The 57440-nt window shown below is 69.5% G+C and carries 50 protein-coding genes (2 of these 50 only partly in view); 10 read left to right on the top strand and 40 right to left on the bottom strand.

From position 1 onward, the window contains the following. From FB381_RS03505 to FB381_RS03495, 3 genes are all read right to left on the bottom strand, one after another. Positions 1-879, bottom strand: partial view of a helix-turn-helix transcriptional regulator gene (locus FB381_RS03505; RefSeq protein WP_141779001.1) — the 5' portion only. The gene continues 102 nt to the left of window position 1, outside the view; only the first 879 of its 981 coding nucleotides appear in the window; it begins with the start codon at positions 877-879; the stop codon falls past the left edge of the window. A gap of 23 nt (positions 880-902) precedes the next feature. After that, complete coding sequence (lysS, locus tag FB381_RS03500) at positions 903-2399, bottom strand: lysine--tRNA ligase (protein WP_246088297.1); 1497 nt, start codon at positions 2397-2399, stop codon at positions 903-905. Positions 2400-2491: 92 nt separating this feature from the next. After that, positions 2492-2905 (bottom strand): DUF3151 domain-containing protein, encoded by a 414-nt coding sequence (locus FB381_RS03495; RefSeq protein ID WP_141778999.1) that lies wholly within the window; start codon positions 2903-2905, stop codon positions 2492-2494. Positions 2906-2951: 46 nt separating this feature from the next. Here FB381_RS03495 and FB381_RS03490 point away from each other — a divergent pair, with 46 nt between their 5' ends. Then, a complete protein-coding gene (locus FB381_RS03490; RefSeq protein WP_141778998.1) occupies positions 2952-4430 on the top strand; it encodes a DHA2 family efflux MFS transporter permease subunit in 1479 nt (492 codons plus the stop codon). A gap of 3 nt (positions 4431-4433) precedes the next feature. Here FB381_RS03490 and FB381_RS03485 read toward each other — a convergent pair whose 3' ends face one another. The 4 genes from FB381_RS03485 to fbaA form a co-directional block, all read right to left on the bottom strand. Then, positions 4434-5093 carry a cache domain-containing protein gene (locus FB381_RS03485; RefSeq protein WP_141778997.1) on the bottom strand — a complete coding sequence of 220 codons (660 nt, stop codon included), beginning with the start codon at positions 5091-5093 and terminating at the stop codon, positions 4434-4436. Positions 5094-5136: 43 nt separating this feature from the next. Continuing rightward, entirely contained in the window at positions 5137-5859 is a 723-nt protein-coding gene (locus FB381_RS03480; protein WP_246088296.1) for a FadR/GntR family transcriptional regulator, read from the bottom strand. A gap of 397 nt (positions 5860-6256) precedes the next feature. Beyond that, a complete protein-coding gene (locus FB381_RS03475; protein ID WP_141778996.1) occupies positions 6257-7957 on the bottom strand; it encodes a fibronectin type III domain-containing protein in 1701 nt (566 codons plus the stop codon). A gap of 263 nt (positions 7958-8220) precedes the next feature. Further along, positions 8221-9243 (bottom strand): class II fructose-bisphosphate aldolase, encoded by a 1023-nt coding sequence (gene fbaA / locus FB381_RS03470; RefSeq protein WP_141778995.1) that lies wholly within the window; start codon positions 9241-9243, stop codon positions 8221-8223. Between the two features lie 228 nt (positions 9244-9471). Between fbaA and FB381_RS03465 the strand changes: the two genes are divergently transcribed. Further along, positions 9472-10035, top strand: a complete 564-nt coding sequence (locus FB381_RS03465; RefSeq protein ID WP_141778994.1) for a dihydrofolate reductase family protein — start codon at positions 9472-9474, stop codon at positions 10033-10035. 126 nt (positions 10036-10161) lie between these two features. Here the strand turns inward: FB381_RS03465 and FB381_RS03460 are convergent, their stop codons facing one another. Then, a complete protein-coding gene (locus FB381_RS03460; protein ID WP_211352315.1) occupies positions 10162-10851 on the bottom strand; it encodes a TrmH family RNA methyltransferase in 690 nt (229 codons plus the stop codon). Between the two features lie 104 nt (positions 10852-10955). Between FB381_RS03460 and FB381_RS03455 the strand changes: the two genes are divergently transcribed. Continuing rightward, on the top strand, positions 10956-11639 hold the full coding sequence (locus FB381_RS03455) for a DedA family protein (RefSeq protein WP_246087942.1): 684 nt from the start codon (positions 10956-10958) through the stop codon (positions 11637-11639). An 18-nt stretch (positions 11640-11657) separates the two neighbouring features. Here the strand turns inward: FB381_RS03455 and FB381_RS03450 are convergent, their stop codons facing one another. Then, complete coding sequence (locus FB381_RS03450) at positions 11658-12857, bottom strand: aminotransferase class I/II-fold pyridoxal phosphate-dependent enzyme (RefSeq protein WP_141778993.1); 1200 nt, start codon at positions 12855-12857, stop codon at positions 11658-11660. 19 nt (positions 12858-12876) lie between these two features. On the opposite strand from FB381_RS03450, the gene pyrE reads away from it, so the two are divergent. Both pyrE and FB381_RS03440 read left to right on the top strand, forming a co-directional pair. Next, positions 12877-13413: an orotate phosphoribosyltransferase gene (gene pyrE, locus FB381_RS03445; RefSeq protein WP_141778992.1), complete on the top strand. Its 537-nt coding sequence runs from the start codon at positions 12877-12879 to the stop codon at positions 13411-13413. Between the two features lie 71 nt (positions 13414-13484). Next, positions 13485-14162 (top strand): DedA family protein, encoded by a 678-nt coding sequence (locus FB381_RS03440; RefSeq protein ID WP_141778991.1) that lies wholly within the window; start codon positions 13485-13487, stop codon positions 14160-14162. Here FB381_RS03440 and FB381_RS03435 read toward each other — a convergent pair. From FB381_RS03435 to FB381_RS24555, 14 genes are all read right to left on the bottom strand, one after another. Beyond that, positions 14159-14869, bottom strand: a complete 711-nt coding sequence (locus FB381_RS03435; RefSeq protein ID WP_141778990.1) for a DUF4064 domain-containing protein — start codon at positions 14867-14869, stop codon at positions 14159-14161. The two genes, FB381_RS03440 and FB381_RS03435, sit on opposite strands and share 4 nt — an antisense overlap. A 100-nt stretch (positions 14870-14969) precedes the next feature. Beyond that, positions 14970-16076, bottom strand: coding sequence for a hypothetical protein (locus tag FB381_RS03430; RefSeq protein WP_141778989.1), 1107 nt, complete (start codon positions 16074-16076; stop codon positions 14970-14972). Positions 16077-16313: 237 nt separating this feature from the next. Beyond that, on the bottom strand, positions 16314-16895 hold the full coding sequence (locus tag FB381_RS03425) for a chloramphenicol phosphotransferase CPT family protein (protein WP_141778988.1): 582 nt from the start codon (positions 16893-16895) through the stop codon (positions 16314-16316). Positions 16896-17023: 128 nt separating this feature from the next. Beyond that, entirely contained in the window at positions 17024-19615 is a 2592-nt protein-coding gene (gene clpB / locus FB381_RS03420) for an ATP-dependent chaperone ClpB (protein ID WP_141778987.1), read from the bottom strand. Positions 19616-19744: 129 nt separating this feature from the next. Continuing rightward, positions 19745-20248, bottom strand: coding sequence for a hypothetical protein (locus FB381_RS03415; RefSeq protein WP_141778986.1), 504 nt, complete (start codon positions 20246-20248; stop codon positions 19745-19747). Next, a complete protein-coding gene (locus FB381_RS03410) occupies positions 20245-20889 on the bottom strand; it encodes a hypothetical protein (RefSeq protein WP_141778985.1) in 645 nt (214 codons plus the stop codon). The genes FB381_RS03415 and FB381_RS03410 overlap by 4 nt, the downstream gene beginning before the upstream one ends. Further along, positions 20889-22031 (bottom strand): MlaD family protein, encoded by a 1143-nt coding sequence (locus FB381_RS03405; protein ID WP_141778984.1) that lies wholly within the window; start codon positions 22029-22031, stop codon positions 20889-20891. Before FB381_RS03405 ends, FB381_RS03410 begins: the two co-directional genes overlap by 1 nt. Next, complete coding sequence (locus FB381_RS03400; RefSeq protein ID WP_141778983.1) at positions 22031-23404, bottom strand: MCE family protein; 1374 nt, start codon at positions 23402-23404, stop codon at positions 22031-22033. Before FB381_RS03400 ends, FB381_RS03405 begins: the two co-directional genes overlap by 1 nt. Next, complete coding sequence (locus FB381_RS03395; protein ID WP_141778982.1) at positions 23404-24441, bottom strand: MCE family protein; 1038 nt, start codon at positions 24439-24441, stop codon at positions 23404-23406. The genes FB381_RS03400 and FB381_RS03395 overlap by 1 nt, the downstream gene beginning before the upstream one ends. Next, positions 24438-25451, bottom strand: coding sequence for an MCE family protein (locus FB381_RS03390; RefSeq protein ID WP_141778981.1), 1014 nt, complete (start codon positions 25449-25451; stop codon positions 24438-24440). The genes FB381_RS03395 and FB381_RS03390 overlap by 4 nt, the downstream gene beginning before the upstream one ends. Next, the gene (locus tag FB381_RS03385; RefSeq protein ID WP_141778980.1) at positions 25451-26482 is read right to left on the bottom strand and encodes an MCE family protein; all 1032 of its coding nucleotides are present in this window, start codon (positions 26480-26482) and stop codon (positions 25451-25453) included. The genes FB381_RS03390 and FB381_RS03385 overlap by 1 nt, the downstream gene beginning before the upstream one ends. Beyond that, a complete protein-coding gene (locus FB381_RS03380) occupies positions 26479-27747 on the bottom strand; it encodes an MCE family protein (RefSeq protein WP_141778979.1) in 1269 nt (422 codons plus the stop codon). Before FB381_RS03380 ends, FB381_RS03385 begins: the two co-directional genes overlap by 4 nt. Beyond that, entirely contained in the window at positions 27744-28613 is an 870-nt protein-coding gene (locus FB381_RS03375) for an MlaE family ABC transporter permease (RefSeq protein ID WP_141778978.1), read from the bottom strand. The genes FB381_RS03380 and FB381_RS03375 overlap by 4 nt, the downstream gene beginning before the upstream one ends. Position 28614: 1 nt before the next feature. Further along, positions 28615-30381: an ABC transporter permease gene (locus tag FB381_RS24555; protein ID WP_141778977.1), complete on the bottom strand. Its 1767-nt coding sequence runs from the start codon at positions 30379-30381 to the stop codon at positions 28615-28617. 289 nt (positions 30382-30670) lie between these two features. Here FB381_RS24555 and FB381_RS03365 point away from each other — a divergent pair, with 289 nt between their 5' ends. From FB381_RS03365 to FB381_RS03350, 4 genes are all read left to right on the top strand, one after another. Then, positions 30671-31900: a PucR family transcriptional regulator gene (locus FB381_RS03365; RefSeq protein WP_141778976.1), complete on the top strand. Its 1230-nt coding sequence runs from the start codon at positions 30671-30673 to the stop codon at positions 31898-31900. Next, the gene (locus FB381_RS03360; RefSeq protein WP_141778975.1) at positions 31897-32913 is read left to right on the top strand and encodes an HAD family hydrolase; all 1017 of its coding nucleotides are present in this window, start codon (positions 31897-31899) and stop codon (positions 32911-32913) included. The genes FB381_RS03365 and FB381_RS03360 overlap by 4 nt, the downstream gene beginning before the upstream one ends. 112 nt (positions 32914-33025) lie before the next feature. Further along, positions 33026-34258, top strand: coding sequence for a lytic transglycosylase domain-containing protein (locus FB381_RS24415; protein ID WP_211352314.1), 1233 nt, complete (start codon positions 33026-33028; stop codon positions 34256-34258). Positions 34259-34433: 175 nt separating this feature from the next. Continuing rightward, positions 34434-35285 carry a GTP-binding protein LepA gene (locus FB381_RS03350; protein ID WP_141778974.1) on the top strand — a complete coding sequence of 284 codons (852 nt, stop codon included), beginning with the start codon at positions 34434-34436 and terminating at the stop codon, positions 35283-35285. A 35-nt stretch (positions 35286-35320) separates the two neighbouring features. Here FB381_RS03350 and FB381_RS03345 read toward each other — a convergent pair whose 3' ends face one another. The 15 genes from FB381_RS03345 to FB381_RS24405 form a co-directional block, all read right to left on the bottom strand. Then, positions 35321-37567 (bottom strand): transglycosylase domain-containing protein, encoded by a 2247-nt coding sequence (locus tag FB381_RS03345; protein WP_246087941.1) that lies wholly within the window; start codon positions 37565-37567, stop codon positions 35321-35323. Between the two features lie 47 nt (positions 37568-37614). After that, positions 37615-38511: an Abi-alpha family protein gene (locus tag FB381_RS03340; protein WP_211352313.1), complete on the bottom strand. Its 897-nt coding sequence runs from the start codon at positions 38509-38511 to the stop codon at positions 37615-37617. Further along, complete coding sequence (locus FB381_RS03335; protein WP_141778972.1) at positions 38508-39830, bottom strand: DUF445 domain-containing protein; 1323 nt, start codon at positions 39828-39830, stop codon at positions 38508-38510. Before FB381_RS03335 ends, FB381_RS03340 begins: the two co-directional genes overlap by 4 nt. 70 nt (positions 39831-39900) lie before the next feature. Continuing rightward, positions 39901-40932, bottom strand: coding sequence for an Abi-alpha family protein (locus FB381_RS03330; RefSeq protein ID WP_141778971.1), 1032 nt, complete (start codon positions 40930-40932; stop codon positions 39901-39903). Continuing rightward, positions 40929-42257, bottom strand: coding sequence for a DUF445 domain-containing protein (locus FB381_RS03325; protein ID WP_211352312.1), 1329 nt, complete (start codon positions 42255-42257; stop codon positions 40929-40931). Before FB381_RS03325 ends, FB381_RS03330 begins: the two co-directional genes overlap by 4 nt. 227 nt (positions 42258-42484) lie before the next feature. Then, on the bottom strand, positions 42485-42958 hold the full coding sequence (locus FB381_RS03320) for a heat shock protein transcriptional repressor HspR (RefSeq protein WP_141778970.1): 474 nt from the start codon (positions 42956-42958) through the stop codon (positions 42485-42487). 6 nt (positions 42959-42964) lie between these two features. Next, positions 42965-44155 (bottom strand): DnaJ C-terminal domain-containing protein, encoded by a 1191-nt coding sequence (locus FB381_RS03315; protein WP_141778969.1) that lies wholly within the window; start codon positions 44153-44155, stop codon positions 42965-42967. A gap of 77 nt (positions 44156-44232) precedes the next feature. Then, positions 44233-45000: a nucleotide exchange factor GrpE gene (gene grpE, locus FB381_RS03310; protein WP_141778968.1), complete on the bottom strand. Its 768-nt coding sequence runs from the start codon at positions 44998-45000 to the stop codon at positions 44233-44235. Next, on the bottom strand, positions 44997-46877 hold the full coding sequence (gene dnaK / locus FB381_RS03305) for a molecular chaperone DnaK (RefSeq protein ID WP_141778967.1): 1881 nt from the start codon (positions 46875-46877) through the stop codon (positions 44997-44999). Before dnaK ends, grpE begins: the two co-directional genes overlap by 4 nt. 228 nt (positions 46878-47105) lie before the next feature. Next, entirely contained in the window at positions 47106-47957 is an 852-nt protein-coding gene (locus FB381_RS03300; protein WP_141778966.1) for an aldo/keto reductase, read from the bottom strand. Between the two features lie 48 nt (positions 47958-48005). Continuing rightward, the gene (locus tag FB381_RS03295) at positions 48006-48611 is read right to left on the bottom strand and encodes a hypothetical protein (protein WP_141778965.1); all 606 of its coding nucleotides are present in this window, start codon (positions 48609-48611) and stop codon (positions 48006-48008) included. A 97-nt stretch (positions 48612-48708) separates the two neighbouring features. After that, positions 48709-51669, bottom strand: a complete 2961-nt coding sequence (locus FB381_RS03290; RefSeq protein ID WP_170225038.1) for a helix-turn-helix transcriptional regulator — start codon at positions 51667-51669, stop codon at positions 48709-48711. A gap of 59 nt (positions 51670-51728) precedes the next feature. Then, positions 51729-51869, bottom strand: coding sequence for a hypothetical protein (locus tag FB381_RS23800; protein ID WP_170225037.1), 141 nt, complete (start codon positions 51867-51869; stop codon positions 51729-51731). Between the two features lie 144 nt (positions 51870-52013). Further along, positions 52014-54914, bottom strand: coding sequence for a helix-turn-helix transcriptional regulator (locus tag FB381_RS24410; protein ID WP_170225036.1), 2901 nt, complete (start codon positions 54912-54914; stop codon positions 52014-52016). A gap of 115 nt (positions 54915-55029) precedes the next feature. Then, entirely contained in the window at positions 55030-55152 is a 123-nt protein-coding gene (locus tag FB381_RS24405) for a hypothetical protein (protein ID WP_281285026.1), read from the bottom strand. A gap of 143 nt (positions 55153-55295) precedes the next feature. Between FB381_RS24405 and FB381_RS03280 the strand changes: the two genes are divergently transcribed. Next, positions 55296-55892, top strand: a complete 597-nt coding sequence (locus tag FB381_RS03280) for a nitroreductase family protein (RefSeq protein ID WP_141778962.1) — start codon at positions 55296-55298, stop codon at positions 55890-55892. A gap of 22 nt (positions 55893-55914) precedes the next feature. On the opposite strand, the gene FB381_RS03275 is transcribed toward FB381_RS03280, so the two are convergent. Further along, positions 55915-56808 (bottom strand): SDR family NAD(P)-dependent oxidoreductase, encoded by an 894-nt coding sequence (locus FB381_RS03275; RefSeq protein WP_141778961.1) that lies wholly within the window; start codon positions 56806-56808, stop codon positions 55915-55917. A gap of 16 nt (positions 56809-56824) precedes the next feature. Then, on the bottom strand, positions 56825-57440 hold the 3' portion of the coding sequence (locus tag FB381_RS03270) for a dihydrofolate reductase family protein (RefSeq protein ID WP_141778960.1). 41 nt of this gene lie beyond the right edge of the window; 616 of the gene's 657 nt are visible here — the last part of the coding sequence; its start codon lies off the right edge, out of view — the gene reads right to left on this strand; its stop codon occupies positions 56825-56827.

Below are 57440 nucleotides of genomic sequence, written 5' to 3'. Positions count from 1 at the left end.
CGACACCCCGAGCCGCCGGGCGATCTGCTCGTCCTGGGCACCGCTGGCGAGCTCGGCGAGCAGCAGCCGGCGCTCGGCGCCAGGCAGGTCGTCGAGCTCTGCCGCCGGGAGCGCCCGCCGCCACAGCTCCTCGAAGTAGCTGGTGACCAGCTCGATCACTGCCCGCTGGCGTACGTTGACGACCGGCTGCTCGACCGGGCCGAGCGGATCCGGGAAGACCGCGTGGGTGCTGCCGACCACCATCAGGTGCGTGGAGACGCGCGGCAGGATCCGGATCTCCTCGCCGACCTCCACCCGCATCCGCAGCACGTCGGGCGACTGTTTCAGCGCCGCCAGCGGGTAGATGCCGCGGCATCGGCGGCCGGTGGCGATCGTGGACTCTATCGCCGAGATGAACCGCATCTCCGAGGGATGCACGGTCACCGTCGGGCGTAGCCACAGCAGGTCGCCCGAGGTCGCCGCGACCATCCGCTCGAAGATCTCCGGGGAGAACTCGGTGGCGATCACCTCGCCGTCGATCGGGTGCTCCTCACCGATCGTCGTCTGCAGGCGGGCCGCGGTGCCGGCGACGTAGGGCACCGAGTGCGAGATCTTGAGCAGGTGGTCGTGGGCGTCCTGCGCCCTGATCGCGGCGCGCTCCAGCATGTGGGCGACGACCGCGGTCGGCCCGAGCACGGTCAGGGTCTCGCCGACGGAGATCACGCCGTTGTCGCTCAGCGGCGCGGCCGCCTGCGTCAGCTCCTCCTCCGAGGTCGAGAGCGTCGCCGCCACGACCACCAACGGCCAGCCGTTGAGCGGGAGGAGACGACTGTAGAGCTGTGCCGCGTCGGGGGTGAACCCCAGCGCGGTCATCAGCGTCTGCGACTGGCCGATCTCCATGCCTGGCACCTTAATGCCAGGGATCAGGCCTCGGGCTTCAACAGCGGGAAGAGGATGGTCTCGCGGATGCCGGCACCGGTGAAGAGCATGATCATCCGGTCGAGACCGAAGCCCATGCCGCCCATCGGCGGGGCGCCGTACTCCAGCGCGCGCAGGAAGTCCTCGTCGAACTGCATCGCCTCGGGGTCGCCGCCGGCTGCCATCAGCGACTGGGCAGTGAGGATCTCGCGCTGCACGACCGGGTCGATCAGCTCGGTGAACCCGGTGCCGCGCTCGACACCGCCGATGATCAGGTCCCAGGCGAGCACCTGGCGCGGCTCGTCGTCGTTGAGGCGGGCCAGCGGCTGGGCGATCGCCGGGAAGTCGCACAGGAAGGTCGGCTGGAGCAGGTGGGGCTCGACGAGCTCGCCGCACAGTTCCATGACGACCTTGCCGGCATCCCAGGCGGGGTCGAGCTCGACGTCGTGCTTCTCGGCGAGCGCCCGCAGCGTGTCGAGGTCGGTGTCGGGCGTGACCTCGACCCCGACGGCCTCGGAGACACCCTGGTAGACCGGCAGCCACGTCCATTCGCCGTCGAGGTCGATGACACCTGCGGGTGTCTCGACCTGGCGGGTGCCGATCGCGTCGGCGGCGGCCAGGAAGAGCCCCTTGAGCATCTCCGCGATGGTGAACTGGTCGCCGTAGGCCTGGTAGGCCTCGACCATCGTGAACTCCGGCGAGTGGGTCGAGTCGACGCCCTCGTTGCGGAAGATCCGGCCGATCTCGTAGACCTTGTCGACACCGCCGACGACGGCCTTCTTCAGGTTGAGCTCGAGCGCGATCCGCAGCGACATCTGCTGGTCGAAGGCGTTCATGTGGGTGTTGAACGGGCGCGCGTGGGCGCCGCCGTGGATGAGCTGGAGCACGGGCGTCTCGACCTCGAGGTAGCCGTCGTCCTCGAGGCGGCGGCGCACCGCCTGGGTGATCGAGGCACGGGTGCGCACCATGTCGCGCGCCTCCTGGCGCACGATCAGGTCGGCGTAACGCTGCCGGACCCGCGCCTCCTCGGAGAGGTCCTTGTGGAGCACCGGCAGCGGGCGCAGCGCCTTGCCGGCCATCTCCCAGCTCGAGGCCATCACCGAGAGCTCGCCGCGACGCGAGGAGATCACCCGGCCGGTGACGGCGACGTGGTCACCGAGGTCGACCAGGCTCTTCCACTCCGCGAGCGACTCCTCCCCCACCTCGGCGAGGGAGAGCATCACCTGGAGGCGGGTGCCGACACCCTCCTGCAGGGTGGCGAAGGCCAGCTTGCCGGTGTTGCGCACGAACATGACCCGGCCGGCGACGGTGACGACGTCCTGCGTCTCCTCGCCCGACTCGAGCTTGTCCTCGTAGGCCTCGCGCACCTCGGCCAGCGTGTGCGTGCGACCGACCGAGATGGCGTACGCCGCCTTCCCCTCGGTCAGCAGCCGCTCCCGCTTCTCGCGCCGCACCAGGCTCTGCTCGTCGAAGCTGGGCTCGTCGAGCTCCGGTGCGGTCACGTTGGCGTTGGGCTGCTCAGTCACAGCCCAAGGCTAGGCGAGATCGCTGGTGCGACGCGATTCGGTATCGATGCTGTGCCGGGCTCGCCGGATCAGCCGAGAAGGGCGTCGTACGCCGCCGGGCTGCTGTCACGCAGGAACTCGCTGCAGCGCTCCCACTCCTCGGTCTCACCGATCGCCTTGGCCTGCGCGGCGAGCAGGGCCAGGCTGGTGAGGAACCCGCGGTTGGGCTCGTGCTCCCACGGCACCGGGCCGTGGCCCTTCCAGCCGTTGCGGCGCAGCATGTCGAGCGAGCGGTGGTAGCCGACGCGGGCGAAGGCGTAGATGGTGACGTCCTCGGCGCCGGACTCCTTGGCGGCCGTGGCCAGCGCGGCCCAGGCCGCGGGCGAGGCGGGGTGGCGGCGTACGACCTCGGCGGGCTCGATGCCGGCGGCCAGGTCGTCGGTGGCCGGGTCGGCCGGAAGGTGGGTGGGAGGCGGTCCGGCGAGCAGGTCCTGATGCGTCATGAGAGCCATTGTGCCTGCCCTCCCCAGCGAGGTGTTGACTGTGTGCATGACCCAGACCACCGCGACGACGTCGGCGCCCGCGACCGAGCATCCGTGGAGGGCGCTCTTCGCGCTGTGCATCGGCTTCTTCATGCTGCTGGTCGACATGACGATCGTGACCGTCGCGACCCCCGACATCATGTCGGAGCTCGGCGCCAGCGCCAACGCCGTGCTGTGGGTGACAAGCGCCTACATGCTGACCTACGCCATCCCGGTGCTGATCATGGGACGCCTCGGTGACCGCATCGGACCCAAGTGGGTCTACCTGGCCGGCCTCGCCGTCTTCACCGCCTCCTCGCTGTGGTGCGGGCTGGCCCACAACATCGAGTCGCTGGTCGCCGCGCGGGCCGTGCAGGGCCTCGGGGCGGCGATGATGACGCCACAGACGATGGCGACCATCACCCGGATCTTCCCGGCCGATCGACGCGGCTCGGCGATGGCGCTGTGGGGCGCGACCGCCGGGATGGCCACCCTGGTCGGTCCGCTCGCCGGTGGGCTGCTGGTCGCGGCCGGCGGCTGGGAGTGGATCTTCTTCGTCAACGTGCCGATCGGCATCATCGCGATCGTGCTCAACTGGTGGCTCGTGCCGGTGCTGGAGACCCATCAGCACACCTTCGACTGGCTCGGCGTCGCGCTCAGCGGGCTCGGGATGTTCTGCGTCGTCTTCGGCCTGCAGAACGGGGAGAAGCGCGGGTGGGACACGCTCACCTGGCTGCTCGTCGCCGGCGGCATCGCGATCATGGCGCTCTTCGTCTGGTGGCAGTCGCGCAACCGCAACGAGCCGCTCGTGCCGCTGCAGATCTTCGCCGACCGCAACTTCTCCGTCTCCAGCCTGGCGATCTCCTGCATGGGCTTCGCCGCGGTCGCGATGGGCTTCCCGCTCATGCTCTACGCACAGCTCGTGCGTGGCTACACCGCGCTCGAGGCCTCGATGCTGATGGTGCCGATGGCGCTGGTCTCGTTCGTCGCCGCACCGTTCGTCGGCAGGCTGACCGACCGGATGCACCCGCGGCTGCTGGCCGGCATGGGCTTCTTCCTCTGCTCCGTCTCCCTCTTCTGGCTCACCCGTCCGATGACCGTCGACTCCGCGATCTGGACCCTGATCGCGCCGGTGGCCGTCTTCGGCCTCGGCTCGGCCGCCGTGTGGTCTCCGCTGGCCGCGACCGCGACCCGCAACCTGCCGATGCGGCAGGCCGGCGCCGGGGCGGGCGTCTACAACGCCACCCGCCTCGTCGGTTCGGTGATCGGCTCGGCTGCCGTCGCGGTGCTCATCGACCTCCACCTCAACGCCCACGGCCTCGGCGGCGCGCTCGCCGGAGGCCACGAGACCGCTGCCGGCTCGGCGATCCCCGCTGCGGTGGCGTCGAAGTTCGCCGGTGCGATGTCCGACGTGATGCTGCTGCCCGCCGCCGCGCTGGCGGTCGGGTTCGTCGCGGCGCTCTTCTTCACCACGCCCCGGCACCTAGCCAAGCGCTCGGACGGCTGACCGCTAGGACAGGGCGACCGAGAGCGCCAGGTCGCGGCACGGGATCAGGTCGCGCGCGCTGTTGAGCGGATCGCCGGTGGCGAGCTGCGGGTCGGCGGAGACGACGGCCTTGCCGAGTCCGTTGACCAGCGTCGCCCCGGCCTCGCGCAGACCCGGCAGCAGCATCGTCTCGAGCGTCTCGACGAGCGTGTCCGCGCCGGCGACACCGACCATGCGGCCGTCGACGTAGACCGGCACGGTCGCGGTCATGACGTATTCGTCGGTGCAGACGAAGTCGACGTACGGCCCGACGAGCGTCAGCTCGCCCGTGCGCTCCGGGGTCCGATACCAGGGCTGACGGGTGTAGTCGATCGCCTCCCCGGTCGCCGGCGCATCGGCCTCGCCGAGGAAGGCGCGCTCCGCCCCCTGCCACCAGGCGAGGTAGAGGCGACGGTCGCTGAGCGCACCCGGCGAGACGACGAACCCGCCGCCGACGAGGTCGGGGTTGCGCAGGAACTCCAGCGTGCCCGGCTCGAGCCGGGTCCGCAGCGACGTGCTGGTGACCGGGCCCTGCTCGAAGAGGGCACCGACCTCGCGGCGTACGCGCTCGAGCTCGGTCACGATCGGCCCGAAGTGGTTCTCGACCTGTGCCACGCAGTCCAGGGCCGTCATCGTCTCGGTCACGCGACCACCTCCGTATCGCCCGCTCTCTCTCGTCGTCGCTCGTTCATCGTCGCACCGCGTCATGGATCTCGGCCAAGCGCTCGAGGGCGTGGGCGACATGCTCTCGTACGCTCTCCCGAGCCCGCACCGCATCCCCGGCCGCCAGGGCCTCGACAAGCTCTTGATGCCTCACCGCGGTCGCCTCCCGGAAGACCGGCTCGTTGAGCGGGATCCTGAGCAACGCGCCGAAGTCGGCCTCCTGACGCACCACCTCGCGCGTCATCCTGGCCGACTGCGTCAGCGCGGCCACCGACAGGTAGAGCTCGCTGTCGGCATTGCGCCAGCGGGCCACGCTGGCGACGTTGAGCGGGATCAGCAGGTCACGCAGGTCCTCCACCTCGTCAGGGTCCGTACGCTCCGCCGCGATCTCCGCACATCCGGTGAGCACCACCAGGTAGAACATCGCCCGGTCGCGCAGCTCGATGCGCGACATCGAGGCGAGCCGGTGTTCGACGAGATCCTCGCTCTCCGGGGCTCGCACGAACGAGCCGCCGCCACGCCCCCTCGTCGTCACCACGAGCCCCTTGGCCCGCAGCGCGACCAACGCCTCCCGCGCGGTGACCGTCGCGACCCCGAGCATCTGCGCCAGCTCGGGCTCGCTCGGGAGCCGCTCGCCATGAGCGAGCACGCCCGAACGGATCGCCTCGGCCAGGCGGCTCTCCACCCGCGCAGCCCTGCCCTCGTCGCCGATCGGGGCGAAGATGGCCGCACGGGCTCGGGACGTCATCACACGCACGCCCGAAATCCTAATGTATGGCTCCATATGATTTGACTGAGAACGGTCGCCGCAGCCGGCTCCTGAGCGTAAAGCGGCAGATCAGATCAGGAAGTTGATGAATTGAGTCTTAACTATCTGGATCGAAGGGCGTTTCTGTGCCTACTCTGAACGCACGGCTGACGCATGCTTGTGTCGTTCGCCCAAGATCGTCGGGTGTCCAGGGCTTGTGGGGGGCGCTGGGCATCCGACTCTTTGGTTTGCGGGTGTTTGTTTCTTTTTGGTGGTCGGGCTGGCGTGGATGCTCACCGAGGTAACTCGGTGAACGTCACCCTGCCGTCGCCCACCAGCACACGCGACAGGGCGGGGAGAGCCTTTCGGCTCTCCCCGCCCTGTTTGGCGTGATCGACTAGAAGACTGCGGCCACTGCGGCGGTCAGACCGCCGACGATGCCGTCGAGCAGACCGTCCTCGTCCTCAGCAGGAGCGTCCTTGTCGCTCTTCTCCTCGGCCGGCTCCTCCGTCGTCGGACGCTCGGCCGGGCTCTCGGACTCGCTCGGCTCCGGGTTCACCTGCTCCTCGGAGTCCTTGTCGCCACCGAGCACGTCACCCAACGGCGGGAGCAGCGGCGACTTCTCGTCGGTCGGCTCGTCCGAGGGCACCTCGGTCGGGACCTCGGGCAGCTTCGGGTCCTCGGCCGGAGCCTCGGACTTGTCCTTGCCCGGCGTGTTCGAGCGCAAGGCCGGGTTATCGGCCTGAGCCTTCTGCTTGCCGGTGACCGGGGCCGAGTCACTGGGCGCCGACTCGTTGCCGTCGCCGTCCCGAGCCGTCACCGTGACCGTTGCGTCTTCGCTCAGCAGGCAGTTGACGTACGTGGACGTCTCTCCGGTAACGGTCTTGGTGCAGAGAATTCCCCCAAGGAGACCGCCGTGAACCTCGACGATGTAGTCGATCTCGTTGACCGGCGTCACGCCGTCCTCGTCCGTCGAACCCTTCCAGGCCACATCGAATCCCCCGAGAGAGGGGTTGGTGACCTTGACGTTCTGCGGAACGGTCGGAGCGACCTTGGTGGTCGTCCCCGGAGCCTCGGCAGAAGGCTCGGACTCGTTGCCAGCACTGTCCTCGGCGGTGACGGTGTACGTGTACTCCGTGCCAGCCTTCAGACCGGTGTCCTCATACGAAGTGCCGTTGACCGGCCCGACGCGTGTGCCGTCGCGGTAGAGGTTGTAGGTGACGTTATCGACGCCGTCCTCGTTGTCCTCGGCGTCATCCCAGCTGACGTCTAGCGTGCTGTCGCTCGGGTCACCGTTTTCGACCGTCACGTTCTGGGGCACCTCAGGCGCAGTGACGTCCATGACGCAGTCGATCTCGTTGCTGTCCTCGGACTCGTTGCCCGCGTTGTCGGTCGCCGTGACCGTGAAGGTGTAGGTCTGACCCGCGTCGAGGTGCCCGTAGGTCGCCGAGGTCTCCTCGGTGTCGCCCGGGTCGTCAGCGTTCGGGGACGAGGTCACCGTGTAGTGCGAGATCCCGCTCTTGTCCTTCGCCTTGGACCAGTCGATCTTCGCGGCGGTGTTGGTCAGCACGTCGCACTCGTCGAGGACAACCGCCTCGGGAGCAGTCTCGTCATCCTCGCCGGGGTCGCCGGGGCCCGGGTCGTCGCCGTCGTCGTCACAGAGCGGCAGATCCGGAAGGATGTCGCAGACCGGCAGGTCGTTGTCGTCGTCGCCATCACCCGGAGGCGTCGTGGGCTCACCGTCGCCCGGAGGAGGCGTGGTGGGCGGCGGCTGGCACTGGTCGAGATCGGGGCGGATCTCGCAGATGTCGACACCGGCACCCGGGGGGCGGGTGTCTTCGCAGGCGCTCTTGTCGAGCTCACAGGTCGGGGTGCTCCCGGACGGGACGTTGCCCGCCGGGATGAACGAGACACCGGTGTTGGCGGCCGGGACGATGTCGTCCTCGTCGGCCTCGCCCTCGGCGTCGTCGGATTCCGACTCGGACGGCTTGTCCTCGGGTTCGATCGTGTCCTGATCGCCGGGGAGCGAGGACTCCCCGGTCGTCGGGTCCTTCTTCGGCGAGCTCTCCGGGTCGCTGTTGACGGTACAAGAGAACAAGACGAGCAGCAGGATCAAGATGATCGCGCCTATGACGATCCCGCCGATTGTGCGGTTTCGTGCAGTGGTTTCCATACCGAGGATGTCCCTCCCAAGATCAATGCTTAAGGGGCGGACCGACGGTCAAGAACCACGTCGACGTCTACCCGAGGGGCATTGAATCGCTTTACCTATGACCCGCACAACGACATAACGGCGTGTTTGCTACGCCGTTTTCACAACGTTTTCCCAAACGGGACCATTGGCCCCTCCACGGCGTGTCGTCAGTGGATGGTGTTGCCCGCCGAACCGAGGTGCTGTGCGCCCTCGACGACCCGCGTGGCCATGCCGGCTTCGGCCAGCTTGCCCCAGGCGCGCGGGTCGTACGCCTTCTTGTTACCGACCTCGCCGTCGACCTTCAGGACGCCCTCGTAGTTGGCGAGCATGTGGCCGGCGACGGGGCGGGTGAAGGAGTACTGGGTGTCGGTGTCGATGTTCATCTTCACCACGCCGTAGGAGACCGCCTCGGCGATCTCCTCGGCGCTCGAGCCGGAGCCGCCGTGGAAGACGAGGTCGAACGGGCGCGAGCCGTCGGCCAGGCCGAGCTTGGAGACGACCGCGTCCTGCGCGTCCTTGAGGATGGAGGGGCGGAGCTTGACGTTGCCCGGCTTGTAGACGCCGTGCACGTTGCCGAAGGTGAGCGCGGTCAGGTAGCCCTCGGTGCCGAGCGCCTCGGCGGTGGCGATGGCATCGCCGGGGGTGGAGTAGAGCTTGTCGTCGATCGCCCCGACGATGCCGTCCTCCTCGCCGCCGACCACGCCGACCTCGATCTCGAGCACGATGTGGGCGGCCTTGGCGGTCGCGAGCAGTTCCTGGGCGATCTCCAGGTTCTCCTCCAGCGGCACCGCCGACCCGTCCCACATGTGGCTCTGGAACAGCGGCGCCTCGCCGCGCTGGACGCGCTCGGAGGAGAGCTCGAGGAGGGGACGTACGAAGCCGTCGAGCTTGTCCTTGGGGCAGTGGTCGGTGTGCAGCGCGATGTTGACGTCGTAGGACTTGGCGACCTCGGTCGCGTACGCCGCGAAGGCCACCGAGCCGGTCACCATGTTCTTGACCGTGGGGCCGGAGAGGTATTCGGCGCCGCCCGTGGAGATCTGGATGATGCCGTCCGAGCCGGCCTCCGCGAAGCCGGCCAGCGCCGCGTTGAGCGTCTGCGACGAGGAGACGTTGATCGCCGGGAAGGCGAACCCCTTCTCCTTCGCTGTCGCGAGCATCTCGGCGTACTTCTCGGGGGTGGCGATGGGCATCTGGGGGTCTCCTTGAGATCCGTTTATCGACCGGGGCGCTGGTGGCCAGCGTAATGCGACCCCCGGCCACCCCACCCAACGACCGCGGTTGGATCGATCAACCAGGACAACCGATCTGTCACCGGCGCCGGCGCAGCTCTCGTGGCGGCCGCGGCGGTCGTCGGGGCCGCGGCGGACAGAGCAAGAACGGTCAGGCGTACGCCGCACGGCAGGTCTAGCGTCGACGTCATGCCCAAGGTCACCTACTTCACCGCGACATCGCTGGACGGCTACATCGCCGACGAGAACAGCTCCCTCGACTGGCTCTTCGAGACGCCGCACGGCGACGACGAGACGTCGTGGGAGCGGCTGATGGCGGAGTCGGCGGCGCTGGTGATGGGCGGCACGACGTACCGCTGGATGATCGACCGCCACCCGGAGATGCTGACCGGACCGGAGCAGTGGCGGGAGTTCTACGACGAGCGGCCGGTGTGGGTGTTCACGCACGCGACCGACCTGCCGGAGGTCCAGGGCACGCAGGTGCACTTCGTGCAGGGCGAGGTGAAGCCCGTCTACGACGAGATCGCGGCGGCCGTCGACGGCGGGATCTGGCTGGTGGGCGGCGGCGACCTGGTCGGTCAGTTCGACGACGCCGGGCTGCTCGACGAGGTGGTGGCGGGGATCTGCCCGGTCACTCTCGGAGCGGGCGCGCCGCTTCTCCCCCGGCGCATCACCAGCGAGCGGATGCAGGTCATCGACGTCTCGCAGAGCGGCGAGCAGGTGAAGATCCGCTATCGGATCCAGAGGCGCTGACCGCCCCCGCTGCCGCCCGGCCCCGAGGCCACACGCTCGAGAAGAGCGCGACGTCCGGGCGACCCGCGGTTAACTTTAGCGGATCAGCCTGACGGGCGTAACACCTGTACCGAACCGGCTCGCTCGTCAGCCGCGCCATGCCTCCTCGGCGGAGAGATCGGCATGCTGGACGATCCAGGAGTGCATCGCGATCGCGGCCGCGGCGGAGGCGTTGATCGAGCGCGTCGAGCCGAACTGGGCGATCGAGAAGGTGCCGTCGACGCTGTCGCGGGCCTGCTCGGAGAGCCCCGGGCCCTCCTGGCCGAAGAGGAAGCAGACCTTCTCCGGCAGCGCCATCGTCTCCAGGTGGAGCGATCCCGGCAGGTTGTCGATGCCGAGGAGGCGTACGTCTCGTTCGTGCAGGTAGGCGGCGAGCGCGGGCACGTCGGGGTGGTGGTGCACGTGCTGGTAACGGTCGGTGACCATCGCGCCGCGACGGTTCCAGCGACGGTTGCCGACGATGTGCACCTCGGCGGCGAGGAAGGCGTTGGCGGTGCGGACGATGGTGCCGATGTTGAAGTCGTGCTGCCAGTTCTCGATCGCGACGTGGAAGGTGTGGCGGCGCTGGTCGAGGTCGGCGACGATCGCCTCGAGCCTCCAGTAACGGTAACGATCGACCACGTTGCGGCGGTCACCGGCGGCCAGCAGCTCCGGGTCCCACTGCTCGCCGTCGGGCCACTCCCCCTCCCACGGGCCGAGCCCGACCTCGGGCTGCCCGTGGGGCATCGGGTCGTACGGAGCTCTGGGATCGCCCTCGGGCGGCGGTGTCTGGTTCATCGACTGGACAGGTTATTCGACAACAAGAGTTGTTACCTATGGGTACCGTGGGCGGTGTGATGGGTGCGGGCGTTTCGGCGCCGATGCTGGCCGGCCTCGAATGGATGAGCCCAGACTTTCTGCTGGCCACTTTCGGCGAGCCGCTCTTCTGGATCAGCCTGTTCATCATCTTCATCGAGTGCGGTCTCTTCTTCCCGTTCCTGCCCGGTGACAGCCTGCTGGTCGCGCTCGGTGTCTTCATCGCGACCGACAAGATCGACATCTTCCCTGGCCCGCCCGGCGTCGAGATCGTGATCGCGATGCTCTTCTTCCTGGCGGCCGCCTTCGCCGGCAACGTCACCGGCTACGAGATCGGCCGCAGGATCGGGCCGGGGCTCTATCGGAGCGACAACCGCTTCATCAAGCGACGACACATCGACCAGACCCGCACGTTCTTCGACAAGCACGGCAACAAGGCGCTGGTCATCGGCAGGTTCGTCGCGTTCGTACGCACCTATGTCACCGTGGTCGCCGGGGTCACCCGGATGGACCGGCGGCGGTTCTACTTCTGGAGCCTCGTCGGTGGCGTGATGTGGGTGCTCAGCGTGACCCTGTTCGGCTTCTTCGTGGGATCACGCTGGCCATGGTTGGCCGACAACATCGACTATCTGGTGCTGCTGCTCTTCGCGCTCGCTTTCGTGCCGGCGATGGTGGAGTGGTGGCGTCGGCGGCACGGCTCGGCCGCGGCCACCGCCGACCGCGGCGAGACCGCTTCGGCTCCCGTGGACCGCGACCCTGCTGATCACTAGCTGATCACTAGCTGATCACTAGCGGGCGAGCCGCCCGTTCGAGAGTCGCTCCAACGCCTCCTCGATCACGTCGCGCTGCTTGGTGAAGGTCCACCTGACCAGGTGTTTCCCGGCATCCGTGTCATAGAAGCCCTGGAGCGGCACGGCCACGACCCCGGCCCGCTCGGGCAGCGCCCGGCAGAACTCCAGCGAGTCGGCCCAGCCCAGCTCCTCGACGTCGGAGACGGCGAAGTAGGTGCCCTCCGGGATCGTCACGTCGAGGCCGATCTCACGCAGCCCGGCGCAGAGCAGGTCGCGGCGCCCCTGCAGATCGTGGGCGAGCTCCTTCGGCCAGCCGTCGAGATGATCGAGGGCGTACGCAGCCGCAGGCTGCAGCGGCGCACCGGAGGTGAACGTCATCCACTGCTTGGCCGCCAGCAGCGCCTGCACGAGACGCTCGGGGCCGGTGGCCCAGCCGACCTTCCAACCGGTGAAGGAGAACGACTTGCCGATGCTCGACAGGGTCAGGGTGCGCTCGCGCATCCCGTCGAGGGTCGCGATCGGGATGTGCGCCATGGCGTCGAAGGTGAGGTGCTCGTAGACCTCGTCGGAGACCACCGTCAGGTCGTGGTCGCGCGCGAAGGCGGCGACGGTCTCCAGCTCGTCGCGGGTGAGCACGGTGCCGGTCGGGTTGTGCGGGGTGTTGAGCATGAGGAGCTTGGTCTTCGCCGAGACGGCCGCCTCGAGCGCCTCGCGCGGCAGCCTCCCGCCCGGCGCGGAGGCGTCGAGACTGAGGGTCACCGGGCGACGTACGCCGCCGGCGAACTGCACCATCGCCGGGTAGCTGTCGTAGTAGGGCTCGACGAGGATCACCTCGTCGCCCGGGTCGACCAGGGCGAGGATGGCGGCGGCGATGCCCTCGGTGGCGCCGGTGGTGACAGCGACCTCACGGGCGGGGTCGAAGGCGAGGCCGTAGTGGCGTCGCTGGTGGGCCGCGACGGCCTCGCGCAGCGCCGGGACGCCCGGGCCGGGCGCGTACTGGTTGCGCCCGCTCTCCAACGCGGCGACGGCCTCCTTGATGATCTCGGCCGGGCCGTCCACGTCGGGGAAGCCCTGGCCGAGGTTGACCGCGCCCGTGGCCACGGCCAGGGCCGACATCTCGGCGAAGATCGTCGGCGGGATGCCCTGGAGTCGTCGCGCGGTCGTACTGCCGATGGTCGGTACCTCGCCCTCGCTCATGGGACTTAGGCTATGGCCCGTGACAACCGACGCCGCCCTCGCCGCCGACATCGACGCCACCTGCCGCCTCCACGGGGAGTTCACGCTCCGCTCGGGGCAGGTCAGCGACACCTACTTCGACAAATACCTCTTCGAGGCCTCCCCCGAGCTCCTCGAGCGGGTCGCTGCTCGCATCGTCGAGCTGCTGCCCGAAGGCACCGAACTCCTCGGCGGCCTCGAGCTCGGCGGCATCCCGATCGTGACGATGGTGTCGGCCAAGACCGGTATCCCGGCGATCTTCATCCGCAAGAAGGCCAAGGAGTACGGCACCGCCAAGCTCGCCGAGGGCCCTTCCTTCTCCGGGAAGAAGGTGACGCTGATCGAGGACGTGATCACCTCCGGCGGTGCGGTGCGCGACGCCGTCAACGCGTTGCGTCCGCTCGGTGCGATCGTCGACACCGTCGTGTGTGCGATCGACCGGTCGCCGGAGCCCGGGGAGTCGCTGCGTGACGTCTCGCTGGAGGTCCGGTCGGTGCTGACCCGGGCGGACCTGGACGCGGTCAACACCGCTTCATAGATCCTTCATGTTGGGTCGCTAGGCTTCGGCCGCCCGGCCACCGACACCCCTGATCCCGAGAAGCGAGCATCATGATCCTCACCGCCGCCACCCAGACCGAGGAGCTCACCGGCGTCGCCGGCTGGGCCGTCGACCTGATGGACAAGCTCGGCCCGGTCGGCGCCGGCCTCGGCATCGCGCTGGAGAACCTCTTCCCGCCGCTGCCCTCCGAGATCATCCTGCCGCTGGCCGGATTCACCGCCGCCCAGGGCCGTTTCACGATCGCCGAAGCGCTGATCTGGACCACGCTCGGCTCCGTCGTCGGTGCGCTCGCGCTCTACCTCGTCGGCGCGCTCATCGGGCGCGACCGCGTCTACTGGGTGGGCGAGAAACTGCCGCTGGTCAAGACCTCCGACCTGGAGAAGACCGAGGCGTTCTTCGAGAAGTACGGCGCCTGGACGGTCTTCTTCGGCCGCTTCATCCCGATCTTCCGCTCCCTGATCTCCGTGCCCGCCGGCGTCACCCGGATGCCGATCTGGAAGTTCCTCGTCCTCACCACCATCGGCTCCGCGATCTGGAACACCATCTTCGTCGTCGCCGGCTACCAGCTCGGCGACAACTGGGAGAAGGTCGAGCCCATCGTCGGCCGCTTCCAGAACATCGTCATCGTCGTCGTCGCGGTCGCCGTCGTCGCCTGGATCGCCGTGCGGGTCTACAAGATGGTGCGGGGCCGCAAGAACGGCGCCAAGGACGACTCGCTCGTCGGCTAGTAACGCTGGTGGGTCGGCGGCGTCGTGCCCGGCGGCGCCACGACCGGTTGCTGCCAGGGGTCGCCCGGCGCACGCCGGGCGAACCAGGCGCCTGCTCTGCCGGCGTACAACATCACCAGCGCGGTGATGATCAGCGCCGGGTAGAGCACCACGAAGATCGAGAGCAGCGCGGCGATCGAGCCGATGACGGTGAGCAGGATCCGAGCGACCTTCGAGCGGAACAGCACGATGATCCCGAGCGGGATCGCGGCCAGGCTCAGCACGCCGCACACGACGAACCAGATCACCATCGTCAGGGTGACGCCCTTGTCGGAGGACGACGGGTCGTTGTAGTCGGCGATGCCTGCCGGGACCATGAACAGCGAGATCAACAACGAGATCACGGCGCCCACGATCGTCATCACCGCGGCCGCGGTCACCGTGCCCGGACGGGCGTCGGGATCGACCTGCTTCGGCGGGTAATAGGGAAGGTACGCCGGGGGCTGGCCGTATCCCGGTTGGGGCTGGGCGTAGCCCGGAGGCACCTGGCCGTACCCCGGGGGCGCCTGACCGTAGCCCGGCGGGACCTGACCCCACCCCTGCGGCTGGTTCGGGGCGTACGGCGTCGGGGGCGGAGGCGGGACGGGCTGTTGCACAGGCGGCTCCTGACCCTCGAACGGCGGCTTTCCGCCGTAGGGGTTGTCGAAGGAGCCGTACTGATCTGACATGCCGCGGAGCCTATCCGGCCGGTGGTCTCACCGGCTGCTGTATATCGGGTCGGGTCTTTGTCCGGTCGGGGCTTATCGGTCGGGGCTTACCGGTCGGGACTTACCGGGTGGCGTCGTCGCCGCGGCTGCGGAACCAGGCAGCCGTCTCCGGACGCAGCAGGAACGAGAAGGTCGCGACCGCGGCGAGGGAGATGGCGACGGCGGGCGGGAAGGCCAGCGCGAAGAGGAGCAGCGCGAGTGCCGCGAGCCCGGCGGTGATCATCAGCGCGATCCGCGCCCACGCGTAGCGGCGGAGCGCAAGGACGGCGAAGACTGCCGCCGCGACGCACACCAGCGTCACCAGGATCGCCATCGACCAGGCCGAGGCGATGATGATGTCGGTCGTGTAGAGCTTGGCCATCTCGCGCGTGGCCGCGTCGCTCTCCGCCTGCTTGCGCACCTGCTCGAGGATCAGATCGGGGTTGGCGGTCGCGGTGACCGCCGAGGCGATCATCATCAGCGCGGTGACCCCGGACCCGATCCAGGTCAGCGCCGCCGCGGCCATCACCGCGCCCGGTCGGCGCGTGCTGCTCGTGGTCTTCGCGTGAACCATCGGGCCGGCCCACGGCGGCGGCTGCCGCTCCGAGAGGCGAACCGTGCCAGGAGTCGAGTCGGAAGTCGAGTCAGTGGTCGAGTCGGGGGCCGACCCGGTGCTCGGGTCGGTGGCCTGCGGCGGAGCCGGCGGGACGTACGTCTTCTGGTCCGGGTCTCCCCCGCCCTCGGCCTCACGCTTGGTCGGTGAGACTCCGTCGAACCAGTCGCGGGTGGGCGACATCCACAGCAGGATGACGGCGACCGCTGCCAACGTCGACCAGAAGCCGCCGCCGAACATGCCGCCGAAGAAGAGCGGCGCCGCGATGATGGTGAGCGCGAGCCGTGCCTGCTTGCTGCGCTGCAGCACGTGCCACCCGAGGATCACCGCCGCCGCCGCGAACGCCCCGGTGACCAGCGCCGCCACGTGCATGAAGTCGAGGATGCTGTCGAGACCGATCCCCGAGCCTGCCAGCGGGGGCTCGGAGAGCACCTTCTCCACCCGCTCCCGGGTGTCGAGGCTGCGCAGCCCCGAGATCTGGTCCCAGGCCGCCACCACCGTAAGCAGCGAACCGAGCACGATGAGCCACCCGGCGAGGGTGGCCTGACCTGGGCGGGGAACCTTTGTTTCAGACATGTCGGGAACCATTTTCTCATCCGCCCCAACTCCCCTCACCCCCACCCGTCGACAACCCCCACCCCGCCCGTCGAGAAGTCACTCCTGCAGGCCGAAGAGTCACGTCTGCAGGCCGAGACGTCACCGCCGTACGTCGAGGAGTCGCTTCTGCAGGTCGAGTAGTCACGCGGGTGACTCCTCGACCTGCAGAAGTGACCTCTCGGCCTGCAGACGTGACCTCTCGACCGTCGCCCGTCACTACTCGGCCTGCAGGAGTGACTTCTCGGCGTGGGATCGGAGGCGGTCGAAGGCCTTCGGAGTCCTGGGGATCGTGGGGGTCTGCAGGGCTTCGGCGATCGTGTGTGCGCAGGCGGCGGGAGGGGTGGCGGTGGTGTCGACGCGGAGGTCGTACGCATGGGTGTAGACGAGGTTCTGCGAGCGGGCCAGGCCGGAGGGGCGGTCTCCGCGTGCCGTCTCGCGCCGCTCGAGCTCCTCGGGTGAGCACCAGACCTCGACGAGAGTGACGTCGAACCCCTCGAGCACCTCGACGAGGTCGTCGATACGCCAGGACTCGCTGAGCGGATAGTCCATGATCACGTCGTTGCCGACCGAGGCCATGGCCGCGACCGCTCGGTGATAGCCGAGCCGGGTGCGCCGCAGCATCTGCGCGATCTGGGCATCGTCGAGATCACGCGCGTGCACGGTCGATCGCATGCCGCTGATCTCGTCGACCGGCATCAGGAACCACGGGTCGTCGAGAAGTGGCAGCAGCTCGCGTCCGATGCTGCTCTTGCCCGAGCTCGATGCCCCGTTGAGCAGGATGATCCGTCCTCGCCGCATATGAGGAGATTATCGACCGCCGAGAAGTCACGTTCGCAGGTCGAGTGGGCACCTGGATGCCCACTCGACCTGCAGGAGTGACTTCTCGGCCTGCGGGGGTGACTCCTCGGCAGGGGATGGGTGGTGGGTCAGACCTCGAGGGTGAGGCCGTCGCCGGAGGGGTCGCGGTCGACGTGGACCTCGCCGCCGTCGGTGACCTCGCCGCCGATGAGCATCCGGGCGAGCGGGTCGCCGATGGCGGACTGGATGAGGCGGCGCAGCGGCCGGGCACCGTACGCCGGGTCGTAGCCTGCCTCGGCCAGCCACTCCCGCGCGGCGGGCGTGACGGAGATCGAGATGCGGCGTACGGCCAGACGCTTCTCCAGGAGGCCGAGCTGGATGTCGACGATCCTGGTGAGGTCGGTCAACGACAGCGCGTCGAACATGACCACCTCGTCGAGACGGTTGAGGAACTCGGGCTTGAACGAGGCCCGCACCACCGCCATCACCGACTCGTGCTTCTCGTGCTCCTCCATCACCGGGTCGACCAGGAAGTTGGAACCGAGGTTGGAGGTGAGGATGAGGAGCGTGTTGCGGAAGTCGACGGTGCGACCCTGGCCGTCGGTCAGGCGACCGTCGTCGAGCACCTGGAGCAGGATGTCGAAGACCTCGGGGTGTGCCTTCTCGACCTCGTCGAGCAGCACCACCGAGTAGGGGCGACGTCGCACGGCCTCGGTCAGCTGACCGCCCTCGTCGTAGCCGACGTAGCCCGGAGGCGCTCCGACCAGACGAGCGACCGAGTGCTTCTCGGCGTACTCCGACATGTCGATACGCACGATCGCGCGCTCGTCGTCGAAGAGGAAGTCGGCCAGCGACTTGGCCAGCTCGGTCTTGCCCGTGCCCGTCGGTCCCAGGAACAGGAACGAACCGGTGGGCCGGTTGGGGTCGGCGATGCCCGCACGCGAGCGGCGTACGGCGTCAGCGACCGCGGTCACCGCGGAGCGCTGGCCGATCAGCCGCTGCCCGATCTCGGCCTCCATCTCGAGCAGCTTGGCCTGCTCGCCCTGGAGCATCTTGCCGGTCGGGATGCCGGTCCACGCCTCGACCACCTCGGCGATCTGCTGGGCCGCGACCTCCTCACCGACCAGCCGGTCGGTGACCTCGTCCTCGGCAGCAGCCGCCGCGGCGATCTGCTCCTCGAGCACCGGGATCTTGCCGTAGAGGATCTCGGACGCCTCGCCCAACGACCCCTCACGCTGCAGCCTCTCGGCCTCGCTGCGCAGCGCGTCGAGCTGCTTGCGCAAAGCACCTTCGCCCTCGAGCGAGGCCTTCTCCCGCTCCCAGCGAGCCTCGAGCCCGCGCAACGACTCCTCCTTGTCGGCGAGCTCCTTGCGCAGCGCGGCGTGGCGCTCCAGCGAGGCGTCGTCGGACTCCTTGGAGAGCGCGAACTCCTCCATCTTCAACCGGTCGACGGCGCGCCGGAGCTGGTCGATCTCCTCCGGAGACGACTCGATCTCCATCCGCAGCCGCGACGCGGCCTCGTCGATGAGGTCGATCGCCTTGTCGGGAAGCTGCCGCCCGGTGATGTAGCGGTCGGAGAGCGAGGCGGCAGCCACCAGCGCGGCGTCGGTGATACGCACGCCGTGGTGGGCCTCGTACTTCTCCTGGATCCCGCGCAGGATCTGCACGGTGTCCTCCACCGACGGCTCGCCCACGAAGACCTGCTGGAAGCGACGCTCCAGGGCCGGATCCTTCTCGATCCGCTCGCGGTATTCGTCGAGCGTGGTCGCGCCGATCATATGCAGCTCACCGCGCGCGAGCATCGGCTTGAGCATGTTGCCGGCGTCCATCGCGGAGTCGCCACCGGCGCCCGCGCCGACGACGGTGTGCAGCTCGTCGATGAAGGTGATGACCTGCCCCTCGGCGGCCTTGATCTCCTCCAGCACGGCCTTGAGCCGCTCCTCGAACTGCCCGCGATACTGCGCCCCGGCGACCATCGCCGCCAGGTCGAGCGAGAGCACACGACGGCCCTTCAGCGAGTCGGGTACGTCGCCCGCGATGATCCGCTGCGCGAGCCCTTCGACGACCGCCGTCTTGCCGACACCGGGCTCACCGATGAGCACCGGGTTGTTCTTCGTACGCCGCGACAGCACCTGGACGACCCGGCGGATCTCGGAGTCGCGCCCGATCACCGGGTCGAGCTTGCCGCGCTCGGCGGCATCGGTGAGGTCCTGGGAGTACTTCTCGAGCGCCTCGTAGGAGTCCTCGGCATCCTGCGACGTCACCCGGCGGTTGCCGCGCACGGCCTTCAGCGACTCACGCATGCCCTTCTCGGTGAGCCCGACGTCCTTGAGCACCTTCTGCGCCGACGACTCGACGGTCGCGAGCGAGATGAGCAGGTGCTCGGTGGCGGCGTAGTCGTCCTTCAACGACGTGGCCAGCGTGATCGCGCCGGCCAGCACCCGGGTCAGCCCACCGGAGGCGGCGGGCTGCTGCACCGTGGACCCGCTGGCCCGCGGGAGACCGTCGAGCTCGGCGGTCGCGAGCCGGAGCACCTCGTCGGCGTCGACGCCCGACTTGTTGACCATCGACCTCGCGGTGCCCTCGTCCTGCTGCAGCAGCGCGACGAGCAGATGGATCGGCTCCGTGGTGGTGTTGCCCGCCGTGGTGGCGGACAGCTGGGCGGCCTCGATCGCCTCACGGGCCTTGGTGGTGAACTTGTCGGCCGAAAACTGGCTCATCTGTGTCTGCACTCCTCCTGGGACGCCTGGGTATGCCGCGAGTGCGTGTCACCCGCACTTATCTCAACACATCCAAAGTTGAGTGTGTTCCACTCAAGTTTGCCAAATTGCCCCAAGGCCGGAGAAAGCTCAGAGAGGGTCGAGCCCGGTCACCTTCCACGTGCCGTCGACCTTCGCGGCCTCCACGGTGAGCTGCGCCGCCGAGATGGACGACTCCTTGTCCGTGGAGCGCTGGGTGGCCTGGTCGAGGAAGACGAGCAGCTCGGCGGAGTCGGCGTCGAGCGTCTTGACCGCGGCGACCTGCACCTGGGCGCTGAGGGTCAGCTTCTGACCGGGCGCCTTCTTCTCGAGCTGCTTGAACAGCAGGTCGTAGTCCTTGCGCGCGTCGCCGGCCAGGAACTCGTCGGCGGCGGCCGCGGTCGGCTTCGGGTCGGAGAAGTTGTAGGAGAAGACCTGCGCCAGGCCGGTCGAGACCGCCGACTGCACCTCGGAGGTGGCTTTGGTGTCGACGACCGCCCGGTTGCCGACGTGGTCGGTGTTGCGCGCCCGGTGGGCCTGCCAGAAGGCCCCGAGGCCCAGGACCAGGACGAACGCGAGAATGTAGGGCGCCCAGCGGCGAAGAGACCCGGTCATGACATGTTCACCGCTACCTGCTCGAGGCTCTCGAGGAGCCACTGATCGCCCACCTTGACCAGGTCGGCGGAGAATCTGTTGCGCTTGACGGTCGGCTCGGCGTCGGCGTCGGCGCCGTCCTTCACGGTGATCTCGACGGCCGCGATCACGGTCGCGCTGTTGTCGTCGAAGTCGGTCATTGCCGCGTCCATCACCGACCCGGAGGAGATCTTCTGCTGGTCGGCGAGCAGCTTGCGCTCGTCGTCGGAGACCTCGGCGAGCTGGTCGTGGAGGGTGCCGGTGGTGACCTCCGCCCAGCTCTTCAGGCCCTCGTCGACCTTGCGGTAGTCGAGCGAGTTGAGCGTCTCGATGTTACTGGTCGCCACGATCAGCACCCGGTCGCGGCGGGCGGCGTCGTCGACCATCTCCTGGTCGTGACCGGTCGCGCGCCACCAGCTCACGAGCCCGGCGACCAGCACGCACAGCACGACGGCCGGGACGCCCCAGGTCAGCACGCGCTCCCGCGTCGACCTCGGCTCCTTCGTGGTCTCGACGACCTTGACCGTCGGCGACTTCGCCTCGACCACCGGCGGCTCCGTTCGTTCTCGACCAGCGGGCTCGGCCTCGATGGGCTCGACCTCCGGCGACTTCGTTGCTCTCATCACTCCCCCATCAGTCCGGCGAGCGTCTCAGGGACGGTAACCGTCCGCGGCTCGGCTGTCTTGGCTTTAACGGTCTTCGGTTTCGGCACGGTGTCGCAGCCGGCCGCGGTGTTGAACGGCTTGCCCTTGCTCACATCGGTGCCGGCACGCAGGTCGGTGCCCTGGTAGCCGGAGACGCACGGGAGCGGGTTGAAGAACGACGGCATCAGGCTCAGCCGAAGCCCCTTCGAGCTGTTGACCGCCCAGCCGATGCTGACCGCCTCGGGCACGGTCACGAAGGTCGACTCCAGCGCCGCGGCGTTGGTGCCGAAGAGCTGGGCCGGCGTGACCAGGTTGCTCATCAGGATGCCGAGCGGGCCGCCGACCTCCTTGACCAGCCGCGAGACCTCCTGGGTGGCCCCGGGAGTCGCGCCGATCAGGTCACGCAGGTCCTTGTCAGAGTCGGCCAGGGTGTCGGAGAAGAGCGAGAGGTCGTTGCTCCACGCCTTGATGCTGGCCGCCGACTCCTCCTGCGTCTCGAGCACCTGCCCGGAGTTGCGGATCAGGCTCGCCGAGACCAGGAAGCTCTCGTCGGCCTCCTGGTGGAACTGGGTGGAGGTGTCGATCAGCCTCCGCAGGTCCGAGCCCGCGCCCTGGGAGAGCAGGTAGGACTCGTCGATCGTCGTCTTCAGCGCGTCCTGCGGCACCGACGCCACTAGGTCGCGACCGCTCTCGATGACCCGAGCGGCCTCGTACGGAAGCGCCTCCTCGCCGGCGGAGAGCCGGTCGCCGTCGGAGAGATGATCGGAACCGACGGCACCACCGCGCATGTCGAGATACTGCTCGCCGATGGCCGACCGGTTGGCGACCTTCACCGTGACGTCGGCGGGGATCGCGGGTGCGTCGCTCTTGATCTCGAGGAGAGCCCGTACGCCGTCGGCCTTCGCCTCCAGGGAGGTCACCTCACCCACGGGCACGCCGCGGTAGGTCACCTCGGAGTTGACGAAGAGCCCGCCGCCCTCGGGCAGCGACACCTCGACCTGGTAGGGGTCGTCGAGCAGGTCCAGACCGACGTAGCGCGCGCCGACGTAGCTGGTGCCCACGAGCGCCAGGGCGACGAAGAGCCCGAGCTTGACGCGTACGCCTCCGGTGAGTCGCTGCATCACGGGCTCCCTTCTACGGCGCCGCCGTCGGCACCGTCGGGTGTGTTCTGGGTCGAGGGCGCTTCCGGTTCGGTCGTCGGGTCGGTCGGCGACTCCGACGGCGAACCCGAGCTCGAGGGATCGCTCGGCGAGGTCGACGTGTCGGGGTCGGGATCACCGGAGGACGGGTCGGAGGTCGAGGGCGACGAGGAGCCGGGCGTGGTGGGGATGATCGAGGGCCCGGGCATGGACGGCGAGGAGGAGCCCGGCACCGACGACGACGTCGAGGGCAGCAGCCCCGGCGCACCCGGCGACCCGGCCTGGGAGGGGGCCGAGCCGCCGGATCCCCCTGCCACCGCCGGCTGCAGCCAGTCACAACCCTTGGCTTCGCAGTCGGCGGGAGTTCGGAAGTTCGTGAGCATGAACAGGTTCATGTAGTCGCCCCGGATCGCATTGAGCACCTCGTCGGGGAACGGGTAGGTGAAGAGGATCTCGAGCGCATACGGCAGGTCGGAGCCGGCCTTGGCGAGCTGATCGAGGATCGGGTCGAGCAGCTTCAGGTCGGCGACGATGTCGTCCTGGGCGGCGTTCAGGGTGCGCACCGTGACGTTGGCGAGCCTGTCGAGCGCCTCGAGCATGGCGACCAGCTGGGGCCGCTGCTCGACGAGCACCCGCATGCCCGGCGAGAGCCCTTCGAGCGCGTTGGCGATCTTCGACTTGTCCTTGTCGAGCGTGACCGCCAGGTCGTTGAGGGAGTCGATCGCGGAGGTGATCGACTCCGAGCGCGAGTCGAGCACGGAGACGAACCGGTCGATCTCGTGCAGGAAGGCCTTGATCTCCTCCGGCTTGCCGTCGGAGACCTTCTGCAGCTCGCGGGAGATCTCCTGGAACTGCGCGATCCCACCGCTGTTGAGCACCATCGACAGCGCCCCGAGCACCTCCTCGACCTGCGCCGCGGCGGCGGTGTCTCCACGACCGAGCACCGAGCCGTCGCCCAGGGGCTCGCCCGCGACCGGGGTGGTGGGCCGGATCAGGGCGACGTACTTCTCACCCAGCAGCGAGGTCTGCTGCAGCCGCGCGGTGGTGCCGGCGGGCAGCGAGACGTCGTCACGCACCACGAGCGAGACCCGGGCGCTGCGTCCGTTCTCGGTGAGCCGGATCTTGGAGACCCGCCCCACCGAGACGTTGTCGACCTTGACGCTCGACTGGGGCACCAGGTCGAGCACGTCGGCGAACTCGGCGCTCATCGTGATCGGGTCGTCGCCCACATCGGCCCCACCGGGCAGCGGCGCCTCGTAGACACCTCCGCCGATCGAGCCGAGCCCGCAGCCCGACAGGGTCAGCGCCGCGGCCCCCAGGACCGCTGCGAGCGCGCGAGCGCGAGTGCCGGCCATCACTGCTCCTCTCCCACACCCGGGAGGAGCACCGGCGGTGCCTCCTCGGACGTCTTCGCGCTGAGCCCGTCGCGGGACCAGACCGGGCTGATCTCGTTGAGGTTCGTACGGCCGACGAGGGTGTTGGTGCTCGGGTCGTAGGCGTTGACGTACTTCTGCAGCAGCTGCGGGATCGTCGCCACCGCCTCCTCGAGCGACTCGTTCTGGTCGGCGAGCACCTGGGTCGGGCCCTGCAGGTTCTCGACGCTCGAGCGCATCTGGCCGCGGTTGTCCTCGATGAAGCCCTCGAGCATCCCGAGCGCCTCGCCGAGGTTGGTCACCGCCGAGGCCAGGTCGTCACGATCCTCGGCCAGATACTGCGTGACCTGGGCGAACTGGCGGTTGGCGTCGCGTACACCGTCGTCGTGCGCGAGGAGCGTGTTGTTGAAGGTGTTGAGGTGCTCGACGGTCGCGAAGAAGTCCTGGTCGACGTTGGCCAGGGTCGCCGATGCGTCGGCGGTCTCACCGATGACCTGGTTGATGTCGGCTCCCTGCCCGTCGAGGTTGGCCGCGAGCACCTTCAGCAGCCGGGAGAGCGCCCCGTTCTGGTTGGCGCCCTCGGGGCCGAGCTTCTCGCCGGCATCGGTCAGCGAGGCGTAGAGGTCGTCGATCTCGACCGGCACAGCGGTCTCCTCGATCACGGTGCCGTCGCGCAGCTTCGGCCCGTCGACGTGGGGCTCGGTGAGCTGCACGAAGCGGTCGGAGACCAGCATCGGCGCGACGATCACGGCCTCGGTGTCGGCAGCGGCGGCCTGGCCGGGGTCGAGCTCCATCGTGACCTTCACGTGCTCGCCGTCCGGCTTCACCTCGGTCACCTTGCCCACCGGCACGCCGAGGATCTGCACGTCGGACCCGGGATAGAGACCCACCGAGGCCTCGAAGAGCGCGGAGAACTTCGCGCCCTTGCGCCCCTCCTCGATCCCGTACGCCGCGCCCCACCCGATCGCGCCGACGGCTGCGATCACGAGGACACCTGAGAGCACACGTCTGAAGTTCATTTCTTCGCTCCTGGCCGGCAGTCACGATTGACGTCGTTGTCGAGCACGGGTGCCTGGTCCTTGTCGAAGAGGCCGCAGCCGTAGACGTCGATCCAGGGTCCGTTGCTCATCGAGGCGCCGATCACCCGGTAGTAGGCGCCGATCTGGGAGAGCGCCTTGTCGAGGTGGTCCTGGTTGCGCTGCAGCACCTTGGCGACCTGGTCGAGCTTCTCGAGCGCGGGCCGGAGGCGCTTCTGGTTGTCGGCGATCAGGCCCTTGACCTGCTTGGCGAGGTCGTCGGTGTGGGTGAGCATCTGGTGGATCGACTCGCGGCGGGCGGCCAGCTCGTCGAGCAGCTTGTCGCCGTCCTCGATCAGCAGCCCGATCTCGTCGTTGCGGTCGGCGAGGGTGCCGGTGACCTTGGAGGTGGTGCGCATCAGCTCGGCCAGCTCCTGGTCGCGCGAGGAGACCGTGCGGGAGAGCCGGGTGAGCCCGGAGACCATGCCGCGTACGTCTTCGGGGGTGTCCTTGAAGGTCGTGGACAGGGCGTCCATCGACTCCTCGACCTGGTCCATGTCGATCTCGTCGACGGTCGTGGAGAGGTCGGAGAAGGCGGCGTTGACGTCGTAGGGCGTCGTGGTGCGCGAGAGCGGGATCGGGTCGCTGAGCCGCCCGGAGCCGCCCGGGTCGAGGGCGAGGAACTTGCGCCCGAGCAGCGTCTTCACCTTGATCGAGGCGGTGGTCTGGCCACCCAGCGAGACATCCTTGGCACGGAAGCTGACCAGCACCTTGTCCTTCGAGAGCTCGATGCCGGTCACCTCACCGACCTTGACCCCGGCCACCCGCGCCTCGTCGCCGGCACGGATGCCGCCGGCCTCGGCGAAGTAGGCCTGATAGGTGCGGCCACCACCGACGATCGGGAGGTCGTCGGCATGGAAGGTGGCGAAGAAGGTCAGCGACATCGCCGCGATCCCGACCAGAGCCAGCACGACCTTGTTGCGCTCGGCGAACGTCTTCGGATAGCGAGCCATCAGCGGCACCTCCCTGCAGGTGATTCGACACCGAGGTCGCCGTAGTAGCCCTCGGGTCTGGGGATCCGCCCGTCGATGGAGCAGATGTAGAAGTTGAGCCAGCCGCCGTAGGTGGCCAGTCGACCGAGCTCGTCGGTCTTCTGCGGCATCGTGGTCAGGAAGCGGTCGATCACCTTGTCGTTCTCGGCCAGGTTCTCCGAGACGTCGCCGAGCGAGTCGATCGACTTGCGCAGCGGCGCCCGGCCCTCGCTCAGCAGCCCGGCGACGCTCTCGGTCAGGTTGCCGACGCCCTCGATCGTCGAGCCGATCGTCTTGCGGTCCTCCGCCAGCCCGGAGACCAGCCGCTGCAGCGTCACCAGGGTGGTGTCGAGCTGTCCGGTGCGCTGGCTGACCACGTCGAGCACGGAGTTGAGGTTGGTGATCAGCTCGCCGATCACCTGGTCACGGTCGGCGATCGTCGAGGTCAGCGACGCCGTCGACGACAGCAGCGACTCGACGGTGGTGCCCTCGCCCTGGAAGACCGCGATGATCTGGGCGCTCAGGTTGTTGACGTCGTCGGGGTCGAGGAACTTGAACAGCGGCTGGAACCCGTTGAACAGCATCGTCAGGTCGAGCGCCGGCCGGGTCTCGTCCAGGGTGAACGTGTATCCGTCCTCGAGCGCCGCCGCGCCGGTCGCGCCGGGCTCGAGCGCGATGTAGCGCTGGCCGATCAGGTTGCGGAAACGCAGCTCTGCCCGGGTGCCCTCGACCATCGGGGCCGACTCCGCCGCGGTGAAGGTCACCTCGGCGGTGTCGTTCTCCCGCAGCCCCACCTTCTCGACGGTGCCGATCTTGACCCCGGCCATGCGTACGTCGTCGCCCTTGTTGAGGCTCGTCGCGTCGGTGAACAGCGCCGTGAAGGTGCGCCCCGACGAGCTCGTGCTGTTGGTGATCGTCGTCGCCAGCGCCATCGTCGCCAGCACGGTCACGACCGCGAAGACGATCGACTTGGTCAGCGTCACCGCGACCGATCCTCCTCCGTTCGTCCTCATCGCACGATCACCTTGGTGCCTCTCAGTGCCGGGCCGAGCAGCAGGCTCGACCAGGTCGGATATTCCTCGGGCGCCATGCCCGCTGTCGGTGCCATCACCTCGGCGATCAGCTGGTTCTCGCTCTCGGAGTTCTGATCACCCAGGCCGGTGGTGGCACCGAAGTTGCGCACGCGGTCGCTCGGCGGGGCACCGATCTGCTCGGCGACACCGGTCATGGTGGGCCGGCTGCCGGTCTGGCCGGTGACGTAGGGACACCGGGCCTTGCCCTTGCGCAGCTTCGGCACGTAGCCCTGGGGATAGGGCTGGCGGATCCCGGAGACGCTGACCACGGCGTGGATGCCGTGCTTGTCGGTGCCCTTGCCGAGGTTGCGCGCCATCTCGGGGACGTAGTCGCGCAGGGCGCTGAACAGGCACGGGAACGAGGTGGCGTACGGGCTCACTGCGCGGAGCGCGTCGCGCCCGGAGTCGGAGAGCACCACGATCGTCTCGCGGTTGCGCTCGAGCCACCTGTCGGAGTCCTGCGCGGTCGTGGTCACCGAGCGGAACGTGTCGGAGAGCTGCTCCTGCTGGTCGACCAGGGTCTTCGCGGTCACGGTCATCGTGTCGAGCGCTTCGAGCAGGTCGGGAGCAGCCTCCTCGAGGTGACCCGCGACCCGCCCCAGCGAGGCCAGGTCGTCGGTCAGCTCCGGCACCAGCGGGTTGAGCTTGTGCAGGTAGTCGGCCCAGTCGGCGAACACCTCACCGATGTCGCCACCGTTGCCGCGCAGCATCGTGGCCAGCTCGCTCAGCGTCGCGTTGAGCTTGTGCGGCTGGAGAGCCTTGAGCACCGGCAGCAGCTCGTCGAGCACCTGCTCCAGCTCGACGGCCTCGTCGGAGCTGTCCTGCTTGATCGTGTCTCCGGCCTCCAGCTCGGGCCCGGCCGCCGGCTGCAGCGCGACGTAGCGCTCGCCGAAGAGGGTCTTCGGCAGCAGCCGCGCCGTGGTGGCCCGGGTCAGATCAGGAAGTACGTCGGGCTCCAGCGCCAGCGTCAGCTCGGCGCCGCCCTCACGGGCCGCGACGGTGCGGACGGTGCCGACCGGCACGCCACGCAGCTTGACGTCGGAGCCCTCCTGGAGCGCGCTGCCGAGGGTGCCGGTGGTCAGCTGCACCTCGGAGCGGTCGACGAAGGTCTGGTCGTAGGCCAGCCAGGCGCCGAGCGCCACACCGGCGACCACGGCCAGGTAGCACAGGCCGAGGAACGCGTCACGGACTCTTCCCAGGCTCATCCCGCGATCCTCACTGTGGTCGTCGCGCCCCACATCGCCATCGAGAGCGCCAGGTCGAGCACCGCGACGACGACGATGGTGCGTCGCACCGACCGGCCGACCGCGATGCCGACGCCCGAGGGCCCGCCGCTGGCGAAGAAGCCCAGCCGGCAGTGGATCAAGATGATCAGGATCGAGAAGATCAGCACCTTGCCGAACGAGAGCAGGATGTCGACGGGTGGCAGGAAGAGCTGGAAGTAGTGGTCGTAGGTGCCCGCCGACTGCCCGTGGAAGTAGACCGTCATGACCCGGGAGCCGGCGTACGACGTCAGCAGCCCGACGATGTAGAGCGGGATGATCGCGATGAAGCCCGCGACCACCCGGGTGGAGACCAGGTAGGTGATCGTCTCCAGGCCCATCACCTTGACCGCGTCGATCTCCTCGTTGATCCGCATCGCGCCGAGCTGGGCGGTGAAGCCCGCCCCGACGGTCGCCGACATCGCCAGGGCCGCCACCAGCGGCGCGATCTCACGGGTGTTGAAGTAGGCGGAGATGAAGCCGTTGAGCGTCGAGGTGCCGATCTGGTCGAGGGCCGCGTAGCCCTGCATACCGACGACGGTGCCGACGAAGATGCTCATCCCCGTCATGACGCCGATGGTGCCGCCGATGATCGCCAGCGCGCCGGTGCCGAAGGAGACCTCGGAGAGGATCCGCAGGATCTCGCGCGGGTAGTGGCGGATCGCCGACGGGATCGCCACCAGCACCTTGCCGTAGAAGCGGATGTCCTTCCCCGACTGCACCAGGCCGTCGAGCGCCCGGTCCCACCGGGGCCGGCGGCGCGCGGCCGGCGCCCCGGCCGAGGTCGCGCCTTTGGTGGCGACAGCCATCTCAGGCTCCCTTCCCTGGAACGAGCTCGAGGTAGAGCGTCGTGATCACGAAGTTGACGAAGAAGAGCAGCAGGAAGGTGACGACGACCGACTGGTTGACCGCCTCCCCCACGCCCTTGGGCCCGGGCTTGGTGTTGAGGCCGCGGAAGGAGGCGACCAGGCCGGCGATGAGGCCGAAGAGCACGGCCTTGAGCTCGCCCACCCACAGGTCGGAGAGCTGGGCGAGGGCGGTGAAGGAGGAGAGATAGGCCCCCGGCGTACCGCCTTGGATGACGACGTTGAAGAAGTAGCCGCCGAGCACGCCGACGACGCTGACCAGGCCGTTGAGCAGCACGGCCGCGAACACACAGGCGAGCACGCGTGGCACCACCAGCGCCTGGATCGGGTCGACGGCGATCACCTTCATCGCGTCGATCTCGTCGCGGATCGTCCGAGACCCCAGATCCGCACAGATCGCGGCCCCGCCCGCCCCCGCGATGACCAGCGAGGTCACGATCGGAGCGGCCTGCTGGACGACGGCGAGCACGGAAGCGGCACCGGTGAACGACTGGGCCCCGATCTGCACGGTCAGCGTGCCGAGCTGGAGCGCGATCACCGCTCCGAACGGGATCGCGACCAACATCGCCGGGATCCACGACACGGAGGTGACGAACCAGAACTGGTCGAGCAGCTCGCGGGCCGCGAACGGACGGCGGAAGGCCGCCCGGAACGTGTCGAGGCCGAGCGCGAAGAGCGCGCCGACCTGGTCGAGGCTCCGGCTGACCGGGTCCTTCACACGTGGTCGTGGCGGGACTCGGTCAACCTCGTCGTCATCGGCTGTGTAGAGCGCCGCGGCGCCGCTCGCGACCCGGTCGCCGTGACGCACCGCGCCCTCGCGCGGGGTGCCGCCGGCCGGGCTGAGCTGACGCGGCAGCACCTCGATGGCGCGGGCGCCGGCGCGGATCGCCACTCCCCCGGAGGGGTAGTAGGCCGCGCCCTCGACGTAGTCGTCGTTGACGCCGTGGTCGGTCTCTTCGCTCATCCCGATCGGGCCGATCGGGTCACCGCTCATGAACTGCGAGACGACGGGGTGGTCGGTGAGCAGGAACTCCTCACGCGGGCCGAACATCACCAGGCGACGCCGGTAGAGCATGCCGAGGTTGTCGGGGAGCGTACGCGCCAGCTCGATGTTGTGGGTGACCACCAGCATGGTGGCGTCGGTGGCCGCGTTGACGTCGACCAGCAGCTGGGCGAGGTTGGCCGTACGCACCGGGTCGAGGCCCGAGTCGGGCTCGTCGCACAGGATGATCGACGGCTCGGTGACCAGCGAGCGGGCCAGGCCGGCGCGCTTGCGCATGCCACCGGAGATCTCGCCGGGCAGCTTGTGCTCCTGGCCCATCAGACCGACGAGGTCAAGCTTGTCGTTGGTGATCTGCTTGATCTCGGACTCGCGCTTCTTGGTGTGCGCACGCAGCGGGAAGGCGACGTTGTCGAAGACGCTCATCGACCCGAACAGCGCACCGTCCTGGAAGAGCACACCGAACCGCTTGCGCAGCTCCTGCCGATGCGACTCGCGCGCCTTGACCATATCGACGCCGTCGACGAGACAGCTGCCCTCCTCGGGCCGCAGCAGCCCCATCATCGACTTGAGGAACACCGACTTGCCGGTGCCCGAAGGCCCCAGCAGCGCGGTGATCTCGCCCTGAGGCAGCGTGAGAGTCACGTCGCTCCAGATGTTCTGGGACCCGAAGCTCTTGGTGAGCCCTGTGACCTCCACGGTGCCGCCCATCGCGGGCCTCCCTGATCTGCCGATGTGAGTTCGTCGTCGTCCCGGACAGTACGTGTGGCTCACATCACAGGGGAGCCCTAATCGGATCGAGCAGCAAAATAGGGGCCTGTTTTGTCATGCGCATGACAAAACAGGCGCCAGATCGCTGCCGAGAGAGGCCTCGCGTGGATGCGTGAGGGGTGCGGGCGTACCGAATTTCGGGCGCAGGAGCGGCGGAGTCATGCCAAGGTGGTCGATACCTTCTCGGGCATGCTGGACGAAGGAGTACTTGCGTGCGACGGAGCACGAGATGACACAGACCCAGCAGTCCCCAGGACTGCCCGGGTCGGCTGTGTGGATCCTGAAGAGTCTCGAGAGCGAGGTGCGGCCGATCGCTCGTGAGGTCACCCGTCACCTGCGGGAGGACCTGCCCGCCGAGACCGAGGGCTTCGCCGATCTCATCTACACCGCCGTGCACGGCGCCATCTCTCACTTCATCGACCTCGGCCTGGGCCGATCGGCGCCCTACATCGCCATCGACGACCACTTCCGCAAGGTCGGCTTCCGGGTCGCGGTGCTCGGCGAGGAGCGGGCGCTCGTCGACGCGGGCATCGACATGGCCACCACGGAGCTCTGGGACGAGGTGCGTCGCCGGGCGGTGGAGAACGAGGTCTCCGCCGCGGCCCTGAATGCGCTCAACGAGATGATGAAGTCGTACGTCGAGCATCTATCGTCCCAGGTCAGGACCGGTTTCGAGGCCGGCACCGAAGCGCGCGACCAGGACAACGACGTCGCCCGGGCCCGGCTGATCGACCGCATGCTCTCGGGTGCCTCCTACGACGACATCGAGATGCAGGCGACCCTCGGCAGCTGGGAGCTGCCCGAGAAGGTGACCGTGATGGCGGTCGAGCTGACCGACGGGAGCCGGATCCCCCACGACGCGCTGCCGGCGACCGCCCTCACCCGCCGGCGAGAGCCCACCCAGGTCGTGATCTGCCCTCCCCACGACACCACTGCCGTGACCAAGCAGCTGCGGGCCGCGGCGCCGAAGGCGCGGATCGCGGTCTGCTGGCCGGTGCCGCCCGAGGACGTCCCGGCCGCATGGCGCTGGGCCAACCGCGCCCTGGGGCTGGTCAACGCCAAGGTGATCCCCGCCAAGCCGGTCATCAACTGCCTCGCCCACCGCACCGAGATCTGGCTCCACGCGGAGCCGATCATGCGCCGCCAGCTCGCCCAGGAGCTGCTCGAGCCGCTCCTTGCCGAATCCGCCAACTCCCGCGAGATCCTCACCGAGACCCTGCTGGTCTGGCTCGAGACCCGGGAGAGCGCACCGGCGATCGCGGCCGTCCTCGGCGTGCACCCGCAGACCATCCGCTACCGGTGGAAGCGGATCAACGAGCTCTTCGGGGAGTCGTTGCGCGACCCCGAGTTCGTCACCCAGCTCCTGCTGCTGCTCAAGGCGAGCGTGCCGTTGTGGGTGGCCGGCGACCAGAGCGACTTCGACCGCTATCAGCAGCAGACCGGGGCGATCCAGCCATGACCGCGGCGCTGGTCGTGCTCGGAGCCGGGGCGGCGATGGCCTACGTGCTGGGGTCGTGGTTTCCGCGCATCGTCGCAGGCTGGGTGGGGCGTGGCCACGGGATCGAGTCGGTGCCGGCGCCCGCCTGGGCGACGGCCGCGAAGGTCGGCACCGTGGTGCTCGACCGGTGGGGCACGGTGACCACCGGCAAGCTGAGGGTGACCACGGTCGACCCGCTCGAGCCCGATCATCTCCGCAACCTGCGCTGGTTCGCCGGCGCGCTGGAGCACGAGGCCGAGGGCCGGCTGGCGCGGGCGATCGCGCGGATCTCGCCGCGGGGCAAGGTGACCGCCTTCGAGCAGGTGCCCGGGTGCGGTGTGCGCGGCTCGGTCGACCGCCACCCGGTGCGTGTCGGGCGGCCGGGCTGGGTCGGCATGGCCGAGCGCAACGACCTCGGTGTGGTCGTCGGCGTCGAGCTCGACGAACGGCCGCTGGGCTATCTGGTGGTCGGCGACGACATCCGCAAGGACGCGACGGCGTCGGTCTCCCGGCTCACCGCTCTCGGGGTGACGCCGGTGCTGGTCTCCGACGACACCGCCCGCAACACCGAGCATCTGGCGCAGTCGTGCGGCATCGAGCGCTGCCACCCCGAGATCGCTCCCGAGAAGCGCGCCCGGCTCGTCGCCGAGCTGCAGGAGCAGGGGCAGGTGGTGGCCTTCGCGACTTCCCGCGCCGAGGACGCCGAGGCACAGGCGGTGGCCGACCTGGGCGTGGGCGGGGGTGGCGGCGTACGCCTCCAGGATCTCGACGCCGGCCGCATCGCCACGCTGCTCTCGACGGCACGCGGGGTGGTCGCCGGATCACGCCTCGCGCGGGTGCTCGCACTGGTGCCGGCGGTGGTCGGTCTGGCGCTGGTGCTGCTCGGTCTCGGCTCGGTCCTGATCGCGGCGGTCTGCGCGGTCGCAGCCCTGGTGACGGCCGCCGTCGTCGGGGCGATCGTGGTGGTTCGGAGCCAAAACTTGTCACGTACGTGACAAGTACGCCCCCGAATCGGCTCCCACTTCACTGATTACGTTGTGGCGCGGCTCACATCCATGGCTGGATCTAAGGCGACGACCTGTGACCCACCCGAGGATGTGACCGAGGATGACCCCACGAGCCGGTCTTGTGATCAAGGTGGCGGCGCTGCCCGTCGCCGCCGCGACCGCTGCCTGGACGATCCACGCGATCCAGGACTCCCCGTCTCCGGCCGCGTCGGCCGACGTGGATCGGGTGCCCGTCGTCGAGGTGCCACGGCAGGAGCTGCTGCCGCCGGTGAGCGTGTCGGCGATCAAGCCGGCCGCGAAGGTGGTGCCGACGCTCGCCGCCAGGCCGGCCGGGTTCGCCGCCGAGGCAGCCGCGGGGCTCATCCCCGAGCCCGCTCTCGCCGCCTATCAGCGCTCGGCCTCCGTGCTCGCCGACGCCGACAAGGGCTGCGGGCTCGACTGGTCGCTGGTCGCCGCCATCGGACGCGTCGAGTCCGACCACGGGCGGGCCGGCGGCAACCAGCTCTCCGCCGCAGGCGTCGCCACGCCGGGCATCTACGGGGTCCCCCTCACCGGCGCGGCCGGCACGACCCGCATCACCGACACCGACGGCGGCACCTACGACCGCGACACCACCTACGACCGCGCGGTCGGGCCGATGCAGTTCATCCCCTCGACCTGGTCGGAGGTCGGCGTCGACGCCGACTCCGACGGACGCCGCGACCCGCAGGACGTCGACGACGCCGCGCTCGCCGCCGCCGTCTACCTCTGCTCCGGCTCCGCCGACCTCTCCACCGATGCCGGCAGACGTGAAGCAGTGCTGCGCTACAACCACAGCGATGCGTACGTCGCCACCGTCTTGAAGATCGCCGACGGCTACCGGCTCGGCCAGTTCGAGGTGCCCACCGGTGTCGTCCTGCCCGCCGAGCAGATCCCTGAGACGCCCGACGATCTCGAGCCGCTCAGCGCAGCCACCCCTGGTGCGCAGCCGCCTCGACGCTCTGCCGCCGGAGGGTCGGTCCCGGCTCGGCCGGGCGGAGCGAGCAGCACGCCGGGCGGGGAGGGTTCGACCAAGCCCGGCGGCGGGTCCACCACACCCTCGTCGCCCGACCCGTCCGACCCGGAGCCCGGCGACGGTGGCTCCGAGGACCCTTCGGAGAACCCTGACCCGACCCAGGACCCGTCGGAGAACCCTGATCCGACCGAGGATCCCACCGAAGATCCCGGACCCTCGGAGCAGCCCGACCCGACCGAGGACCCGGACCCGACGACGCCGACGGAGGAACCCACCCCGACTCCGACAGACGAGCCCAGCGAGACCGCTTCCGCCATACCGTCGGACGGCACGGCGTAGCGCCACCAATCCGGAGCATCGACCGCACCGAAGCCCTGTCGACGGCGGCGACGGCCGGCGCCGAGAACCATCGAGGGGCCCTGCGGACGATGCGCGACAACATAAAATCGGGTTACAACCCACCTGAGTGCGGGCAGACTGGACCTGCTGATGACACCCCACCGGGAGACGCCTGATGCTCAGCCACAGTGACCGCCTCGCCGCGCACGTCGCGCGCCTCGGCGAAGAACATCCCCCGATCCCGATGGAGTCGGTCGACTTCACCGTCCACGACCCCGAGGGCTTCGGGGCGCGCTTCGGGCACGTGCTCGACTACATGGCTCGCGTCGAGCTGGAGGTCGACCGCAACGTACTCGAGATCACCACGATGCTGCCCGACCCACCGGAGATCGACCAGCTCTTCTACGCCGAGGTGTGGCAGCCGCAGGAGGTCCAGCACGGGCTGATCCTCGACCGGCTCCAGCAGGTCGTCGGGCGCCCGCCGGCGACCACCGACCTCGAACACGTCGGGCTGAAGCTGAAGGTGCTCGGCCTGCTCGCCCACCTGGAGCCGTTCCAGGACGTGTGCCGGATGCTCTACTACCTGACCGGGATGGCCACCGAGCGCTCGGCGGTCATCGCCTACAACCTGATGCACGACGGTGTCGTCGAGAGCGGCGAGAAGGCGGTCGCCGAGACCGTCATCGCGCCGATCAAGCGCCAGGAGCCCGGCCACTACGCCTTCTACCAGCTCTCCGCACGATCACACTGGGCGACGCTCGCCGGCTGGCAGAGGTGGCTGGTGCGACGCATGCGCAGCATCTCCTTCGCACCCGTCGGGGTCAACAACCCGACGCAGCTGGCCGACTTCGGCGACGTGATGGAGACCCTCGGAGTGCACCATCAGGGCCGCGACCTCGCTGCCGACGTGGCGCGCGTCGAGCAGGAGCTGCTCTGGGCCCGCAGCCGTGGTCTCGCGGTGCCCGACTACGTGGCGCGTGCCTTTCGGGACGCGGTCGAGGCAGCCGAGGCGCGGGCGGCGGCCTGAATGTTCACCGAGTCACCTCGGTGAACGATCGCCCCTCACCCGTGCCATTTCGAGACGAGCAGCGTGACGGTGGCGCCCTTGAGCGCGCGGCCACCAGGCACGGTGCCGACGACCTTGCCGGCCTTCCAGTGCGACTTCACCCGCTTGCCGACGGTCGGTTTGAAACCAGCCTTCTTCAGCCGGGCCGACGCCTTGCCGACCGAGAGGCCCTCGACCTTCGGCACCTTGACGCCCTTGCCGTTGATCACGCCGGCGCCGGGGCGTACGAAGTTCTGGTAGCCGACCTTGTTGTCGACCGCACGCATGGCGTCTGCCCACATCGGGCCGGCGACGGTGGAGCCGGAGGCCGAGGCGATATAGGTGCCGTTGAGGCGCTGCCCGTTGAGCGTGACCCAGTTGCCGTTGTAGTCGGCACCGGCGATCATCGAGGCGGTCGCGAGCCTCGGCGTGTAGCCGTTGAACCACACCGCCATGTTGGAGTTGATCGTGCCGGTCTTGCCGGCCGCCGGCACCTGCAGGGCGAGCTTCTGGCCGAATCCGCCGGGCTGCAGCAGGCCGCGGAGGATGTCGTTCATCGCGTCGGCCGTGCTCGTACGCATCACCTGCTCGCACGAGGAGGCGTACTCCTTGATCGCCTTGCCGTCCGGACCGATGATCTCGGTCACCGGCCGGGAGTCGCAGTGTTTGCCGCGCGCACCGAACGTGGCGTATGCCTCGGCCATCTCCAGCGGGCTGACGTTGGCCGTGCCGAGGGTGAAGGCCGGCACCCGCTCGAGCCCGGGATCGGTCAGCTCGACGCCCATCTTCTGGGCCAGCGCGTAGGGCGCGCAGACACCGGTGAACTGCTCCATCGCGGCGTAGAAGGTGTTCACCGACTCCCGGGTGCCGGTGTAGAGGCTCTTCGGGCCCGAGGTGGTCGAGTTGCTCACCGGCCACGGCTCGGAGTTGAACCTGCCCTCCCCGGGACAGTTGGCGAAGGAGCTCTTGTTGAAGGTGCGCTTCGGCGGCGAGGAGATCTGCTGCTTGAGCGGGAAGCCCTTCTCGATCGCGGAGGCGCCGACGAAGACCTTGAAGGTTGAGCCCGCCTGGAAGCCCTTGGCGTCTCCGTACTTCTCCGGCACCAGATAGTTGAGGTAGGACTCGCCCTTGCGGCGGTTCTCCCCCATCGGCCGTGACTGGGCCAGCGCCTTGACGTCACCGGTGCCGGGCTCGACCATCGCCAGCGCACCGACGGCGTTGTTGGTCGCCGAGACGTGGCTGCTCACCGACTTCTGGGCGGCCTTCTGGAACGAGGCGTCGAGCGTGGTCCTGATCGTCAGGCCGCCGGTCTGCAGCAGCCGCCAGCGCTCGGCCTCGGTCGCACCCAGCGATTCGTCGGCCAGCAGCCACTGCAGCGCGTAGTCGCAGAGGAACTCGGCCGAGGACCCGAAGCAGCCGTTGCGGTTGCTCTGCACATCGAGCCCGAGGTCGGCGTCCTTGAGCTTCTCGCCGTCGGCACGGGAGACGTCGCCGAGCCGGATCAGCCGCTCGATCACCAGGTCGCGACGGGCGATCGCGGCGTCGGGGTAGTCGGTCGGGTCGTAGCCGGTCGGGTTCTTCACCATCCCGGCCAGCATCGCGGCTTGGCCCCACGACAGGTCGGCGGCGTCGACGTTGAAGTAGTGCTTCGCGGCCGCCTGCACGCCGTAGGCGGAGTCGCCGAAGTAGGCGGCGTTGAGGTAGCGCTCGAGGATCCAGTCCTTGTCGTGGTTCTCCTCGAGCCAGATCGCATAGCGCAGCTCACGGATCTTGCGTGCCGTGGACTTCTCGATCGCGGCGGCCCGCTCGGCATCGGTGTCGGCGCCGTAGACCAGCGTGGTCTTCACCAGCTGCTGGGTGATCGAGGAGCCGCCACCCTGCACGGAGCCCGAGGCGGAGTTGCGCAGCAGCGCCCGGAGCGTGCCCTTGAGGTCCATCGCGCCGTGCTCGTAGAAGCGGCTGTCCTCGATGGCGAGCAGCGCCTTCGGCATGTTGGGCGAGATCTGGTCGAGCGGCTTGTAGGACCGGTTCTGGTCGAACAGGGTGGTGATGAGGTTGCCGTGCGCGTCGAGGATGCGGGTCGTCTGCGAGAGCTCGCCCATGTCCATGTCGAGCGGCATGTTGTCGACGGCCTTGGCGCTGGTCTTCGCCGCCACCCCGGTCATGTGGATCAGCGGGAGCGCCAGCCCGGAGGCCACGAGCCCGGTCACCGCGGCCACGCCGATGAACGCCGCGAACCGCATCGCGACGCGATGGAACGGCATGGTCAGTGGGGGTTTCCGGGCCATAGGACTACCAAGTTACCGGCGGCTCAAGCACGCGGGAGATCTGCCCCACCGGTGCCCGGGGCCTGATGCTCCGGGAACGCGGCTTCGGCTGCGACCTCGTCGACGAGCGTGGTGCGGCCGAAGGCCTCGCCGAACGGGGTCAGGTGCACCGAGCGGCGCACGATCTTGGCGAACTTCACCGAGTGCAGGGCCTCCAGCACGTCGGGCTGGGCCTCGAGCACCTGGTATTCTAGCGGGTCGGCGAGCGGCTCCTTGGAGAACCACACCAGCCCGAGCCGGAAGAGGTTGTTGAGATAGGCCGGGACCCGCTCGGGATAACGAGCGCCGCTGCGTCCGGCGATCATGTTGAGCCCGGGCGCGATCATGGTGCTGCCGACGAGACCGGCGGGCCCACCGGTGCGCACGTCCACCGAGGGCTGCGGCCCCGCCTTGAGCAGGTAGAGCAGCATCCGCGCCTCGTCGGGCGCGAGCTCGTCGAGGATCCGGGCGTACGCCGGGTGCCCCTGCTCGTCGGCCCACACGTCACGCGAACGATCGAGCAGGTCGGCCCCGCGGCGGCGCAGCACGGGCAGGGAGTCCTCCGACGTCTCGGCGTCGTGGGTGCGGGCCAGCACGATGTCGCCGCCCGTCGACTCGTGGTCGGCCTCGGTGAGCTCCAGGGTCGGCTGCTTGCCGGCAGGCAGCACCACCCGGGCCGCGGTGCCGGCGACGAGCCCCACCACCTCGGCCGTCTCGCGCATCAGCCCGACACGTACGTCCTGATCGACCACGGCGCGCGCGACCCGGATGCCGGTGCGGGCCGAGGAGCGCACGCCCCATCCGGCGGTGTGCCAGGCAGCATCGGCCGCCACCCGCGCCAGGCCGGGAACGGTGTCGGCGACGGCGGAGGCGGTCGGCATGACCTTGCCCAGGAGACTCATGTGGGAAAGATTAGAAGGTGAAGGAAGCCGCCCGCGAGTCCCATGATCGCCCCGTGGGCGTAGAGCATCCACTCGTCCTCCTTGATGGCCGATCTCATCATGTCCACGAAGTCGCCCGGCGGCAGCTCCTTGGTGCGTCGCGCGACCAGGTCGCGGATCTTGATGGCCTGGTGACGGCTGAAGCCCGGATCGCGGAACGGCACCAGGGTGCGGTCGGCGGCCTCGGTCGCGACCGAGCTGCTGATGCGGTCGAACCTCTCCGACCCGAGCGCGATCCGCACTGCACCCCGGTAGGGCCCGGCGGCCCGGTCGACGGCGGGAGTCAGCGCGTTGACCAGGAGCATGCGGGTGGCGTCGCCGCGGGGGCCGTCGAGGAGGAAGTCACCGATGCGCTCGAGCGTGATCACGTCGGTCGCGATGATGTCGGCGTAGACCTCCGCGGCCTGCTCCTGACGCCGCGGGAAGAGGCCTTGCACCTTGATCCCGAAGATGCGGCGCGGCTCGGCGGGCTCGAAGATCAGCCACATGCCGAGCAGGTTGGTCACCCAACCGACGACCACACCGAGCACGGGCAGCAGCCACCAGATGTGGAAGGTCTGGTCGATCAGGGCCACCGGCACGCCGAGCAGGAAGCCGAAGATGAACCCGAAGGCGACCATCAGGTTGAGCTCTCGCTGGCCGAAGTCGCGGAAGATCCTCACCACGAGGGCAGGGTGCTTGCGGAAGTGGTCGATGACCATCAGCTTCGGGTCGAGGAGCTGGTCGATGTGCAGTCCGATGTCGTCGGTGACCTTGTGCACGATCGTGGGCAGCTGCGCCTGCACGCGGGTGATGATCGCGCCCTTGACCGCCTGCGGAAGGTCGCGCCAGAGGCGGGGATGCTCGCGCATCATGATCTGGTCGACCAGCTCGGGCACCTCGGGGCGGAACGTCTCCACGATGTGCGTGGCGATCTCGGAGGGGCCGAGCTGCTGGTAGAAGTCGCTGGGCGTGCCGAGCTTGGCGATCGCCTTGTCGACGGCGATCGAGCCCATCTTCGCCGCTCGCGCCGGGATGATGCCCTGCCAGCCGAGGCCGCCCTGCGCGAAGCCGGGCACCTCCTGCAGCTTGTGCGGCAGCACCGTGGTGAGCTCCTTGAGCCCCGGCACGCGGAAACCCTTGAACGAGAGCGGCGCGAAGAGCATGTAGAGGCCGGACCAGTTGATCAGCCAGCCGATCACGCCGGTGAAGACCGGGATGGTGATCAGCGAGAGCCAGTGCACGTGGGCAGCCCAGCTCTCGAACCAGCTGGTCAGCGATTCCTGCCACTCCGGCGACATCCGTGCTCCTTCCGCCCGAGCTGCATAGACCGTCGGATGCGTACCCTACCTACAACGAACGCCAACACCCTCAAGCGTCCGGCGGCGCGTGGTGCACAGGCAGCTCGTCGAGGGCGTCGCCGCCGGCGAAACAGGCACGGGCGAAGTCCTGACCGAACGGGGTCAGCAGGATCGAGCGCCGCTTGATCCGGGTGCCGCCGGTCGAGTGGACGGCCTCGAGCACGTCGGGCTGTGCCTCGACCACCTGATAGCGCACCAGGTCGGCGACGGGGTCCTCCGACTGCCGCACGAGCCCGAGCCTGGTCAGGTTGTCGAGATACTGCGGCACCAGCGACGGGAAACGTACGCTGGCCTGCGGCCCGATCATGGTCAGGCCGTGGGCGACCGTGCGTGAGCCGCGCAGCGCCCCGAACAGGCCGCCCTCGACCACGTCGACGGCCGGCTGCGGCCCCTCCTTGAGCATGAGCACCAGGACGCGGGCCTCGTCGGGGGCCAGCTCGTTAAGGATCGCGACGAACGCGGGGTGACGCTCGTTGTCGTCCCATACGTCGCGCGACCTGCGCAGCAGCTCCTCCCCCGTGCGGCGCAGACGCTCCGGGCTGGCCGCCGGTGCGGCGCCGTTGACCCGGGCGGCACGACCCTCCATCGCCGTACGCGCGTTCTCGGCGGCCGGCAGGGCGTAGCGCTCGAGCAGCCCGGTGATCGGGTTGCCCGTGGCGACCCGCTTCGCGAACCCGGTCACCTGACGCGCGTTGCTCGCGACGTCCTCGCTCAGCCGCACGGCCTCGTTGGGGTCGACGACCGCCTTCGCGACGCGACCCACCGAACGGGCGTACGTCTTCAGACCCCAGCCCGCGGTGTGGGCGACGGTGACCGCGGAGATCCTGAGCAGGCCCGGGAGCGCATCCCTCGCCTCGTCGACGAGACCGCCGCTCGGGGCCGGCGTGGGCAGGTGGTGCATGCCCTCGCGTCCGTCGACCAGCTCCTCGGCCGGCTCGCTCGGGCGGCCCGGCCCGGTCGGCCCGGTCGGCCCGGCCAGCTCGGCCGGCTCCGTCGGGGCCCGCGCGGGCCCCGGCTCGGGGTTGATGTGCAGGGTCTTCACAGCACGTTCCACCAGTCGAAGACCGCGACGTGCAGGAACCCGCCCGCCAGGCCCATGATCGCCCCGTGGGCGTAGAGCAGCCACTCGTCCTCCTTGATCGCGGCTCTCATCATCTCAACGAATGTGCTCGGAGGCAGGGCCCGACACCGCTCGGCGATCAACCTTCGGATATTGGCCGACTGCTTCACGCTGAAGGCAGCGTCACGCATCGGCATGAGCGTGTAGTCGACGGCACTCTCGGCGACCGAGGACCGGATCGCGTCGAACCTCCGCGTGCCCACCGCCACCCGCACCGCACCGTAGGCAGGCCCGACCGCGGCGTTGACCGCCGGCTCCAGGGCCGAGGCGAGCATCTGGCGGGTGCGGTCGCCGCTGGCCCCGTTGAGCAGATGGTCACCGATGTGCTCGAGCGTGATCACGTTGGCGGCGATGTGCTTGCCGTAGACGTCGGAGGCCTCCCACTGCCTGCGCGCGAAGAGCGCCTGGATCTTGAAGGGGCCGATCCGCCTGGGATCGGCGGGCGCGAAGATGAGCAGCATGCCGAGCAGGTTGGTCGTCCAGCCGACCAGCACCCCGAGGATCGGGAGCAGCCACCAGATGTGGAACGCCTGGTCGACCGCGGCGACCGGGATGCCGAGCAGGAAACCGAAGATCGCGCCGAAGACGACCATCATCCGCAGCTCGCGCGCGCCGAAGTCCTTGAAGATCCGCACGATGATCGACGGGTCCTTCTCGAAGTTCTCGATCACCATGAGCTTCGGGTCGAAGAGCTGGTCGATATGCTCGCCGATCTCCACCATCACCTCGCCGACGACGTCGGGGAGCCGGTCCTGGACCCGCTCGACCACGGTCGTACGCAGCGGCCGCGGCAAGTCGCGCCAGAACCGCGGGTGCTCGCGCCACATGATCTCGTCGACCAGGAACGGGATCTCGGGCCGGAACACGTCGACGATGTGAGCCGCGATCCTGTCGGGCTCGAGCTGCTCGTAGAGGTCGCTGGCCGAGGCCATCCGCGAGAGCGCCCGGTCGACCGCGATCGACCCCATCTTGGCCGCCCGCGCCGGCACGATGCCCTGCCAGCCGAGACCACCGCGCAGGACACCTGGGATCTCCTGCACCTTGCGCGGCAGCGAGCCGGCGATGCGCGCGAGCCCGGGCACGACGACCCCGTGGAAGTGGATCGGTGAGAACAGCATCCACAGACCCGACCAGTTGATCAGCCAGCCGATCACGGCGGTGAAGACGGGGATCGACCAGAACGCGACCCAGTCCGTCCCCTCGACCAGGTCACTCCAGCCGGAGAGCACATCGACGACGCTGGTCACGGGCTCGATCCTGCCCGACGCGTCATAAAACTGGAAGGACCCGGTGGGTCCGTCTCGGGTCGGCACCACCGGGTCCGCCGCAGTTGCCCCGACCATATGGGGGTTGGTCCGACATCCGCGGCTTACTCACCAGTATGCGCCAATACCACCAACACCGGCTGTACCCAAAACCCACAACTCGCCAACAATTCTGTCAAGCGATCAGTAGGAATCTGGCAGCCCCGTCACTACCCGCGCTGACGCCGCCACACGACGACCGCCTGGCCCGGGGAGGGCTGGCGGACGGCCGGAAGTCTGCTCGGTGAGGCCTGCGCCTGAGACGCGGCCGCCAACGCCTGGGCCAGCGCCTCGCGCGTCGCAGCCAGCTCGTGCACGAGCTCCTCGTTGCGCCTGCGCACGGCATCGACGTGCTGCTCGAGCGAGAGGATGCGGCGCACCCCCTCGATGCCGATGCCGGACGCGGTCAGCTCGGCGATCGAGCGCAGCAGCTCGATGTCGTGGAACGAGTAGCGCCGGCCGCCGCCCCCGGTGCGTCCCGGGGTGATCAGACCCATGCGCTCGTAGGTGCGCAGCGTCTGCGGGTGGAGCCCGGTCAGCTCCGCGGCGACGCTGATGACATAGACAGCGGCGTCGGGAGCCGGGTTGCTGTAGCCGGGCGTCTTCGGGCCCTGCTGTCCCGCTCGTGCCTCACGATCGTTCATCACTCATCACGAATCCTCGAGAAGAGACGTACGCAGCGGTTTGTCGGCGGTCGCCTTGCGGTAGGCCTCGACGGCAGCCTTGGCATCGGCGTCGAGCACGGCCGGGATCTGCACCTCGACGGTCGCGAGCAGGTCGCCCGTGGTGCCGTCGGAGCGGCGGAAACCCTTGCCCCGCACCCGGAACGTACGCCCGTTGGGGGTGCCCGCGGGGATGCGCAGCGTCACCGGTGAGCCGGTCAGCGTCGGCAGCTTGGCCTCCGCCCCGAGCGCCAGCTCGTCGAACCCGACCGGCACGTCGATGGTGAGGTTGTCGTCCTTGCGGCCGAAGACCCTGTGCGGCGTGACGTGCACGGTGACGTAGAGGTCACCGGACGGGCCACCGCTCTCGCCGGCGCCACCCTTGCCCTTGAGCCGGATCCGCTGACGGTCCTTGACCCCGGCCGGGATGCGCGCCTGGATGGTGCGCGCGGAGGTGCCGCGACCGGAGCCACGGCACGTCGGGCAGGCCTCGTCGTAGATCAGCTGGCGGCCACCGCAGCGCGGGCAGGTCTCGTTCATCGAGAACGCACCGCCGACGGAGTTGACCACATAGCCCGCACCCTCGCACTCGGGGCAGACCCGCGGCTTGGTGCCGGGCTTGCCGCCGGTGCCGTTGCAGTCGGGGCAGGCGGCGTCGGAGGTGAGTCGCAGCGAGATCGTCACACCGTCGAGCGCATCGGTGAACCCGATCGTGGCGCTCGTCTCGACGTCGGCACCCTTGACCGGCCGCGGCCGCGGAGTCGTACGCCGCCCGCCGAAGCCGCCGCCGGCGCCGCCCCCGAAGAGGTCGCCGAACATGTCGCCGAGGCCACCGGGGCCGGTCTGCGCCCCACCGCCTCCGAAGAGATCCTCGAAGTTGTAGCCGCGGCCGGCGCCACCGCCGAACCCGCCGCCGAAGCCACCCGAGGCGCCCAGCGAGCGCACCTCGTCGTACTTCTTCCGCTTCTCCGGGTCTCCGACGACGTCGTAGGCCTCGGCGACCTTCTTGAAGGTGTCGTGCTTGGCGTCGTCACCCGGGTTGGAGTCGGGGTGGTTGGCCCGCGCGAGCTTGCGATAAGCCTTCTTGATCTCGTCGCCCGAGGCGTCCTTCTTGACACCCAGCTCGGCGTAGTAGTCCTTGTTGATCCAGTCCGGCCGGATCCCGTCCTTCTCTGCCACCTAGCCCCTCCTCCCTTGGTCTCGGTGGCCGCGTCGCCCGAGACGATCGTCCCGGGCGACCCGGCCACCCACTTTTGTCACTCCGGGTCGACGACCAGGACCTGTGCGGCCCTGACGACCCGCTCACCGATCATGTAGCCGGCCTTGGCGACCAGCTTCACGGAGGTCTCCTCGACCTCGGGGTCGGTGCCCATGTGGCTGAGCGCCTCGTGACGGTTGGGGTCGAAGACATCGCCCGGCTCGCCGAACTTCTTCAGACCCAGATTGGTCACGATCTTCTCGAGCTGGTCGGAGACGGCCTTGAAGCCGCCCTCGACCTCGCCGTGCTCACGGGCACGGTCGATGGTGTCGAGCACCTCCACGATCGGCGTGAGCACCTTGTAGGTCGCGTTCTGCGCGACCAGCTCACGGTCACGGTCGACCCGCCTCTTGTAGTTGACGTACTCCGCCTGAAGACGCTGCAGGTCGGTGGTGAGCTCGGCGACCCGCTTGTCGACGTCGTCGGTCACAGGCTCCTCACTCTCCTCCACGATCGCGGCCTCGTCGTCAGCCTCGGCCGGCTCCTCGTCGTCGAGATCCTCGACGGCGATGTCGTCAGCGTCGTCGGCGGCGTCGCCGGCGTCGTCCGCGGAGCCGCCGACATGCACCTGCGTCGGCTCGTCGTCGGAACCGTCCTCGGACGACTCGGACGGCTCGGCCTCAGCAGACTCAGCCTCGGTCGACTCAGCCTCGGTGGGCTCGGCGTCGGTGGGCTCGGCCTCTTCGGCCTCGGTCTCGGGTAGCGGAGCCTCGGAGGCCGTCTCCTCGACGGCCTCCTCCGCCCCGCTGGGGCGGCGCTTCGTCACTTCTTGTCGCCCTCTTCACCTGCGGCGTCGCCGGTCTCGCCCTCGACGGGCTCGTCGACGATCTCCGCGTCGACGACGTCGTCGTCGGCCTCACCGGTGGCGCCGGTGGCACCGCCGGCAGCGGACTGCTCGGCCTCGGCCGAGGCGTACATCGCCGCGCCCATCTTCTGCGAGGACTCACCGAGCTTGGTGATCGCGGCCTGGATGGTGTCCTTGTCGGCCTCGGCGTCCTCGAGCACCTTCTTCAGCGCGTCGAGGTCGCCCTGCACCTCGGTCTTCACGTCGTCCGGGACCTTGTCGCCGGAGTCGGTGATGAACTTCTCGGTGGTGTAGACGAGGCTGTCGCCCTGGTTGCGGATCTCGATGGACTCGCGACGCTTGGCGTCCTCCTCGGCGTACTGCTCGGCCTCCTTGACCATGCGGTCGATGTCGTCCTTCGACAGCGCGGAGCCGCCGGAGATCGTCATGGACTGCTCGCGGCCCGAGGCCTGGTCCTTGGCGGAGACGTGCACGATGCCGTTGGCGTCGATGTCGAAGGCGACCTCGATCTTCGGCACGCCACGCGGCGCCGGCGGGAGGCCGGTGAGCTCGAAGTTGCCCAGCGGCTGGTTCTCCGACCACATCGGGCGCTCGCCCTGGGCGACCTTGATCTCGACCGACGGCTGGTTGTCGTCAGCGGTCGTGAAGATCTCCGAACGCTTGGTCGGAATGGTGGTGTTGCGCTCGATCAGGGTGGTGAAGACACCGCCCTTGGTCTCGATGCCGAGGCTCAGCGGGGTGACGTCGAGGAGCAGGACGTCCTTGACCTCGCCCTTCAGCACGCCGGCCTGCAGCGCGGCGCCCACGGCGACGACCTCGTCGGGGTTGACGCCCTTGTTGGGCTCCTTGCCGCCGAGCAGGCTCTTGACCAGCTCGGTCACGGCCGGCATGCGGGTCGAGCCGCCGACCAGGACGACGTGGTCGATGTCCTTGAGCGCAACACCGGCGTCCTTGAGGACCGACTCGAACGGCTTCTTGGTGCGGTCGAGCAGGTCGGCGGTGATCTTCTGGAACTCCGCACGGGTCAGGGTCTCCTCGAAGTGGAGGGGGCCGGACTCACCGTGGGTGATGTAGGGCAGGTGGATGCTCGTGTTCTGGCTCGAGGAGAGCTCGATCTTCGCCTTCTCGGCGGCCTCCTGGAGGCGCTGGGCGGCGATCTTGTCGGCGGCCAGGTCGACACCGTTGGCCGACTTGAACTTGTCGACCATCCAGCTGACGACGGCGTTGTCCCAGTCGTCACCACCGAGGTGGTTGTCACCGGAGGTGGCCTTGACCTCGACGACACCCTCACCGATCTCGAGCAGGGAGACGTCGAACGTGCCGCCACCGAGGTCGAAGACGAGGATGGTCTGGTCGTCGCCCTTGTCGAGGCCGTAGGCCAGCGCGGCGGCGGTCGGCTCGTTGACGATGCGGGAGACGTTGAGGCCCGCGATCTCACCGGCCTCCTTGGTGGCCTGGCGCTGCGAGTCGGAGAAGTAGGCCGGCACGGTGATGACCGCGTCGGTGACGGGCTCACCGAGGTAGGCCTCGGCGTCGCGCTTCAGCTTCTGCAGCACGAACGCGCTGATCTGCTGGGAGGTGAAGTCCTTGTCGTCGATGTTCACCTTCCAGTCGGTGCCCATGTGACGCTTGACCGAACGGATCGTGCGGTCGACGTTGGTGACGGCCTGGCGCTTGGCGACCTCGCCGACCAGCACCTCACCGGACTTGCTGAACGCGACCACGGAAGGCGTCGTACGGGCGCCCTCGGCATTCGCGATGACGGTGGCCTCGCCACCCTCCAGAACCGAGACGACCGAGTTGGTGGTCCCGAGGTCGATACCGACGGCACGTGCCATCTTGCTTACCTCCGCATGTTGAAGCTGTGTGTATGTGGGATCCGGGTCGGCCTGAGGACGGGCCCGAAAGACCGGTTCGGGGCCGCCTCGCGGCGACCGCCGAACCGAGTCTGACAAATAAGTTGAGCCGATTCAACTCAACTTCGCTCACACGTCACAACGAAGGGCGTACGCCGCCTATTCCGCTGCTCGAGCGGTCGCTTCCGAGCGGCCGGTGCGACCGGCTCGTCAGGAAGCCGGGATCCAGTCGAACGTGTCGGGGTTGGGGCCGGCGCGGCCGGCCTCGCCCTTGTCGAGGGCCGCGAGGGAGGCGACCTCGTCGGCGGTGAGCTCGAAGTCGAAGATCTCGAGGTTCTCCTCGAGCCGCTCGCGGCGTACGGACTTGGGGAAGACGATGTCGCCGCGCTCGATCTGCCAGCGCAGCAGCACCTGGGCCGGCGACTTGCCGTGCGCCTCGGCGATCACGGTGACCGCCGGGTCGGTGAGCTCGCCGCCACCCTGGCCCAGCGGCGACCATGACTCGACCTTCGCGCCATGGGCCTGGGTGGCCGCACGGGCGGCCTCGTTCGTGAAGTAGGGGTGCACCTCGATCTGGTTGACCGCCGGCACGACGCCGGTGGCCGCCACGATCTCGTCGAGGTGGTTCGGCTGGAAGTTGGAGACGCCGACCGAGGTCGCCAGGCCCTCCTCGCGCAGGCCGACCAGGGCCTCCCACGTCTTCGCGTACGCCCCGCCGTACTGCGTCGGCAGCGGCCAGTGGATCAGGAACAGGTCGACCCGGTCGAGGCCGAGCTTCTCGAGCGACTTCTCGAGCGATGCCTTGGCTGCGGCCGGGTCGTGGTGGGAGTTGTTGAGCTTGGTCGTGACGTAGACGTAGTCGCGCGCGAGGCCGGCGCTCTTCAGCGCGGCGCCCACACCTGCCTCGTTCTGATACATCTGCGCGGTGTCGATGTGGCGGTAGCCGACCTCGAGGGCCTCGCTCACCACCTGCTCCGCCTCGTCCTGGGGCACCTGCCAGACGCCGATGCCGAACTGCGGGATCGAAGTGCCGTCGTTGAGCTTGTTGGTAGGAACAGTCATACCTAGTGACAACAGGGCAGATCTCGCGCTATTCCAGACACGCCCGGCTCAGCCGATGGTGACGCTCACCTTGTTGGAAACGGCGCCGGAGTCGACGTCCTTCATCCGGAACTTGTGGCGGCCGATGCGTCCGGACTGGATCTTGGTGGTGAACTGCTCCCCGGTGACGCGGACGTCGGAGATGCCGAACTCCTTCCAGGTGCCGCCCTCGCGGCGCTCCAGCCGCAGGATGGCGCCCTCGCCTCCCGGGTAGATGCCGGTGAGAGAGATCGTCTCCATCGGCTTGGCCGAGACGGTGCCGGCCTGGAGCGTGATCCGCTTCTCGCCCGTCGACTTCTCGTCGGAGGTCTTGTCGGCGGCGTTGTCGGCAGTCGTGCTCTTCGAGGCCTTCTCCGACGGCGAGGCGGAGCTCGAGGCGGCCTTCTTCTCGGTCGCGGTCGTGGGCGAGGCGTGCAGCGTGATCGCCGGACCCGTCGCGGTCTTGGTCGGCACCGGCGCCGGCGCGTAGAGGGTGGCACCGGCATCCGGGTCGGTGGCCCGGTCGGTGGACTCGCCGCTGCCTCCGCCGCCGAAACCGACGACGTTGGCGCCGACGAACATCGCGATGCCGGCGATCAGCCCCACGCCGAGGGCGACGGCGACGAGCGCGGTCACACCCGCCACGATCGGATGGCGCGTGCCTCTGCTCGGTTCTACCCCCACGTATCCATCATGCGGGCGATGCGACGCCCGCGTCCCGACTTCGCGACATTCAGCCGATCAGCTGCTGGCGACGCGCGATGGCGGCGGCCTCCGTGCGGCTGCCGGCGCCCAGCTTTCCGAGGATGTTGGAGACGTGCACGGAGACCGTCTTCGTGGCGATGAACAGCTGCTTGCCGATCTCGCCGTTGCTGCGGCCCGCGGCGACCAGCGCCAGGATCTCACCCTCCCGCGGGGTCAGCGTCATCGAGGCCTGCTGCTGCTTGACCGGCGTCGCCCCGAGCGACTTCAGCTCGTCGAGCAGCGGCTGCAGGCCGAGCCGCTTCGCGCCCTCCCTGGCCTTGTCGGCGGTCGCCCGCGAGGCGGCGACGTCGCCGGTCGCTCGCTGGATCACGGCGTACGTCGTGCGGACCGCGGCGAGCCCGGGCACGTCGCCGTAGGCCTCGACCTGCTGCTCCGCGCGCTCCCATGCCGCCAGGAGCGACTCCTGGGGCGGGGCGTCGATGCCGGCCAGCCAGTGGACGCGGAGCGTCTCGGCCTCGAGCCGCGCGGTCCAGGCCTGCCCCTCCGGGCCCCACTCGCCCGGCTGGTACTGCGCGACGACATGCTCGCCGTCGCTGTGCAACCCGTCGACGGCCTCCACCAAGGCGGGCCACTGCGCCGCCGGGAGCGACGGCAGCATCTGCGCGATCGCGGACGCGGCCACGACCGCCAGCCGCACCCGGCCGCCGAACCACTCGGTCCAGAACTGCGAGAGCATCTCGACGGTGTCGGCGTAGACCTGCAGCACCTTCGCGTGGTCGCCCGCACGCCCCGCCGCTGACATCTCCACGGTGGCCCCGAAGAGCGCGATCAGGCCCTCCTGGCTCCAGAACGGACGCAGCGCCGCGGCCGCTTCACCGTGGTTCGCGCCGCGCGCCTGCTCCATGATCATCCGGAGCATGTCGAGGAGGGCGACCGGGATCGGCGGCGCGTCGGGGAGGTTGCCGCCGGCGAGCGCCAGCGCCTCGTCCCACTCCCCCAGGATCATCTGGATGCGCACGATGTCGGCCCGGGCGGCGGAGACGAAGGGCGACCACTGCAGCGACTCGCCGCCGGTGTCGTCGAGCACGGCACGGAACCACTTCAACGCCTCGGCGAAGTCTCCGGCCTCGTCGTAGGAGCGGCCGAGGGCGAACATCCCCCGGCTGACCGCGTACGTCGAGCCGACCTGTCGCGCCTGGTCGATCGTCTCGCGCAGCACCTGACGGAAGCCCTCGACCTTGCTGCCGGCCGCGCTGCCCGTGCGCACCTTGAGCATCGACAGGCTGGTGGCCATGTCGGAGGCGAGCTTGGAGAGGCTGTGGCGCTCGGCGATCTCGATGCCTTCCAGGCCGACGGTCTCGGCCTCGTCGGCACGCCGGAAGGCGACCAGCGTGCGGGTGCGCACCGCGAGCACCGCGCACCGCGCCTTGGGCTCGGCGTCGTCGGGGAGCGCCAGCACGGCGTCGTGGGAGTGGCGAAGCGGGTCGCCGCTCTCCATCGCGTGGGCCGCCTCGGCCCTCGTCGCGAGCAGCAGCGCCCGCGCCACGGACGGCCCGCTCGGGATCACGCCCAGCCGCTCGCCCAGGATCGCGTCGGCCCGTGAGGGCAGGCCCGCGAAGATGAGCGTGTCGGCGGCGCGCTCGTAGACGCGGTCGAGGTTGACCTCCGCCGCCTCGGCGATCTGCGGGTCCGCGGCCAGACCCAGCGCCTTCTCGTAGTGCTGCGCCGCCTCGCCGACACCGCTGACGCTGCGGGCCTCCTCGGCCGCGGCGATGCGGGCGCGCAGGGCGGTGGGGAGATCTCCGGCCCGCTTGGCGTGGAGCGCGAGCTCGGCGGCCGCCCCGAGCCCGGGGGTCTCCTTCAGCACCGCGGCGAAGCGGGCGTGCAGCCGCACCCGCTCGCCGGGCAGCAGGTCGTCGTAGACCGCCTCGGTCAGCAGCGCGTGGCGGAAGGTGTAGCGCGACCCCGTCGGCTCGAGCACCTTCTGCTCGACCGCGGTGCGCAGCGCGTCGTCGAGCTCGTCGGTCTTCATCTCGGTCACCGCGGCGAGCAGCTCGTGGGTGACGCGACGCCCCGCGATCGACGCCGTGCGTACGACGCTCCGGGCCGCTCCGTCGAGCCGGTCGAGGCGCACCAGCAGCAGGTCGGCGAGGTCGACCGGGAGATCCTCGTCGCAGCCGGCCTGCACCAGCTCCTCGACGAAGAAGGCGTTGCCCTCGGCGCGGCGTACGACCCGTTCGGCGTCGACCTTGCCGCTGGCCAGCTCGTGGACCAGCAGCCGCACCGAGTCGTCGGTGAGCGGCTCGAGCACGATCCGCTCGACCGCAGGCAGCCGCGCCCACTCACCGACCTGGCGGCGCAGCGGATGGCGGCGGTGGATGTCGTCGGCGCGATAGCTCGCGACCACGGCGACCGCGTTGTCGAAGGGCCGGGTGAAGAGATAGGTGAGCAGGTCGCGGGTGGACTCGTCGGCCCAGTGGGTGTCTTCGACCACGACCAGCAGCGGCGCCTTCTCGGCGGCCGCCTCGAAGAGGGTGTGCACGGCGTCGAAGAGCTGGCCCCGGTCGGTGCCGGTGGCGGCAGCGCCGTGGTTGGCACCCATCACCCGGCGCACCGGACGCAGCCTGGCCAGCGCCGGGTAGTCGGCCGCCACCCGCTCGACGACATCGGGGAAGTCGGTGACGATCCGGTCGAGGATCTCCGAGAACGGCATGTAGGCCACCGCGCTCTCACCGAAGTTGACGCAGTGTCCGGCGTGCACCTGCCAGCCGTCGGCGACCGCACGGTCACGCAACGCGGTGAGCAGCCGGGTCTTGCCGACGCCGGCGTCACCGGCCAGCAGCACGTGCTGGCGGTCGCTCGCGGGCGATCCGGCCGACTCAGCCGACTCGGGCGACGTCTCGGCAGAGGTGGGCCCCACCCCGAGCAGCCCGGTGAGACTCTTCAGCTCGGGATCGCGGCCGACGAAGGACCGAGCACTTTGCGCCATGTCGCCTATCATCGCGCGTTCCGGCTCGGGATTCTTCTGCATTTACCCGCTCCGAGGTCTCAGTTGTGGATCGAGTCCATCCGGCGGGGGCGGCGGCGCTTGACCTGGCGCGCGAGCCGGTCGGCGGCGGTGGCACGACGGATGGCCTGCTGGCGGTAGCGAAGCTCGGCGTCGTAGCTGATCAGGTTGGTGTACGTCATGCATCCAGCCTCAGTCTCTGAGGTAGTGCGGCACATGAGTCTCCTGCCTTAGACGTACGCCTGTGCTGCCTCATTCGCCCGTGACGTGCGTCTCAGGGCGATCTCCCGGGCCGATCTCCCAGGCCGATCTCTCAGCCCGACGCCTCAGTCGACCAGGCCGCGGCGGCGCCCGATCGCGGCCGCCTCCGTCCGGCCGGAGGCGCCGAGCTTGCCCAGGATGTTGGAGACGTGCACGGAGACGGTCTTGGTCGAGATGAACAGCTGCTTGCCGATCTCGCCGTTGCTGCGGCCGGCGGCGACCAGGGCGAGGATCTCGCTCTCGCGGGCGGTGAGCTGGTCGGAGGAGCCGGTCTGCGACCGCTGCGGCGTGGTGCCGAGCGTACGCAGCTGATCGAGCAGCGGCTGGGCACCCAGCTGTGTGCCGGCCTCGCGGGCCAGATCGGCCAGCCCGCGGGCTCCGGCGACGTCGCCACCGGTTCGGAGCACCTCCGCCAGCCGCACGCGCGACCAGGCGAGCTCGTGCACGTGCGGGTAGGCCTCGAAGGTGGTCACGCTCTTTCGCCAGGCGGCGACGAGGTTGTCCTGATCGGGCGGCTCGATGCCGGCCAGCCAGTGCGCACGCAGCCCCTCCGCCTCGAGCCGAGCCGACCACGCCTGCCCCTCCAGCCCCCAGTGCCGGTCCGGCCCGACCGGCCGCATGCCCTCGGCGACGATGCGGTCCACCTGTGTCGTCACCTGCCGGCGCTCGCCGACCGGCAGCGCCGGGATGGTCACGCAGATCGCGCCGACCGCGATCGCTGAGAGCCGCGCCTGGGCGGCGAACCACTCTCCCCAGCCGGCGGTGAGAGCCTCGACTCCGGCGTCATAGGCCTCGATGACGCCGCCGACGTCACCGCGGTGCGCGGCGGCCCTGATCTCGACCGGCACCGACTCGCTGGCGGTGGCGACCTCCTGCTTCCACGACGGCCGCAGCCGCCGCGCCTCCGCGCCGACGTCCGCGCCGCGGCCCTGCTCGATCATCAGCCGCTTCGACTCCAGCCACGGCCACAGCGCCGGCGGGATGCCGTAGGCGTCGGTGAGCGCGAGCGCGTCGTCCCACCGGCCGATGGTGTGGAGATGGCCGAGCCACGCGATCCGGGCGTCGAAGGCGTAGGGCGCCCACGGGACGCCCCGTTGCACGCCGAGCTCGAAGGCGCTGCGGTGGTTCTCGCCGGCCTCGTCGAGCCGGTCGGCGGCGTCGAGGGCGAAGCCGAGCTGGATCCGGGCGCGCAGCTCCGGGTGCAGCGCACCGACCTTGGCGGCCCTGGCGACAGCCTCGCGCAGCGGCTCGATCCAGGCCTGCGACGGACGGCCCCACGAACCGGCCAGCGTCGCCGCGACATCCGCGGCGAGGCCGGTGCGGCCGAGCTCCTCGGCCAGCGCCAACGCCTCGCGACCGGCCTTCTCGGCGTCGTCGTGACGGCGGTAGATCATCAGCACCCGGGCGTACGCCGCGAGCAGCCGGGCGCGCACCATCGGCGGAGCGTCGGCGGGCAGCTCGGCGATCGCCGCCTCGGCGAGCGCCTCCACCCGGACGTCGTTGACATAGGCGAAGCTGGTCTCGATCTCGACCGTCATCAGCTGCGCGCGCCACAACCCGGGAGCATCCGCCGGGAGCGACTCGCGCTGCTCACGGGCCAGTTTTCCGGCGCGGTCGGCGTGCCCGGCGGCGACCATCGCGTCGCTGGCCTTGACCACCAGGTCGACGAGACGCTGGGTGTCGTCGTCGGAGTGGCTGCGGCCGGCGAGCAGCGCGATCGCCTGCTGATAGTGCTGAGAGGCCTCGTCGGGGCCACCGGTCGCCGCAGCCTCGTCACCGGCCGCGATCCCGGCGCGCAACGCGGTCTCGTGGTCGCCGGCGAGACGAGCATGACGCGCGAGACCGGCCGCGTTGCCCGTGGTGAGGTCACGGTTCAGCGCCTCGACATACCGCTGATGGAGCCGCACCCGCTCCCCCGGGAGCAGGTCGTCGTAGACCGCTTCGCCGAGCAGCGCGTGCCGGAAGAGGTAGTAGCCGTCGTCGCGCGACACCAGGATCGCGCGCTCGATCGCCTGCCGCAGCCCCGCGTCGAGGGCGGTCCGGTCGAGTCCGGCGACGGCCTCGAGCAGCTCGTCGCTGACGTCGCGACCGGCGGCGCTCGCGGTGTCGACCACCTCTCGTGCGGTCGCATCGAGCTGCTCCAGCCTGATCAGGAGCAGGTCGGCGAGATCCCAGGGCAGCTCGTCGGCACCGGCGGCCTGCACCAGCTCCTCGACGAAGAAGGCGTTGCCGTCAGCGCGGCGTACGACGCTCTCCACGTCGAACCCGGCATCGGGGTCGCCGGCGAGCTCACCGACCAGGAGGCGTACGTCGTCGTCGGAGAGCCGGCCGAGATGGAACCGCTCGACCGAGGGCAGCCGGGTCCACTCGGCGAGCTGGCGGCGCAGCGGGTGGCGGCGGTGGAGATCGTCGGCCCGGTAGGACACCACCAGCGTGACCGGCCCGTCGAACGGCCGGGTGAAGAGGAAGGTCAGCAGGTCACGGGTCGACTGGTCGGCCCAGTGGGCGTCCTCGACGAGCACCAGCACCGGCGCCTTCGCGGCCGCGCGCTCGAGCAGCGCGTGGATCGCGGCGAAGAGGTTGCCCCGGTCGAGCGCCTCCTGGTCGGCGGTGTCGGCTCCGCCGAGCAGGCGCGCCACCGGGGCCATCCGCAGGAGCGCCGGGTGGGTGTCGGCGACCTGGGTCACCACCTCCGGGAGAGCGCCCGTGACCTGGCCGAGGATCTCGGTGAACGGGAGGTAGGCCTCCGCGCTGTCGCCGAAGTCGAGACAGTGCCCGACCAGCACCTCGCGGCCCTCTGCGACCGCTCGGGTGCGCAGCTCGCGCAGGAGCCGGGTCTTGCCGACGCCGGCGTCACCGGCGAGGAGCACGTGGCTGCCCCGGGACGCCCGGGCGATGCCGACCAGCCCGGCCAGGGTCTTCAGGTCGGCGTCGCGGCCGATGAGCCTCTCGGCACTTTGCGCCATGAGCGACATCATCGCGTGATCCGCCGCCCTCGGGCTGTCATTTTTCGAGGCCCGGACATGGAACAACGCCGAGCCGGATCGCTCCTGCTCGGCGTTGTGGTGCCACGACCGCATCTCAACGGGTGCGGTTGCGTCGCGCCTGACGGGCCTGGCCGGCCCGCTGGTGCTTGGCCAGGTCCTGCTTGATCTGCTGGCGGCGGTACTTGACCTCTGCTTCGTAACCCACGCTGGTGTACATCTCGGTCTCCTGTGCTGGTTCTTCGTCGGTGTCGTGCTGACATCGAGAAGACTCCTCCGCTGAGGTAGGCGGCAGGATCGGTCGCGCGCCCTACTTTGCGACCTGGGGCACTGCCCCTGCGCCTTAGGCGGGAGACTTCACCTATGGAGTTCTCCGAGGTCGTACGCCGCCGCAAGATGGTTCGCAGCTACAGCAGCGATCCGGTGGAGCCTGAGGTGCTCGACAGGATCCTCCACAACGCCACCCGGGCACCGTCGGCCGGCTTCTCCCAGGGCTGGGGCTTCCTCGTGCTCGACACCGCCGCGGACGTGCGCCGCTACTGGGAGGCGACGGCCGACGTCAGCGCTCCGGACACGTGGCTCACCGGGATGATGCAGGCGCCGGTGATCGTCATCCCCTGCTCCTCGAAAGCTGCCTATCTCGACCGCTACGCCGAGCCCGACAAGGGCTGGGACGATCGCGACGAGGCCCGCTGGCCGATGCCGTTCTGGCACATGGACACCGCGATGGCGACCATGCTGATCCTGCAGACCGTGGTCGACGAGGGCCTCGGCGCGCTCTACTTCGGCATCCCGCCCGAGTCGGACCGCGCGGTGCGCGACGCCTTCGGCATCCCCGACACCTTCGACCCGATCGGCGCGGTCACCATCGGACATCCTGCGACCGGCGGCGCCAAGGGGTCACCCACCCGCCGCAGGCGTACGCCGGTCGACGACGTCGTCCACCGCGGTCGCTGGTAGCGCCCGGCGGCGACCGGGCCGGTCAGCGCTCGGCGCGGGCCGCCCCACGAGCAGCCGCGGAGTCGGACCCACGCACGTGCGAGACGGCCATCGCGAGATCGGCCAGCCGCGGCGTCACGACGTTGAGGATCTCGTAGACCGAACCGAACGCACCGTCGACCGTCACGGGCCGGTCCTCCAGCGCCCGGACGACGCGCTCGGCGCACTCCTGCGGGCTCTCCCCGCGACCTTCGTACTCCGCGGTCGGTGCGATCATCGGCGTACGCACGATCGCGACGCGCATGTTGGTGCAGGTCACGTTGTCGAAGTAGGCCTCGCGGCTCAGGATCCGTCCGAAGACGTCGAGGGCCGACTTCGCGGCGATGTAGGCGGCGAACCTCGGAGCCTTGATCTGGTTGCCCCAGGTGACGATGTTGACGATGTGGCCGAAGCGCTGGGCGCGCATGGCGGGCAGCAGCCCCATCGTGAGCCGCACCGCGCCGAAGTAGTTCACCGCCATCATCCGCTCGAAGTCGTGCATACGGTCATAGGTCAGCTCCAGCGAGCGCCGGATCGACCGGCCCGCGTTGTTGACCAGGTAGTCGACCGCCCCGTGCTCGGCCAGCAGCCGCTCGACCAGCGCGTCGATCGAGTCGCCGTCGGCCATGTCGACGCGATAGGCCGACGCCCGCCCGCCGGCCTCCTCGATCGCGGCACCCACCCGCTCCAGCTCGTCGACCCGGCGCGCGGCGAGGAGCACGTGGGCGCCACGTCGGGCGGCGGCGTACGCCGTCGCCTCACCGATGCCCGAGCTGGCGCCGGTGACCAGCACGGTGCGGCCGCTGAGCGGGCCGGGACGGCCGGTCACCGCCCGGATCGTGCGGGCGACACGCGCCCGAGGTGACTGCAGGAGCGGAAGCGAGAACAGGCTGACCACGCCTGCACCCTAGGCCTCAGCGGCGGTCGAAGGTCACGTGGGTGACTCCGCTCGGGGTGGTGGTCGAGGCGACCTCGTAGCCGTCCTCGAGCGCCTCCACCCCGTCCCACAGCCGTACGCCGCGGCCCAGGACGATCGGGGTGACGACCACGTGCAGGTGGTCGACGAGACCGGCCGCGAGATACGCGCGGAGCGAGGACGGGCCGCCGCCGAGGCGTACGTCCTGGCCGTTGGCGGCCTCGCGGGCCTCGGCCAGCACGTCCTCGATCGAGGCGTCGCGGAAGTGGAAGGTGGTGCCGCCCTCCATCTCGACCGGCTCCCGGGGCCGGTGGGTCAGCACGAAGGTGGGCGTGTGGAACGGGGGCTCGTCGCCCCACCAGCCGGTCCAGTCGGCGTCGTCCTGCCATCCCGGCGGACCGAACTTGTTGGCGCCCATGATCTCGGCGCCGATGCCCTCCCAGGCGCGTCGGGCGAAGACGTCGTCGGGTTCGGCGGCCGGGTCGACCTCCACCCGCTCCCGGTCACCGCTGGCGCCCTGGAACGTCGCGGTCGGGAAGAACCACTCCATCAGCCGCATGCCGGCGTGGCCGAACGGCGTCTCCAGGCTCTGACCCTCGCCGGTGGCGAAACCG

It is taken from the genome of Nocardioides albertanoniae, from assembly GCF_006716315.1.
GTDB lineage: Bacteria > Actinomycetota > Actinomycetes > Propionibacteriales > Nocardioidaceae > Nocardioides > Nocardioides albertanoniae.
The sequence above is the reverse complement of the archived record's forward strand: the minus strand, read 5'-3'. Positions and strand labels throughout refer to the sequence as shown.

Bases quoted from the DNA above. Each gene is read 5' to 3' on its own strand.
- FB381_RS03495 (WP_141778999.1), bottom strand. From the start codon at position 2,905: ATGACGCATCAGGACCTGCTCGCCGGACCGCCTCCCACCCACCTTCCG.
- FB381_RS03490 (WP_141778998.1), top strand. From the start codon at position 2,952: ATGACCCAGACCACCGCGACGACGTCGGCGCCCGCGACCGAGCATCCG.
- FB381_RS03480 (WP_246088296.1), bottom strand. From the start codon at position 5,859: ATGACGTCCCGAGCCCGTGCGGCCATCTTCGCCCCGATCGGCGACGAG.
- fbaA (WP_141778995.1), bottom strand. From the start codon at position 9,243: ATGCCCATCGCCACCCCCGAGAAGTACGCCGAGATGCTCGCGACAGCG.
- FB381_RS03465 (WP_141778994.1), top strand. From the start codon at position 9,472: ATGCCCAAGGTCACCTACTTCACCGCGACATCGCTGGACGGCTACATC.
- FB381_RS03460 (WP_211352315.1), bottom strand. From the start codon at position 10,851: ATGAACCAGACACCGCCGCCCGAGGGCGATCCCAGAGCTCCGTACGAC.
- FB381_RS03455 (WP_246087942.1), top strand. From the start codon at position 10,956: ATGAGCCCAGACTTTCTGCTGGCCACTTTCGGCGAGCCGCTCTTCTGG.
- FB381_RS03450 (WP_141778993.1), bottom strand. From the start codon at position 12,857: ATGAGCGAGGGCGAGGTACCGACCATCGGCAGTACGACCGCGCGACGA.
- FB381_RS03440 (WP_141778991.1), top strand. From the start codon at position 13,485: ATGATCCTCACCGCCGCCACCCAGACCGAGGAGCTCACCGGCGTCGCC.
- FB381_RS03435 (WP_141778990.1), bottom strand. From the start codon at position 14,869: ATGTCAGATCAGTACGGCTCCTTCGACAACCCCTACGGCGGAAAGCCG.
- FB381_RS03430 (WP_141778989.1), bottom strand. From the start codon at position 16,076: ATGTCTGAAACAAAGGTTCCCCGCCCAGGTCAGGCCACCCTCGCCGGG.
- FB381_RS03425 (WP_141778988.1), bottom strand. From the start codon at position 16,895: ATGCGGCGAGGACGGATCATCCTGCTCAACGGGGCATCGAGCTCGGGC.
- clpB (WP_141778987.1), bottom strand. From the start codon at position 19,615: ATGAGCCAGTTTTCGGCCGACAAGTTCACCACCAAGGCCCGTGAGGCG.
- FB381_RS03415 (WP_141778986.1), bottom strand. From the start codon at position 20,248: ATGACCGGGTCTCTTCGCCGCTGGGCGCCCTACATTCTCGCGTTCGTC.
- FB381_RS03410 (WP_141778985.1), bottom strand. From the start codon at position 20,889: ATGAGAGCAACGAAGTCGCCGGAGGTCGAGCCCATCGAGGCCGAGCCC.
- FB381_RS03405 (WP_141778984.1), bottom strand. From the start codon at position 22,031: ATGCAGCGACTCACCGGAGGCGTACGCGTCAAGCTCGGGCTCTTCGTC.
- FB381_RS03400 (WP_141778983.1), bottom strand. From the start codon at position 23,404: ATGGCCGGCACTCGCGCTCGCGCGCTCGCAGCGGTCCTGGGGGCCGCG.
- FB381_RS03395 (WP_141778982.1), bottom strand. From the start codon at position 24,441: ATGAACTTCAGACGTGTGCTCTCAGGTGTCCTCGTGATCGCAGCCGTC.
- FB381_RS03390 (WP_141778981.1), bottom strand. From the start codon at position 25,451: ATGGCTCGCTATCCGAAGACGTTCGCCGAGCGCAACAAGGTCGTGCTG.
- FB381_RS03385 (WP_141778980.1), bottom strand. From the start codon at position 26,482: ATGAGGACGAACGGAGGAGGATCGGTCGCGGTGACGCTGACCAAGTCG.
- FB381_RS03380 (WP_141778979.1), bottom strand. From the start codon at position 27,747: ATGAGCCTGGGAAGAGTCCGTGACGCGTTCCTCGGCCTGTGCTACCTG.
- FB381_RS03375 (WP_141778978.1), bottom strand. From the start codon at position 28,613: ATGGCTGTCGCCACCAAAGGCGCGACCTCGGCCGGGGCGCCGGCCGCG.
- FB381_RS24555 (WP_141778977.1), bottom strand. From the start codon at position 30,381: ATGGGCGGCACCGTGGAGGTCACAGGGCTCACCAAGAGCTTCGGGTCC.
- FB381_RS03365 (WP_141778976.1), top strand. From the start codon at position 30,671: ATGACACAGACCCAGCAGTCCCCAGGACTGCCCGGGTCGGCTGTGTGG.
- FB381_RS03360 (WP_141778975.1), top strand. From the start codon at position 31,897: ATGACCGCGGCGCTGGTCGTGCTCGGAGCCGGGGCGGCGATGGCCTAC.
- FB381_RS24415 (WP_211352314.1), top strand. From the start codon at position 33,026: ATGACCCCACGAGCCGGTCTTGTGATCAAGGTGGCGGCGCTGCCCGTC.
- FB381_RS03350 (WP_141778974.1), top strand. From the start codon at position 34,434: ATGCTCAGCCACAGTGACCGCCTCGCCGCGCACGTCGCGCGCCTCGGC.
- FB381_RS03345 (WP_246087941.1), bottom strand. From the start codon at position 37,567: ATGCCGTTCCATCGCGTCGCGATGCGGTTCGCGGCGTTCATCGGCGTG.
- FB381_RS03340 (WP_211352313.1), bottom strand. From the start codon at position 38,511: ATGAGTCTCCTGGGCAAGGTCATGCCGACCGCCTCCGCCGTCGCCGAC.
- FB381_RS03335 (WP_141778972.1), bottom strand. From the start codon at position 39,830: ATGTCGCCGGAGTGGCAGGAATCGCTGACCAGCTGGTTCGAGAGCTGG.
- FB381_RS03320 (WP_141778970.1), bottom strand. From the start codon at position 42,958: ATGAACGATCGTGAGGCACGAGCGGGACAGCAGGGCCCGAAGACGCCC.
- dnaK (WP_141778967.1), bottom strand. From the start codon at position 46,877: ATGGCACGTGCCGTCGGTATCGACCTCGGGACCACCAACTCGGTCGTC.
- FB381_RS03300 (WP_141778966.1), bottom strand. From the start codon at position 47,957: ATGACTGTTCCTACCAACAAGCTCAACGACGGCACTTCGATCCCGCAG.
- FB381_RS03290 (WP_170225038.1), bottom strand. From the start codon at position 51,669: ATGGCGCAAAGTGCTCGGTCCTTCGTCGGCCGCGATCCCGAGCTGAAG.
- FB381_RS23800 (WP_170225037.1), bottom strand. From the start codon at position 51,869: ATGACGTACACCAACCTGATCAGCTACGACGCCGAGCTTCGCTACCGC.
- FB381_RS24410 (WP_170225036.1), bottom strand. From the start codon at position 54,914: ATGGCGCAAAGTGCCGAGAGGCTCATCGGCCGCGACGCCGACCTGAAG.
- FB381_RS24405 (WP_281285026.1), bottom strand. From the start codon at position 55,152: ATGTACACCAGCGTGGGTTACGAAGCAGAGGTCAAGTACCGCCGCCAG.
- FB381_RS03280 (WP_141778962.1), top strand. From the start codon at position 55,296: ATGGAGTTCTCCGAGGTCGTACGCCGCCGCAAGATGGTTCGCAGCTAC.